The sequence below is a fragment of the Candidatus Syntrophosphaera thermopropionivorans genome, assembly GCF_004353895.1.
Lineage (GTDB): Bacteria > Cloacimonadota > Cloacimonadia > Cloacimonadales > Cloacimonadaceae > Syntrophosphaera > Syntrophosphaera thermopropionivorans.
In genome coordinates, this window is record NZ_SMOG01000001.1 from 57,672 (window position 1) to 115,342 (window position 57,671).

The following is a 57,671-nucleotide window of genomic DNA, read 5'->3' on the forward strand; positions in this document are numbered from 1 at the left end:
TGACATATAGGAAGTTGTTCTTTAGCAGCAAGTTCTTCATTTAATAGCATAGCTTGAAGCATATCTTTTGCCACATCATCTTCTTCAATGGCTAAGGCTTGGTTTAGCAAAGATTTAGTTTCTGGAGTAGATTGACAATATATCTGCCCGATTGCTTCAATTATAGCTTTATATATCTGTTTTTGGGGAATAGTTCTTACAGACTCCATTCATTTATCCTTTTCTTCGCATTAAAAGATATTTCAACAGCAGGTCTTCTATAGGAGTAGCAGTGCTAACCGGATTATATTCAATTTGATATTGATGACATCCAGCCTTAAGTTTCTGGATATGTTCTTGATAATTAAGCAGATAATCGGGTCTTATTTGCCAAGGATTGACGGTAATTTTTTCTTGCGTTTCGCTATCAATGAATTCAGTTTCTCCGTGAAATTTAAAATTATCTTCTTGTATATCAGTTATATGGAACACCAATACTTCATGATGATGAGATTTAAAGTGCTTTAGTCCATCCATTATATTTTCAGGTTCATCCAAAAGGTCAGAAATCAGTATTATTAAGCTTCTTTTACGGATAGTATCAGCAATTTTATGTAAGTTTTCCAGAAGATTGGTGGAATCCTTAGGTTCCAATTCAGCCAGTATCCTAAAAATTTGAGGGAGGTATCCTCTATATGCTTTGGGGGGAAGTAGCTTAGTGATTTCATTATTGAAGGTAATTAATCCTGCGGCATCTTTTTGACCTATCATCAACCAGGACAGAGAGGCAGCAAGTCGGCAAGCATAGTCAATTTTAGTGTTTTCACCAGAGCCATAGAACATTGAACGACTGTGGTCTAAAAGAATATAGCAGCGTAGATTGGTCTCTTCTTCAAAGCGTTTCACATAGTATCTATCGGTTTTAGCTACAATTTTCCAATCAATATTTTTAATAGGGTCACCAATATTATATTCTCTATGGTCGGAGAATTCAACACTGAAACCGTGATAGGGGGATTTATGCAGCCCAACCAAAAAACCTTCAACGGTAGTTTTAGCGAGTAGCTGAAACCGTTTTAGTTTGGCTGCAGTCTCATCAGTAAGTAGCTGTTGGTTCATTCCTTAGGTTTACTCTTATAGAGCAGCCCCAGTGGAATTAGAACGCCATATGCGATAGTAAGTATTACAGGAGAGATAACGATTTCATTTCCTGCCATTATAAAGTAGCCTACAATTAGCAAAATGACAGCGATTCCTAAGATTATATAGTTAATAGGTCCTAACTGTAATTTATTATTATTATTTGCCATTAGCATTTTCTCCAAATATTATGAACCTGCAACACAATTTTCATAGCTTTCAAAGGTGTTGCTTACTTTTTCATAGGTTAATTGACAGAGTTCGCTTCTATCACGATTAGGGTCAAACTCTATTGGTTCTAAGAAATTGATTTCTACTTCCATTTTATGTGCCAGCAGATTCCAGTAGTATTTTAAATAATTAATGCTCTTAGACCAGAAAACGACGAAACGATTTTTACCATTAATTGGTTTCCCATCCAGTTTCAGATAACGAATACAAACAGGAACGACAGTGCAGGCAGCATCTACGGCAGTCTGAAAGAGGGAGGGACGAAATTCATTGACTTTTGTTCCATCAGTGCCAGGTTTTTCCGGAAATAGCACGACTTTAAAACCTTTTTTTAACACATCAGTGAAGCGTTTGATTTCTTGAGGGAGATTTAATTTATTTTTCCGGTCAGTATAAAGACAACCGCCAAGACGGATAATATTACCAATAATAGGAGTTTCACTCATTTCGGTGGAGGTGATAAATACATAATTGTCAACTGCACCAAGCAAAAATATATCTAATAAAGATGAATGATTAGCTACCAGCAGATAGTTGTTATCTTTAAGTTGTTGAAGCACTTCCTGATTCTTTACTCTAAGTTTGACATGGAAAGCACGAAGAAATTTTCGAGAAGAATTGCTCATATTTTTAATCTGTAACCAGCGGCGTTTAATTGGATTTTTAGCAAAAAGACGGATAAAATAGGAACGACAGACGAAAGACCAGAGTAGTATCATCTGCCAGATAGAATGAAATAATTTAACTATCCACATCATTTTATCCTCTTTTTTATTATATTCTTCTTTTCTATAGATATCGTAATCTGTCAAGTTTTTTTCTGCTGGTTTCTACCCTAACCTCAAGAAAATATCTTTTATGTTTTAGCCATATATAACTTTTTTAAGCTTTTATAATATGATTTATTCCGATAATTTTGAAAAGGTATAATTATAGTTTTTTACCGTTATAACAAATTATAAAAACATCTCTGCAATTTTATTTCTTCTTTCTTGGCAGTTCATCCATTACTGATGTAAAGATTATGTCCAAATCGGACATAAGTTGGACATAAGCTGGACATGAGCTGGACATAAGCAACCCATCAAGAGGAAAAAAATAATTGGTTGGATTTATATTGCATAAGCTATTGGTTCTAAAGAAGGTAGGATTTGCTTTACAGTTGGTAGTATGGTTTAGGGAAAGATATTAATTTAAAAAGAGGAAAACTCACGGGAAAATAATAAGCCGGATTCTGTACCTCCTTCTATCAGGAGGTTGATGTCCATTCCTCTACATCCATTCTCACGAATGGACTTTAGCTGCCTACCCGGAAGCCATAATCGTGCGGGCAACACTTCTTGGCTTCCCTATTTGGCATTGCACCGGATAAGGCTTTCCTGGCAAATCCTGTCACCAGGATTTCCGGTGGTCTCTTACACCACCATTTCACCCTTACCTGAAATAGATATTTATAAAATAACTATTTCAGGCGGTTTATTTCTGTGGAGCTCGCTCTGCATTACTGCAGCTTCCTGTTAGGAAGTATCCTGCCCTTTGGTGTCCGGACTTTCCTCCCCTACTTTTCAGTAGCAGTGGACATCTCATTTTCCCGTGAGCTTAAAGATATAATATGTGAAATTATTATCCTGACAAGAAAAATATTTTTCTTGCTTGCGCAAATTTAATTGAGTTTCTTACTACTGAGTTATGAACTAATTCAGTTTAAGTAAATTTTAGAAAGAAGCTATCCAGTTATAGGATTTTGATTATAGATTTAACTCTATCTATGGGTATAGCGAATCCAAGTCCGACATTATCTCCTGTTCCAGAAACGATAAAGGTATTAATGCCAATAACTTCACCTTTAACATTTACCAGTGGACCACCGCTATTACCAGGATTGATAGCAGCATCAGTCTGAATCATATTTATGTATCTATGACCATCCTGAGGCTGGAAACTTCTATTTAGAGCAGAAATAACACCAACTGAAACCGATGGTTTGGGGTCACTCATCATAAATCCATAAGGATTTCCCAAGGCAATAGCCCATTCACCAATAAGTAATTCTTTGGCGGTTCCGAGTTTGGCATAAGGAAAATTATTGCCATCTATTTTCAATTTAGCCACATCGTAAGTGTTATCTACACCAACTACATTAGCAATAAATTCTCGCTTATCTGGGAGCACAACTTTGATTTCGGTTGCACCTTCTATTACATGAGCATTGGTAATAATATAACCATTTGCATCATAGATAACACCACTTCCTATACTTACCACCTGTCTCTGAATAGGAATATCTCCAAAGAAATCAAAGATGCTGAACCCAAAACCTGGTCTCACTAACTGCGTTTTTGTCACATTAACGCTAACAACAGCAGGTTCAACTGCTTGAACTGCAGAAGTAATCTCATTATGGCGTTGATTATGTGAAGGGTTTACCATAGTTGTAGTAGTAGCAGGAGTTTTAGCTTCTTTCTGATTTATGAGAACTAAAGTGATGCCAGCATTAAGAATAAGGACCACTAAAGCAATAATAATAATGCGAGAGGTTTTCATAGGTCTTCCTATTTAAACTGTTTAATGGCAAATGCAATGAAAGATATATTTACCGGATTTTTTTCATTGGAAGTCGTAGATTGTTCATTTAATACTGCATAAACGGGATAATTCCAGTTGTCTCTCAGGCTATTCACCAGTTCTTTAGCAGTAGCAATGGCAACAATAACTTCAGGTTTCTTTTCTTCTATCATTTTATGTTCTAAAAAACCTCCTGTAGCCACTGCTGCATCAACATTATGTTCTGTTATAAGCTTCTTAATTTTAGCTATATCACAGCCTCCGCATTCTTCACATTTTATGATATCATTAGTAATGCGAATAGTGCAATCTTCTTTCTGAAGACAATGAGGTAGCAGAACGAGAATATTTGTGTTTCGGATATCTTTTTGGTCAGTTAGAACTATTTCATTATTGAAGTATAAGAACGATTCAATCAGATTCTTTTTAGATGAGAATGTGATATGAGCTAAACCTTTAGCTAAGGGATAATAAATGTTAAAAAGCATCCATTTACTAAGCTTTTGCAGCCATTTTGGTTTTAATCTGGTATGAGTAGAGAAAAGGGTAATCATCCAGCCTAATACGACGAAAATGAGTATTGCTAATAGTATAATAAACAAAATTCTAACCCAATTAGCCAGTAAAGGTTGAGCAAACACATTGAACAATATAATAAGAAAGACAGCACTAATAATTAATAGACTGATGCTTACAAAAGCGGGAAACTTTATAACTGAGAGGTAAAGGTCCTGGTCTTTCATAATTCCTCCCTAAAAGAATTTTCCATAAAGATTTGATTAAATGGGACAAAGCTTTCCCCCGCAGAAAGTCTTGCTCCCAATTGAAAAGCCCAGGCAGACATAACTTTTTTACCTTCAGCCTGTATTCTGGTGATTAAAAGTTGTCCATCCTGGCAATTAACTAATATACCTTTATTTTTAATAAATCCTGCAATAGTTCCGGGCTTATCATTTTTTGATGAGTCATAAATCTCAGCTTGAAGGATTTTAAGGTTAGTATTATGTATAGATGTTCTTGCACCTGGTGAAGGAGAAAAGGCACGTATCTGGTTAAAGATATTTTTAATTTTATTATCCCAGTTTATCCATAAATCTTTTTTACTAAATTTATGGGTATAAGAAGCCAGATTTTCGTCTTGAGGTCGTTCTGTTAGACTATTATCTTTAATAGCAGGAATTATTTCAATCAATAGCTCAGCAGAGATATTAGCCAGTTTTTCTTTTAAGGAACCATAGTTATCTTCTGGTAGGATAACCAATTCTCTTTGGGCTAAGATAGGACCTGCGTCAAGACGAGAAGTTAACCTGAAAATAGTGGTTCCTGTTTTATGGTCTCCATTAAGAAGGGCAGTTTGAATAGGAGTAGGACCACGATATTTAGGAAGTAAAGATGGATGAAGATTAATCGCTCCAAAAGTAGGAATCTGTCTAAGTTCTTTTTTTATTAAAGAGGCATAGGAAGCAGTGACCAGAAGTTCAGGATATAACTTGCTAATTTTATCCACACTTTCAGGAGAATTGATGTTTTCCGGTTGATACAATTCCCAGCCTTGTTCCCGTGCAAAACGTGCTATAGGACAGGGTTTAATTCTTTGGTTTCGTCCTGCGGGTCTATCTGGTTGGCTGATAATTAGAAGTAATTGATGTTTTTCTTTTAGTTTTTTTAAAGCAGGAATGCCAAATTCAGAGCTACCAGCAAAGACAATTTTCATCGGATATTAGCCTCTTCTATTCTTCACAACGGATATTAATCCCATCCACCGTATTTTTCTGCAATTCTTTCAATTTATTTCTTATTTTCAACCTGGCAATAGTACTTAGATGGTCAATAAACAGGATTCCTTCCAGATGGTCATATTCATGCTGAACGATAACGGCTGCATATCCAGAAAGATTAATTCTGTGTCGTTCATTTTGTAAATCTGTATAAGAGACGGTTATATTTGAAGGTCTAACCACTTTAGCATAGATATCAGGAATACTGATGCACCCTTCTTCGGTTTCAGTTTCACCACTACTTTCTTCAATAACAGGGTTAATCATAACCATCGGAGAGTGTTTTTTAGGGTTATCCTTTATTTGAGGATCAATCACGATAATTCTTTTGCTAACGCCAACTTGAGGTGCAGAAAGTCCAACTCCATCCCATTGATACATTGTAGCGATAAGGTCCTCAGCAAATTGCAATAAGTTTTCATCAATTTTTTGCACTTCTTCGGACTTAAGTCTGAGGACCTTATCACCATAAATATGGATTGGTAATAACTTAGGTTTACGCGACATTAGATATATTAGGCATTAGCTTTTTCAGCAGAGCTAACTATACTGGCAATTGCACCCTTCTGGATTTCAATTCTAACATGGTTGTTATCATCTATTTCCAAGACAACGGTATTCTTGTCTGGTTTGATAGAAACGATACGACCATAAATTCCGGAAGTGGTAACAACTTTGTCATTTTCTTTCAAACTATCCAGCATTTTTTGCAGCTCTTTTTGCTTTTTTTGTTGCGGCATAATCATCAGAAAATACATCACTACAAATAGCAGAATTAGAATAATTAGAGTGCTCATTCCGCTTGCTCCGGAACTCTGTTTTGCTTGTGCGCTGTTAGTAGCAGCTTGAAGTAGAGTATATATCATTTTTTTCTCCTTTTTAGCCAAAGAATTTTGGCGCTATAAGTTTTATGAAATGAATCAGGATATTAGTATAGACTCCTGCAATGAGGTCATCTATAACAATACCCCAACCCCTGGGCAGTTTTTGTGAAATCTTTATGGGAAAGGGCTTGGCAATATCCAAAGCCCTAAAAATAACAAGAGCATATACAGCCATTAGAAATGATTTCGGTAATAGTAATACACTTAGAAAAAATCCGCATACCTCGTCAATCACTATTTGAGGTGCATCAGGTCCAAGCTTTTTTTCTGCTTTAGAACTTAACCATACAGCTAAAGCAATCAAGATGACAAGAAATCCAGTATACCAGAGCCATCCTTTACCGGAAAATAGCATTTGAGGAAGCAAGAGATAGATAGCTGCTGCTACAATAGAGCCATAGGTTCCGGGAGCATAAGGAATAAATCCAACTCCGAAAACTGAAGCCAGGAAGGTCTCTACAGATAGAGATTTAGATTTCATTTTTCAAGTATTTCAACATAAGTTTCTTTTATTAATTTATCTATCCATTTATTATAAGCAGATTGTAACTTATACTGGTAAAGATAAGTGTAAAGTTTATCTTTAACTTCATCATAGGTGAAAACACGAGGAGGAATTTCTTTAAGCCGGACAAAAATATACAGGGTTCCGTCTTTTTCCAGGACAGGGGTCATTTTCCCCACCGGAGTAGAAAGAATGTAGTTTTTAAAGGGTTCAGGAAATTCATTTTCTGTAAGCTCTCCTATAATGCCTTTGTTTTTGGTAACATCAGGGTCAGTAGAATACTGTAAGGCAAGGTCTGAGAAAGAACTTTGTCCACTTTCATAAAGTTCACGAATTCTTTCCATAATGGCATAGGCAGCTAAGGTATCAGATTTTGTAGGTTGAACCAATTTGAGGATATGACTGGCTCGCACCTCATCTCTTCTTTTATCAGTAAGTTTCAGAATATGATAGCCATTTTCACTTCGGATTATCCCAGATATTTCTCCTATATCCATAGAGAAAGCTGCATCTTCTATAGGTTTTAGCATCATACCCCTGCTGAAATAGCCTAAATCACCGCCTCTAACTTTACTTGGGCATTCACTAACCTCCCTGGCTAAAGTAGCAAAATCTGCTCCTGCATCTAATCTCTTTTTAATGTCCTGCATTTGCTTATACACAGAATCTTCAGTGGCTTTACTTGCAGTAATTTTATACTTTATCATTCCTGTTTCCCAGGTGGTAGGTTTCACAGCCATTGAGTCCTTAGTTGTATTATAGAATTCACGCATCTCATCTTCCGTAACCGATACCTGTGAGCTCACATATAAGTCTATCAATTGCTGAGTCATAGCATTATTTTTAATTTCTTCAATGAAGTATTCTAATAATTCAGCTTCAGTGAGATTTTCTTGCGCTAATGCAGCTTGGAACTCTTGAGGAGAAGGATATTGAGATTTTAATTCCTGAAGATAGTTTTGAGCATATCTTTTAATTTTATCGTCATCAACTTTGATGTTTAATTCTTTAGCTTTTTGAGAGATAACCTTTTGTTCAATTATTTCACGTAAAGCCATATCCATAGAAATCTGTTCTTTTGGTATCCCAGCCAGTTGCATCTGATACATCATTTTATAAACATCACTTAATAGGATAATATCTGATCCCACTTTTGCGACAATACGGTCAACCAGCTCAGCTGAAAGTGAGAAGATGAGGAATGAAGTTAGTAGTATAAGGATTAATTTTTTCATTATATTCCTTTTTATTATAGAGATTAGTAATAGTAGTAGATATTGTTATTTTTCATTTTGAGTTCACGTACTAAATCGTTGTAGACTTGTTGTTTTTTTTCTTTTAGCAGTAGTTCATAGATTTCATTACGATAGTCTACAAAAGTGGCTTCTTGCGTTCCTTCTCTTTGTTCAGTGTAGCGAATGATATAAGTTTTTCCATTAACAGTAACTATGCCTGGTTCGTTAATTTTAAGCTTATGCGCTGCTTTCCAGAACAGTGAATCAGGACTATTAGCAGAGACAAATCCCATTCTTCCTTGTTTATATTTTAATTCTTCTAAAGAGTTTTCTAAAACTGCGAGATTAAAATCGTATTCACCGGTTTTAATTTTAGTTAACAGGTTTTTTGCAGCATTTTCATCTGGGCAGAGTATCCTTTGAATGTTATATTCCATCAGTTTTTTAGTAAAATCAGCTTGATGTAAGCGATAATAATTAAACATTTCTTCTTCACTGATAGTTAAATTAGCCAGTTTTCGGGCAAGCAAAGCATTAGCTTTAACTTTCTTTACGGCATAATCTATACGCAGTTTTGTTGCATTTTCTTCACTAATTTTTTCTTTATCCGCTTCTTGAGCCAGAATGGTAAGATTAACCCAGTTTTCTATCTCTTTTCTTTTTTGAGTTTCACTTAATTTATTCCATTGTTCATCTGTGTAAAGAGAACGAAATGCTTCTAAAGTAAGAACTTCTCCATTAACTTCTGCCAGTGGAGTGAATTCTTCCTTTTCTTTTTTTAATTCACAACTTGAGCAGAGGATAAATACCATTATTGCTGCAATTAAAAATCTTTTCATACTTTAGAGAAAGGGTGGAGTGTAAGTAACTCTTAGTTTAGGCTGTTTTTCTGCAGGAGTGCTACTATCATTGAAATGCCATAATTCTATCTTTCCGTAGTTAATTAATTCTTGCATAGAACGGATAACAATTCCATAATTCATTTTATCTCCAGAAGTATAAGCTTGAATTAAAGGAGTTACATTAACTACTAAACTATCTCCTCGGATATAAGATTGAGTGATAATCCCAGAAGCAACCTGTTCATCTAAGACAGCTACAGCAGTATTTATATCCAGTGAATCATTCACTCTATCAGCTCTTAATCTGTATTGAGTAGAGGTTCCATAATAGGGATTTTCTTTAACATACAAGATAAGTTCTGCATGATTGATAGTAGTTCTCTTAAGTTGAATCTCATTAAGTGGATTTCCCTCTGTATCTTGAAATAAAGAAAAGTTCATAGGGAAGTATAAATATATTCTGGAAGGTGGTATATTGCTTAATATCCATTGATTGGTTATTATAGGTGCAGTTTCTTCATCTATCCGATAACTATCCTTGTTGCAGTATTGTTCATATTTCTTTTCTGTAGGATTCTCACCTGTGGTTCTATAAAGAAAATGGAGTTTTGGTCCAGAACCTGATTCCAATGATTTAAATTCTATATATGAATTTTCTCCAGTTTTTATAGCCAGAGTCAATCCCAGAGAATCAGCTTCAGAAGTCCATTGTTCTAAAGCTGCTACAGGAATAGGTATTTTAATTTGAGTTCCAGCTGAGCTAATAGAATCAGTGATAGTATATGATTGAGGAGTAATTAAACTTAAATTGGAATCCTGGATAAGATTAGTGCTATCTGCTGCCCAGCTTTGATTTAGTTTATAAATCATAACTTCAACAGGATTACGAGATTCTGAAAATTTTCTCGTAAGCACGAGATTAAGATAGGTAGAATCCTGGTAAGCTTCTGGTATATGAAATGTTCCCACGGAAGGTAAACCTGTAAAACGCACAAAAGCTACGGATTCTATACCATTATAATTTCCACAGACTAAACTGGTTTCTGTTCCTTTTATAGAACCACTACCAGGAAAACTGTAGCCAGCTACTATATCTAAAGGTGTAGTAAAAGACATAGGTCTTACATTAGACCAGTTATTTCCGGTTGGATTAGGGTCATTAATGCAACCTCCCAATATAATTGCCAGAAATAAGGTTGCTACGAGGAGTAATCTCATTTTCTGAAGATGAATAGTTTTCATATATTACCTAATTTATTAAAATAGATTTTCTTTTATAGTAGTTTAAGTAGGCAATGTGAATAAGTGGATAAAGGGTCAAGTCTTTTTTTATCTTATTGAAATAAAGCATAATATCTTTAGAGATTTTTTGGGGATAAGTAGTGGGTAAGTTCATACAAAGTTAAGTTTTTTCCACTCTGCCAGGTAAGACATATCTTATATACTAGCTTATCCACATTAATCCACCGGAATTATCCACTTATCCACATAATTTTAAGGTTATGACTTTATATTTTTGATTAGTTGCTCAATATGGGACCGGAAATTTATATCTTCACGAAAGCGGTTTTCAATCATTCTTTTAGCATGAATAACTGTGGTATGGTCTTTTCTTTTATAATACTCTGCAATCTCTTTTAGAGAGAGCTGTGGTATGAGCAGATTTGCCAGATACATAGCAATTTGCCGTGGATAAGAAATTTGCTGTCTTCTGGTTTTATCAACAATTTGTGGCATTGTAATATTATAAGCCAGACAGACTTCTTGGGTAATGGTATCAAGTGTGATTTTTTTATGTTGTTCAGATATCATATCGCTAAGAATAGAACGGACTGTTTCCACATCTAATTCTTCAGGATTATGATTATTGTAAGATGCATAGGCTAAAATACGGATTAGAGAACCTTCCAGAGCACGGACACTGGAAGTAATGGATTCAGCAATGAAAGAGAACACCTCATCACGGAGAACAATATTTTCCGGTTCTGCTTTTTTATGAAGGATAGCCACCCGAGTTTCAAAATCAGGATTCTTCAAATCGCAAAGTAGACCACTTTCAAACCTGGTTACCAGTCTTTTTTCTAAATCTGGTATATCTTTTGGAGGACGGTCAGAGGTTAAAACTATCTGTTTACGATTGTCAAATAGAGCATTAAAAGTGTGGAAAAATTCCTCTTGAGTACCTTCTTTTTTGGAAAGAAAATGCACATCATCAACAAGAAGTAAATCTACTTTACGGTATTTGGAACGAAATTCAGGCATCTTGTTGGCACGAATAGATTCTATCATCTCATTTGTAAATTCTTCACTGGTGGTGTAATAGATAGAACAATTACGTCCCTCTTTTACAACATAATTTCCTACGGCTTGCATTAAATGCGTTTTCCCCATTCCACTTTCTCCATAAATAAAAAGAGGATTATAGGTGTATCCTGGAGCTTCAGCTACTGCTTTAGCAGCAGAATAGGCAAAATTATTGTTTCGTCCCACCACAAATTCTTCAAAACTAAAACGTTCATTGAGCTTGGTATTGACCATAACCCGATTATCCGAATAGCCAGCGGTTTGATTAGGATTGTTTTTCACATAATGAGGAGGAGAAATAAACTTTATCTTATAATGTTGCTTATACAAGGCATAAGCAATCTCTCCTAAAGTATCAGTATAGTTTTGATTTAAATAATTTGCCGCAAATTGCGTTGGAACCTTGACTACAAGTTCATTATCCGAAATATCCACCAACTTTGTCTCAGAAAACCAGGTTCTAAAGCTCTGTGGATTGATATTCTCCTCTAACTTATCTAAAATATTCTGCCAAATATCCTGATCCATCTTACCATCCTAAAGCTAAAAAAATTTATTTATCCACAAAATCAGGAGAGGCTTGTCCTCAGCCTAAACCCGATTCTTTATTTATTGCTAATCAATAAGATAACTATAATTTAAGTTCAATTTGTAGTTTTCTTTAGATTTAGTTATCCACACATTTTCCACATTCAATTCCCACTTCATTCACTTCAAACTCATCCTTTAATTTTTACTGTGGATAGCTTTTCTAAGGTGGAAGTTCTTGTCAAGTGGCTAAATCATTTAACTATTTATAATTACAGGGTTTCATAATCTATAAGTTATGAAAAATAATATTATTAAAACTTGAATCTTGGTTTTATAAAAATCCCTGGTCAGAATTCTATCCAATTATCATAAAGTAAATTAAAGAAATTTTAAATTAATTTAATCTCAATTAGGAAGAGGTGTATTCATTAATGAGCTAATAGATTTGAAATTATAAAGATAGGGATTTTTGATTAACTCTTCCATAATATGAAGGGAAGAAAAGTTATCAGGCAGAAAGTTCAAATTTTAAAATTAAGGGAAGGAGGTAGTAAAATATCTTTATTGGTGGCTTTTTAGAATTTGAATGAACCTCTTCCAAAGTAGATAATTGAAATTAGAAGCATATTTATCCAGGATGATTTTATCTATCTCAAGAATTTTTTGCTTTAGCTCAAGCGGTATGGAATCCCATTCTTTTTCATAAGATAATCGAGATATAACTTCAATTTCATCAGCTGGGTCATTTTTTTCCAGATAATCCAACAAAAATCCATAGCATTTAACATCATATTTTGTTACTGCCATAATAAATCCTCAAGTTATCAGTATATTTAATAAACATCGTAGAAAACGGTTTTATTATCTAACTTAGACATAATATTTATTATTCAAGGATTGATTTTACCTTATGTGTCAAGGAAGATTATTTCAATAGAGAGAAAAGACCTGGTAGAAAATAAATTGACAGAAAGATAAGAATAGATATAAAGGGCAATTGCTTTAATGAATGGCACAGAATAGAATTTTATTATGAGATAAATGAAAAAGTGAAAGAGGTGAATTATGAAGAATCCTCGCTTTATTCTTATATTAGTCTTGGTGTTATTTTCGTTATCTTGCTCTAAAAAAACGACAGAACTAATTCAACTGGATGCACCGATATTTAATCCAGGAAGCGGGACTTATTTAGCTGGTCAAGCTATCTATATTACCTGTCCTGAGTATGGAGCATCCATATATTATACGGTTAATGGTTCTGATCCCACGCAAAATGATGTTTTATATGATAGACCGCTAATTATTCCGAATTTCTTTCCAGAGGGTGCTAATTCAGCCACCATTAAAGCCAGAGCATATAAAGAAGGATTTGATCCCAGTAATGTTTCTACTGCCACATATTTTGTATCTTATTATAATACTGTGGCAACTCCTATTATTTCTCCAGTAGGTGGAAATATCACTACAGAAACAATTATAACTATTGTATGCCCAACTTATGAAGCACAGATATACTACACTCTTGATGGGACAGAACCTACCCAGAATTCCATACATTATTCAGAAGGATTTACTATATCCCAAACAGGTGAAGTAACTCTTAAAGCCAGAGCTTTCAGGCAAAACTGGAATCCAAGTGAAATAGCCGTAGCAAACTATGTGGTAAGTAATCCCTGATTGATAGGATAAATTATCTATCTTTATCAAAAGAACTTAGAACTACTGTAAAAAATTAAAGGACTAATCCATACTATGAAAATCCAATTATGTTGGTGGTTAGTGATAGTATTTCTTTTTATCGGCATTCTTAATGCTACCACTGAATCTATATCTGCTGAGCTCTCATATAACATCTTTCAACAAGACTTTGACTTTTTTCAAAAGACCTTGCGAGAATCGCATCCCAATATCTATGCCAATTTACCCGAGCCAGAGTTTAATAAGCAAGTCAATCTTATAATAGAAGAATTAGCCACGGAAACAGATACCCTCCATTTTTTAGCCAAATTAAAACAGTTTTCTCATCTTTTAGGTGATGCTCATACCGGTCCTTTTTATTACCAGAAGGAAACTCTATTTTATCCTATTGCAGTATGCTGGTTGAATGATAGCTGGTATATTAATGGAACGATGAAAGAATTAGCTGATAATATAGGAAGTAAAATAGTCAGCATAAATGGGAAAGATGCAGAGGAGTTTATGTCTACTTTGATGACCCTCTGCGGAGGCGAAAATATCTATTGGTTTCGTGAGTGTGCCGGGGATGTTATGCGTTATTCTTCCAATCTAAAATTATTAGATCTGGCAGTTGAGGATAATGATTTGCATTTGGTGGTAGAAAAAGAAGGACAAAAAAAAGAACTTATCCTGAAAGAAGTAGAAAATTGTAATTGGAGTATAGTTTCATTTAGCGATCTCACACAATATAAGATGGTTAATTATTGGGGGAAAGCATTAACTGCAGATGATATATATTATCTTCAGTTTAACCACTTTTCAGATACCAAGAGCGATAATTCCAAAGATGAGTTTTCCAACTGGAAGTCTTTTTTAGTTCAAACTTTTAGTACCATTGACAGTCTTAAATTACATAATCTGGTCATTGATTTACGAAATAACTTTGGTGGTAATTCTTTAATGGGAGATATTCTTCTTTCCTATTGTAAGTTACCAGATTCTTTAGCTACCTTTACCTGTGATTTATGTATCAGCGAATTGATGTTTAAGGATTATGATATGGATTTAGAGGATATAAAAAAGATTCTTTCAGAAGAATTGAATAGAGAAATAGAAGATTTTATTTTGCCCTATGTTATCAAAGATATGGACAATGGAGTAAAAAAAGTATCAACGGAAGAATATTGTAATCAGCAAATAGGCTCTTTAAAAGAAACTAATATGCTAACTCCTCTTTTTGATGGGAAAATTATTATTCTAACGGGAAACAAAACCTTTAGTTCTGCCGTAATGTTTGCCACTATGTGTCAGGATAATGGATTAGCCACTATTTATGGAACACCCACAGGTGGGAAACCTTCTTGTTTTGGAGATATTTTATCCTTCACTTTACCCTATACAGCTATTCCATGTGGAGTTTCTCATAAATATTTTCGTCGTCCGGATTATACCAGAGATCCCTCAGACAGTCTTTATCCAGATGTCTGGTTAGAGATTAAAGCTGAAGATTATTTTTCCGGGAAGGATTCTGTCTGGGAAAAAGTCAGAGAAGATATAAAAAATAATACAGTGCCTGAACCCAGAAAGCTTTAATGAGAATTTCAGATGGTTGATTTATTATTTCTTCCCAGTCCCAATCTTTGTTGTTGATATTTCTTATTTTGAATGTTTTTCCACCAGTCTTGATTTTCCAGATACCAGATAACTGTTTTACGAATTCCAGTATTAAAAGTTTCTTTAGGAGTCCAGCCTAATTCTTTCTGGATTTTAGTTGAATCTATAGCATAACGTAAATCGTGTCCAGGGCGGTCTGTTACATAAGTTATCAATTGTTTATAGGATTTCAACTCAGATGAAGGATGCAGTTCATCCAGAAGCTCACAGATAAGGTTTACAATGTCTATATTCCTCATCTCGTTATGTCCTCCGATATTATAAGTTTGACCTGGAGTTCCCTGTTGGATGATATAATTAATAGCTTCACAATGGTCTCGCACATACAGCCAATCTCTTACATTTAAGCCCTGACCATAAACAGGTAAAGGTTTGTGGTCAAGACAATTAAGAATCATCAGAGGAATAAGTTTTTCTGGGAATTGATAAGGTCCATAATTATTGGAACAGTTAGAAATAGTAACAGGAAGTCCATAGGTGCGGTGCCAGGCTCTAACCAGATGGTCAGAACTTGCTTTGGAAGCAGAATAGGGTGAAGAAGGGTCATAGGGAGTGCTTTCTGTGAACAATCCTTCTTCTCCTAAAGAACCAAAGACTTCATCTGTAGAAATATGATGGAAGCGGAATTTCTTCTGAGTTTCTTTATCTAATTTTTGCCAGTAACGCAAAGCATTCTCCAAAAGCACGGCAGTTCCGACAATGTTTGTATTTATAAACTCCATAGGACTATCAATAGACCTATCTACATGAGATTCAGCAGCAAAATTAACGATAGTGTCTGGCTGAAATTGTTCAAAGATAGAAGCTATTTTATCTGTATCAGCGATATCAACCTGTTCAAAGAAATAGCGATTGGGATATTTCTTTTCAATGTCCTTTAAACTTTCCAGATTTCCCGCATAGGTAAGTTTATCTATATTGAGAACATAACCAATGAAATCTGGGTTTTCAAATAGATGATGAATATAATTAGCACCAATAAAACCTGCACCACCCGTGACAATTATGCGCTGCATATCAATCCCTCCGGAGAGTGTTTAATAGTTCTTTTAAATGTTTAAGTTCTTCTGGAGAAGAATATTCAAGGGTAATTTTTCCCTTTCCACCTCGTTCTTTCACTTTAACTTTCAACCCCAGAATTTTATGTAAATCCTTTTCCAGACTTTTCAATATCTCTGGATTGGTTTCTTGAGATTTCGGCTTTTCCTGTTGAGGCACAAAAGTCTTAGCTTTTTCTTCTGCCTGGCGAACAGTTAAATGATACTTGATAATATGTTGAGCAAATAAAAGTTGATATTCAGGGTCAATACTTAAGATGGCACGTGCATGACCTGAACTAAGTTTCCCTTCCGAGACCAGAGCTTGGATTTCTACTGGTAGTTTAAGCAATCTGATACAATTAGAGATAGTGGGACGGTCTTTACCTACAATTTGAGCTATTTCTTGATGAGTGAGAGAGAAATCTTCTACCAGAGTTTGATAGGCACGGGCTTCTTCTATAGGGTCTAAATCTTTTCTCTGAATGTTTTCCACTATAGCAAGTTGGAGCTGTTCTTTTTTATCTACACTACGTATAACTACTGGAACCGAGTCCAGTCCTGCCAGTTTTGCTGCCTGTAATCTGCGTTCTCCAGCTATGAGTTCATAATCTGAACCGGCAGTTTTATTCACAATTATCGGCTGGATGATACCATTAGCTTTAATAGATTCTGCCAGTTCCATCAAGCTTTCATCGTCTATCACCAGTCTTGGCTGTAAGGGATTGCGCTTTATTCGCTCAATAGGTAGGGTACTCAAATGAGCCTTGAGGTCTTCTCTTTCCTCTTTATCGGGAATTAAAGCACTTAAGCCTCGTCCAAGATGTTCTTTCATTCCTGTGTCCTTTCAATAATTTCGGTGGCAAGATTGAGATAACTCATAGCCCCAGGAGAGCGGATATCATATAAAAATATAGGTTTACCAAAACTGGGAGCTTCGGTTAGCTTGATGTTACGCGGAATAATTGTGCGGAAAACCTTCTCTTTAAAATAGTGTCGCACCTCTTTGGCTACTTGTAAGGAAAGATTTACTCTCCGGTCAAACATCGTTAAAAGAACGCCAATGATATTGACACTCGGATTTATATTTTTCTGAATCAATCGGATAGTGGAAAGTAGCTGACTGACGCCTTCCAAAGCATAATATTCACACTGGATAGGAACTAAGAGGTCTGTTGCAGCGGTTAAAGCATTTACGGTTAAAAGTCCAAGAGAAGGAGGACAATCTATGATGATATATTCGTATTGATTTAAAACAGGTTGGAGGGCTTCTCTTAGTTTTTGTTCTCTGGCAAATTCATGAACCAGTTCAATTTCTGCTCCAGTGAGGTCTATGTTTCCAGGGACACACCAGAGATTATCTGTTTCCGTAGGAAGAACTGTCTCCGTGATAGGGACTTTACCAATTAAAGCATCATAGATTTGCAAAGAAAGGTTATCTTTATCTATACCTACTCCACTGGTGGCATTACCCTGAGGATCAAAATCTACCAGTAAGGTCTTTTTTTCCAGCACTGCCAATCCAGCAGCAAGATTAACGGCAGTAGTGGTTTTTCCCACTCCTCCCTTTTGGTTAACTATTGTAATTATTTTAGCCATAGTATATTATATTTAGTTTTTATTATCTGAGCATAGATGGTGCAAGAGCATAAATAACACGTCTACCATAGGATAAATCTTCTTTTATTAGCTCTCTCGGGTTTAAGGCAGCTATATCACTATAATCCTTAGCCTTATAAAGAAGCATCATTCCTTCTGGTTTAAGCAATCTTTTTATTGGTCCAAAGTAGCGTTTTTCCATTTTTACCGCACGGCAGAGCAGGTAATCAAATTTTTCATCCGTATCATAATCTTCCAGACGACTACATATTGATTCACAATCAGATAACTCCATTTTAAGAATCATTTCACTGGTGGCTCTTACTCTTTTATGAATAGAATCTATGAGCACCATCTTGCAAGAAGGAACCGCCAGTTTAACTGGAATTCCTGGTAAACCACCACCCGAACCAAAATCCATTATTTTCTTATTTGAAAAATCAATAACTTTTAAAGGAAGAAGACTGTCAAGAAAATGGTGAGTCCACAGGTTAGAAACAGGAGTGGCACGAGAAAACAAATTGATATGTTGATTATATTCAATTAGTAACTGATAATACTTTTCAAATCTGGAAATAATCGTATCTATATCTGAAAGCTTAAGTTCTTGCAAAAATTGAATGAATTCTTCTTTTTCCTTGATCATCAATTTATTTCTGGAGGGAGATTACGAAGCAAAGCTTGAACTAAGAACGAAGTGTCGTCTTTCATCAGCATTAATGCTTCCCGAGCAGAGGGATGTTTAATCTGTTTTAAGGACCTGGCGGCAAGATAACGAAATCTCTCACTGGGATGATGGATATAGTTTTTAAGCAGATTCACACTTTTTTCACTATTTATAGCACCCAAAACGGAAATACAGGTAGTTTCATATTTTTTCTGATTTAGAAGTCTCTCAACATAATCTAAGAGCAAGGTATCTCCCGTTTCAGCAATTAGAGAGAGTGCATTCTTTGCTGCTAAACTATCTTCTATATCTATCACTTTATATAGTTCCTGGATAAATTTTGGAGATTTAGCTGCCAGAGTTTCCAGAGCACGGTATTCAAGTGAAGATTGAGTATTAATTTTATTAGAGATAATAAAGGGGATAGCTTCATCTGCTCGTTGAACCAAGATTTCACGACCTTTTTGAACTCTTTTAACGGCAGAACCAACTTCCCATTCTGAAGCAGCGGCAAATATTTCTTCTATTTTATCTGTTTCTTTAGGTAATGGTGCTTCTTCAGACAGCTTTTCTATTTCAGTTTTAGTTGTTCTATTCAATTCTATATCCCGACCTATACCATAGGTTCCACTATACCAGCTGCTATTATTAGCCTTTAGAGTGTCTGGATAGGTATCAGTTCCACCTGCATCAAGAAATAGACCTATTCCACCAGTGCTACGAGAGTAATTGGCATAGCCGTAATTTTGTGGATATTGCCGTTCATAGCGGTCATCACCACATTTATCAATAAAAATTCCCACAGAATTAGTTAATCCGAGACCATTTCCACCAGGAATGGAATAAGCATCATTTCCCGAACTATCTATAAAGATACCTAAAGCCCAATCGTGACCTGCACCCTGTCCAGGTCCATTTCTACTATAGTAAGCATCATCGCCAGATTCATCAAGTAAGAAACCACAGGCAAGATGAATACCAGAACCTTGAGGATAGTAGACTGTATTATAGACATCATTTCCAGATATATCAATCAATAGACCTGTTGCATACCAGTAACCTGAACCTTGAGCATAAACTCCACCCAGATATTTATCATTGCCCTTACTATCAAAAAGTAAACCTAACCCTCCTGCCATATCAGGACGGAGACCAAAACCCATACCTTGTCCCAAGGTTAGATAATCCAGAGGCATTAGCGGTTCGTGAAAATATTTTCCTCCCAGATAATAGACATCTGCTCCGGAAAAATCCAGAATTGCACCTGTACCATAAGTGCTGCCGAAACCTTGTGCCATGCAAGTGGCTTTATAGCTATCATTGCCTTCAAAATCAATTATAGCTGCCAAGCCAAACATTGCTGCTCCCTGAGAGAATAGACCACTTTGATAGAAATCATCGCCAGATTTATCTTGATGAAGATTTATCCCTGTAAAAGAAGCAAAAGAAAAATCGCCCGTCTGATAAATATCATCTCCACTTAAATCCAGTGAATAACCAAAACCATATTCACTGCAAAACATAGAAGCAATATCAGGATTTCTATACAGGTCATTTCCTTGAAGGTCAATAAAGATATAAAAGGGATTATCCAGACTGGTTTTAAGCTCAATTTCATAACGGTCATTTCCCGCTGGGTCAAGCAAAAAACAAATAGGAGAAAGTTTTTTATCCTTATAGACATCATCTGCCTTAGTTCCAATAATCATATAACCAGAATCTGTTCGCTTAATGATGGGGCTTTTATTATTAAACTTCAAGGTGTTGCAATGTTCAGCTAAAGCGTCAGAAAGAGCGAGAAATTTTATTCCAGATTGTAAAAGCAGGTCAAAATGCAAACGGGAGAATTCCTTTTCCAGCTTCTCTATATTTAGTTTGCTATATTCAGGAAGATTCTTTTGGGCAAAGTAGGATTTATAGGTAAGAGTATCTTCTGCTTCAATGAACTGCCACAACCAGTAACTTTGGAATTCCATAAGCCTGTTTCTATTCACATCGCGTGTAACTTGATTAAATTCCTCTTTAAAATTCTTTAGATGTGCATCCAGCCATTTAAATATATCTTCAGGCTTTTGTACTTCTTTTTTTAACTGGCTATTATAAACTGATTTAGCCGAGGGATAAAGCGTAGTAAATTGATAAGGATTGAGATTGAAAGCAATGCCTCCTAATTCACGAAGCAATTGTTCCAATTCACCACTTTCTGAGGAATCACACAATTCTTTAATATGCTGTATGTCTTCCAGAGCTAACCAGGGATTCTGTAATTGATTTAACTGCCAGTTTAATTTATATTTAGTGCTTAAATCCCAGTCCTTTTCAAACTTTAAAGAATTAGAAGTTAATCCTGCAGAATCAAGCATATCAACCAATTGTGCTATCTCTGCAGTAGAAAGAATTCCCGAGGTGTCAGCAAAGAATATACTGACGGAAAGAAGGAAGAGTATAAAAAAGATGAACCGACGCATAAAAAAGCTCCTTATCATAAAACATTTAATAAGGAGCCTGAATTTGTGTCAATAACAATCAGCTTCTAAGCTTAGCAGTTAACTGGGCAACATATCTTCCTTGATAACGAGCACCATCCAATTCTATGGGAGAAGGCATATGAGAATTATCCCCTCTTACAATGGTAGAAGCTCCATAAGGAGAGCCACCAACAATTTCATCCATTGTGGTTTGACCATCAAAAGTATAGGGCAAGCCTGCTATAATCATCCCATGATGAAGTAAGGTTATCATAAAGCTCAAGATAGTTGATTCCTGCCCTCCATGTTGAGTGTTTGTACTGGTAAAAACAGCACCAACTTTTCCTACTAAAGAATGACGAGCCCAGAGCTGTCCTGTGGCATCAAGAAAAGTCTTCATTTGAGCTGACATATTACCAAAACGAGTGGGAGTGCCAAAGATAATCGCATCTGCGTCAGCTAAATCTTGAACATCTGCTACGGGAATATGTTCAAATTTCTTTTGAGCTTCCGTTGCTTGCATCCTTTCTAAAATCTCAGGGGACAAAGTTTCTGGCACCCTTCTTAAAATCACTTCCGTTCCAGGAACACTCTGTGCTCCCTCTGCTTCTGCTTTTGCCATTTCATAGATATGTCCATAGGTGGAATAAAAAAGCACTAATATCTTCATTTTATCAACCTCCTCTTATAGCAAAATAGTAACCGGAATAGCATCATTGTCCAAGAGAAAAATTCACCCTTCCTTTTAAATAAACCAGGATAATAGTAACAATTTGCGATAGATATATAATTATTAGTGTTGTTCAAAAACATTCAGCTTTATATTATCAAATGTATAACACTTTTCTTTTTTTATTGGCTCTCTCTTGGCTCTTTCTTAGCTCTTTTGCTAAGAAACAGGAAAGAAATAGAAAGGAGGGGAAAATAATTTTCTAACGAATAGTCAATAAAATAACCTATTGATTGAGGGAAAGATAATTACCAGGAAGAAAACCGCAGTTACCTTAATGAGACCTAATGTGCTAAGCTGAACTTTTTCCAGGCTAACCTATTCAAACTTAAGATAAATAGCAAATAAAAAGAGAAAGTGCAAGAGACCAAATATCTTGACATCATTTCTAAAGGATAATTTGAAGGGTCTAATCCCTTTTTGGCTAAAAATTATAAGGTAATATAATGAAAAAAGAGCAGTTCCCAGAATTCTTAAAAGCTAATGAGAAAAGGATATATAACTATTTGCTTTCCCTTTTAGGGGATGAAAGCGATGCTAATGATGTTGCGCAAATGGTCTTTCTATCCTTTTACGAACATATTGATAATATAGATGAATCTACTGCTCTTTCCTATCTGTATCGCATTGCTCATAATAAAAGTATGACCTATCTGAAACAGAAGAATCGTTATGTTAATTTTGAGCCTCAATCCTTTGAACAAATGCAAGATCGCAGCAATAAGGTTAATGAGAAAGATTATTCCTTACTTCATTCAGCCATTAAAGAACTTCCACCCCGATTAGCCAGTGTTATTCAACTGCAATACTTTGATAAACTTAGCTATAAAGAAATAGCAGAAAAATTGGGCATAAGTGTAAAAGCTGTAGAATCATTATTGGTAAGAGCTAAGAAACGACTGCGGAAAAAATTAATGAAGGATAGAATGGAAGGAAGGGTATAGAGTTATGAAAAAGATTAAAAGAATGAAATTTGTAAAGAGGCAACCGTGAGATGCAGTAAAGCTCAGTTTCTGATAGAATTAAAGCTTGATAATGAACTTCCAAAAGAGAAAGGAAAAGCTCTAAAGCTGCATCTGGAAAATTGTCCCCAATGCCGTAAATATGAAGCGGAAGCCAGGAAATTACAGCAATTATTAAGCACCTTTCCTGTTCGTGAATTTCCTTCCTGGTTGCATAATAGCATTCTGGAAGAAACGGTTAAGCATGAGCGGAAAAGAATGTTGAATAGATATATTGTTAGATGGCAAACCATTCCTGCTCTTATAGCAATAGTTTTAAGTTTGATAGGAGGTTGGGCATTAGGGAAAACTGCTTATATTAGGGTTAACCCTCTTCCAGATAATGCTTCCGTAATCTACAGCAATCAAGTATCACAGACGGATAGTTTGAATCTGGTAGTCTTTGGAGAAAGCACCTTGATGGAAGATTTATTTTACCAAATAAGTGAGGATTATAAATGAGTAAACGCGTGTTGACTATTCTTTTACTTATATCGCTTTTTCTTAATGCCGGAATTATTGGTGGTTTGATAGTTATGAATGTATTTCGGCACAATCATATAGAGCATCATTATCAAAGACCTCCAGATGGACCTCCACCTAATAATAAGGGAAGATTTGCTCCACCGGATAGATTTGACCCTCAGATTGTAGCCTTGCGTGATAGTTTCATTAAAACTAAAAAGGAATTGATGGAAGAGCTATCTAAAGACCCAGTAGATGAGGCAAAAGTCAAAGCCATAATTGAAAAATCGGTGGAAGCTCAAAGCAAGATGGAAAGAGCTATGGGCTATAAAATGCTGGAATGGCGGAAAACTATGAGTGCTCAAGAAGCAAAAGAACATTTTTCATCAAAAATGGTAAGACTGGACACTCAGGGAGAAAAAAATAATCAAAGGAGAAAAGTAAAATGAAAAAGACCTTTATTATCACACTAATCGCTTTAATGTTAATAGGCATAATCTGGGCTAAAGATACAGCTAAAACTATGCCACCTTCAATGGTTAAAAGTAACAAAACTTCTCAAATGAATGCCACTTTAGAATTAAATCCTCGGTCTGAGCAGGTTAGGTTCAATAAATCACTTAAAGAGCTTAACTTAACCGAGGCACAGAAAAAGAAGCTGGATGAATTGCAACTTAATCATAGAAAAGCAATGAATACAATTAATGCAGAAATTAGGAACCTTCAGCTTGATCTGCATAAAGCTTTGAAAGAGGAAGATTACACCACTGCAAAAATACTTAATAGCCAGCTTTATGAGAAAAAACGCATCCGAGCTAATAACCTGATTGAATTGAGAGAACAGATTATGAAAGAGTTAACTCCAGAGCAGAAAACTAAAATGCAAAATCTATTTCCCGGAAGTGGTATGGGTTTAGGTTCTCGTGATGGAAAATTTTCTCCCAATGTAGATAGATGTCCTAATGCAGATGCAAATCATTTAGGTTGTGGCAAAAATTGTAAATAATCAAGATAGGAAAAAATTTTTAAAAATAACTGACCATAGCTTTTAACCTCTCTAAAGTGAAATCTAAATAAAAGGTGCGTCGTAAGATAAAACTTTACGACGCACCATTTTTTTATATAGTGTTTCTTTCTGCAGGTTAATTATGAAGCAGCAGAAAGCTGATTCTGCTCTTATATTTTTACCCGAACATTAATGTTTCTGAATCTAGCAGGAGCAACTCCATGAGATAATTGCATTGATTGTCCGGGTTCTCCTTTACCACAATTGAAGGTGCTTTGATAATCCCATTCTTCAGGACCACAAACACGATCACAGGAATTCCAGAATTCCTTAGTGATTCCAAAATAGGTTGGTTCTTTAACAATTCCCACTATCTTTCCGTTTTCAATTTTGTATCCTATTTCTGTGGTAAACTGGAAGTTATTACGATTATCATCTATACTCCAGGTTTTGGTGAAATCAAGTAAATAACCGTGTTCAGTGTCCTGGATTAACTCATCTAAAGTGCCTTTTCCAGGAGCAAGACAGAAATTAGTCATCCGCACCAAGGGGAAATCATCTCCATAGGAAGCTCTCATATTAGAAGAAGGTTCCAGACCAAGTAGAGGAGCTATCTGACGCGAAGTTTGCTGATTTACCAGGATTCCATTTTTGATTATATCCACTTTCTTTCCTGGAACTCCCTCATCATCAACAGGATGATAGCCCATTCCACGAGGGTCTGTGCTATCACTGAAGATATTCACTACTGGAGAAGCATACTGGAAAGAGCCAATCATTTCAGGCTTAATGAAGGTTTTACCGGCATAAGATATCTCCATACCAAAGATACGATCTGCTTCTGTGGCATGTCCTACGGATTCATGTAATTGGAGAGCAAGATGACCACTTCCAATAATGATATCTGCTTTATCTTCTTCAATAGTGGGAGCAGACAGTAAGTCAGTGGCTTCTTTGATTATGCGTTCAGTGTTTTCTTCAAATTTATGTTTATGGAATATCTCAAATCCAGCTCTTCCAGCACCCATATGTCCAGGCCAAGTGCGAGATTGCACTTGAGCTCCATCTGAAGCTAAGACTGACATCATAGGAAGGGTATTATAAAAAGTGTAATGAGCATAGGTGCCTTCACTATTAGCATAGTATTTTTCCTGACGCATAAAAGCTGCATAAATGATAGAATGTACAATCTTTTCCTGTGGTTTAATAGCTTCCGCCAATCTCTGAAGGTAATCAATCTTTTCCTCTTTTGCCATTTTAAAAGGATCTTGTTCAGGATGATGTTCATATTCCGCTTGGACAGGAGAAAGAGGAGGGAATTCTACTTTAGTTTTCTGGAAAAGGCTTCCAAAATGGGCATTAGAGATAGCAGTATGGATAGCTTTATCTATGGAAGCATTACTTAAATCTCTGGTTCCAGCAAAGCCCCAGCAACCATTTATCAACACTCTAATACCCAGAGCAATAGAATCAAGGTTGGTACTATAACCTCTGAGAAAGCCATTCTGGAAAAAGATGCCTTCATTATCTGTGCGAGTGATACGTACATCAGCAAAAGTGATTTCGGGAAGCGATAATTTTTGTATGGTTTGTTTTATTATTTGTTCCATTTTATTACCCTCAGATTGTTTTAGTAGATGAAGATATATTGAAATCTCGCACTAAAGCATGGGGAGATTTCACCGTTTCAATATCAAAGATTTCGTAATTTCCAGAAAAAGGAACAGGATGACTGCGATTTTCCAGAGCCTGGATATGTTCAAAGATACGGGCAACTTTTTCCGTGAAACGAAGGTTATTTACTACTTTAGTAATCTTCCCATTTTCAATAAGAAATGTTCCATCTCTGGTTAAACCAGTTATAGAGGTTTCTTTAGGATTGATAAAATTCATATAGTGAAGACTGGATATAAACAGTCCATGTTTGACGCTACCTATCATTTCATCCAGAGTCTTGTCTCCTGCCTCAATTTTTAAACAAGAGCCGGTATTTCCGTTTTTAGGAAGTCCTGTCTTGTGTGAATAATAGTTATCACACATAAAATTACGGAATATTCCATTGTCCACCAGAGAAAGATAACGATAGATATGGCCATTAGAACCGTAATCCTTATGAATTATTTCCGGGTCATCCGGGTCATCACAGATACTAATCCATTCGGGAAATACCTTTTGATTGAGTTTTCCTTCAAAGAAACTGCTGTGCTGGTCTAAAGAGCGTGCATGCATACCATAGGTAAGGTATTGAGCAAATTCACCCAGACAGCGTGGAGCAAGAATGACATCATAAGTTCCTGGCTCAATGTCCACAATATCGTTAAAACAATAGCCAATTTTTTGTAATAAATGTTCAATAAAGTTCTGTTCCCGGAAATATTGAAAGTCTTCTCCCCCAAATGCTTCTATCACGGTCACTTGAGACTTATTATGAACAGCTTTAACTTCCAGATAATAAGGAGAATTCTCACTGGTTTTATCTAATCCATTGCTGTTAATGAGTCTGTATTTTTGATAGTTACAGACAAAGGAGCCAAATATATCAAAATTATGTGGTGCAACAGCTTGTGCAATTCTTGATAAGATTTCTGTTTTCAATTTTAAGGGGATTGCTTCAATATTGTTTTTTACTTCTCTTGGTTTTGCCAGGGTTTTGTCATTCTCCAAGTCTACAAAATAAGGGTCTTCGGGCAATTTATCTATTATTGCCAGGGCATTGTGGACAGCATTATCAAGTTTTTCAGAAGTTGCATTATCCAGCATAAAGTTAAATGATTTTTTACCCTTGTAGATAGTTGCACTCAGCGTGGTTGTTTCCTTGCTGATGTTGTAATTGGTCTGGCTATGATAAAAGCGCAGGAAATCCGTTGTCCAGTATTGTTCAATAATCTCATATTGGAGCTCAGGATGTATGTCCAGCAGGCTTTTCAGGTATTCCAGATTTTCCATTTATCCTCCAGTTAATATATTTTTTAAATCCAGGAAGTGGTATTATATCGTCTCTTAGGGGAATTTCTACGAAAGAGAAAAGAACCACTGGCAGTTGCTGCTTTCCCTTTTTGAACCACTCTATTTCCTCTTAGATATACCTCTTCTATGCTTCCTTCCAATTTATTTATACTGCCATCAGGTGCCTTAAACAGAGTTTCTTTTTCCGGGTTATAAATCACAAAATCAGCATCTGAACCAGCTGCTATACAACCTTTAGTGGGATATAGTCCCAATCTCTTAGCTGAATTTTCACTAGTCATTTTTATCACCGTAGCCAGTGGAACCTTTCGCTTTTTCCATAGTTCTGAGAGTGTCCAGAGATAGGAATAGGGTAACAATTTTTCCGTTGTACCCCGAAAAGCTAAACTCACATTTTCAGGAACAGATGAAGCTTCAACATTATTGGAAAGCATATAGATTTTATTGGTGCGTAAAAGTTCAAAAAGTTGATGTTCCGGGTCGTCCAGCTCAATCTCTTGACCAAGGTCAATGCCAGAGAAAAACTTCATCAAATCTGCAATATTTAGGGCATAAGAGATATCTGTGCGTTTATAGATACTGTTCAAAAATTCCAAGGTAGGATAATATGAAATATAAGGGAGATGGATAGGATTTTCTTGAATGCGTCGTAAAAGTTTCTTTATAGCATTATCCTGGGATTGGAATGAGAATTCCTGGTCATCTTCAAAATCATAACCTTGAAAAGCAAAGAGAGTATCAGATTCGTAAATATCCAGAAAAAGGTCCATTATTTCTGGAAGAGATATAGTAGGAATGTGTTTATTGGGAGAAGGATGTAAAAGTGCAAAACCTACTATTCCCTGAGACCATAATTCTTGAGCTGCTTCAGCGTGATAAGGATAGGAGGCAATATTAACATTTCCCCAAAGTGCCATATCCAAAAAGGAATTCTTTTCTATCAGATCTTGCCAGTATTTAATATCTTCTAAGTGGAAAATGGGCTTTGGATTAAAGTAACTCAGTTCAGCAAAAGTTGTCCATCCACCTAATAATGCGGACTTAGTGATATGAGCAAGGTTTTTTTCAGCGTCTTTTTCAGTTATAATATGACTATGGGCATCAACTGCTCCTGGAAGTAATATTTTTCCTTTAAGATCTATAATCTCGGTTAACTCATCTGATTGGATTTCATCACTGGAAATTTTGATTATAGTTTCATTAAACAGGACATTAACCCGTTTAAAAGCTGCCGAGGATGTCGGAAGAGAGACATTTGTGAATAACTTCATACTATTCCAATATTATAACTTTCCGCTTTCTGTATATTTATAAGAATAACGAATCATTTATACCATCAAGGGAATTTGTTCTTAAATTAAAAAAACAATTTCCCATCTGAATATTATAAAATTAGAACTCTCAAAATCTGTCAAGAAATAACTTATCTAAAAGAGGTGTACAATATTCTAACCTATTGATTTATAGATAATAATACAATTAAAAAGATAATGCAGAACTAAGTTAGTTGCAAAAAAATTAAAGCTTACGCTTTTGGATTATTGGGTAAGTAAATTTCTCTATTTCTATTTCGTTACCTGAGTATCATTGTCTTCTTTATAGAAGTAAATCTCTGGTTATAACGAACTACTAAATAATATTCACCAGAGGGTGTGTAAGAGCCATCATCCCCAATTCTATCCCAACCAATACGAAGATAATTTTTTATCATACCACTATAAAGTGTTTTAATCACCTTACCACTGCCAGTTTCAATACTTATTTGAACCTCAACGGGACTACTAAAACTTACGGTTATATTGGTAAAATTATCCATAGGATTGGGATCAATCACTATTTCTGTATAATCTTTCATCTCTTTTGCTGACAACATAGTCAGCATTAAAAGACCCATTGCTATGACAAATAATATCTTTTTCATTTTTTCACTCTCCTCTAATATTCACAAATATAATATATGCATATTTCATTCCGAAACAAATTTATTAATAGATTCTGCCAGAATGATAGCACCCAAGACACCTGCTTTATTTCCTGCCAAAGCTTTTTCAATTTTGGTATGTTCAGCATTTATCGCGGGCATAAAATCTATAATTTGTTTCTGAAGTTTTTTCCAATCATATAGAGAACCTTCCATTGCACCTCCTCCTATGACAATAATTTCGGGGTCGAGAAGCACAATAAGGTTGGTAATACCCTGTGCCAGAATATATAATCCTTCCTCTAAAATTTGCTTAGCCTTAGAGTCTATTGCTGATAGGTAGAGCAAATCTTTAACATTTAAGGAAGATTCTGTTTTGGAGAAAGGTATTTCCAGTAGACTTATTCTTCTTTTCAGACCGTCCACAGAGGAATATGCTTCAACACAACCTTTTCTACCACAAGAACATAATTCTCCACCAGGTATTATACATATATGTCCCAGTTCCATGGCATAACCATGAGAACCGTGAAATATTCTATCTTTTTGAACAAATCCACATCCAATACCACTTCCAATAGTTATTCCTACAATATCACATTTAAAATCCCTGAGCCAAGCTTCAGCAAAACACATCAAATTAGCGTCATTATCCCAATAAACGGGAATCTTTATATTTTCAGGAATTAGATTCTCTATATTTAAATTTACCAGAAAAGGTAGATTAGGATTTACTCCAACTATTTGATGAATATTCTGGTCTATTGTTCCTGGAGTCCCAATACCAATAGCTTTGATTTTTTGCCAGATAGGATTATCAGAAGCAAAATTTAGAATCTCGGAGATAATATTTTTCAAGAATGGAAGGGTTTTGGTGCTGAGTTCTTTTTTATTGAAATACTGTAAACCTACTTTACTATTCCCCCATCCATATTTGACACTGGATGCGCCAATATCTATTCCTAAGAAGTATTTATCTGATGTTGACATACTAAAGAATGGGGTGGGTGATGGGGATCGAACCCACAACGCCCGGAACCACAATCCGGTGCTCTGCCAGTTGAACTACACCCACCGTAAAGATAATTTTAAGTATCTATTAAGATGGCACGCCAGAAGGGATTCGAACCCCCGACCCGCAGCTTAGAAGGCTGCTGCTCTATCCTGCTGAGCTACTGGCGCATTTTTTGGTAGCGGTGCAGGGATTTGAACCCCGGACCTGCGGATTATGATTCCGACGCTCTAACCAGCTGAGCTACACCGCCCGATTATATGTTAAAGAGAAAAAACCCGGTAATTATACCGGTGTTAAAAAATGGTAGCGAGGGAAGGATTCGAACCTTCGACCTTCGGGTTATGAGCCCGACGAGCTACCAGCTGCTCTACCTCGCGTCTAAAATATCAAAAAATTTCAATCTAAGATTTCTGTCAAGTTTTTTGACAAATTCCTCTCTATTCTCTTCTTTTATTTATATGCGTTCTCACTTATTTTTTCAAATTGTATCAAATATTTTTCAAATCGGCGTTTTTGCTGGTCAGCGATATCACGATTTTTTCAATCGTATTTCGTATTGCATTGTATGACTTGCGATTATGATAGGTGCTCATTCAATCTGATTGTTTATTGAGACATATATCTTTCTTATCATATTGAGCGGAAAGTATCTGACCACCTTTGCAAGGGGTGGAGAGTAGCACCCATAAATTAAAAGTCGGGTAACTGAGAAAGAGATCAAGATGACTACCCAAAACAAGAATCGCTAAAGCCAAGTAACGCTGGAGGAGATAGTGAAATCTGGCAGCCAACTTATTCTGCAACATGACGAGGGGATGGAGCAACCAGTAGAAGTATTAACCAAGCAATCAGGCACATTTAAGTTAGGGACAACAATGAAGGTAATCGAGATGACCAAGAGTGGCTTTGATAAAGAGCCTACCAAGCCCGATCCCTATGCTGGTGAATACCACTACAAAAGCTGGTGGAATCAGTTCCGAGAGCCTTGATTGCAGTCAGAGAAGATGACCGAAGATGAGATCAAAACCAGAGTCGATGATGCCTGGGAATATTGAGACTACAAGGAGATGATCAGATTGTTGGAAGAGTTGATCTGCAGGATCGAAAAGAAGCGATAATCAACATCTATCCAGTTCATTAACCCGTTTCTGCTGAGTTTTATCTTTGGCTGGGTTCTATTTGGCGAGGGCAAGAAGCTTGTAGAAAGGATTAGTTGTGGTATAGACCTGACTGATCCTGATCATAATAGTGACTCTGTTCACATTGAGTTTAACAACGGTTATATAGAGGAAAACATCGCACTCGTTGGTCAGGATGATGTGAAGCAGCTCCTGATACTCTTTATCCAGAAGAAAGATGAAAGATATTCAAACTTGACTTGGAGACACCCAAATCCGATTATGGTCATAGCCTACAGACCCTACATAGAATGCCCTCTGATATGATATGTGGTATGCTGACAGTGTTTCCCAAGTTTTATTATTGATATGCAGAACCCATTTGAAGTTTTCAGTGATATAAGTTTGAAATTTTCGGTGATACGATTTGAAGTTCACTGATACATTACAATAGATTTAGTTAGGGAAAGTATGTTTAACTATATTTTAATTGACAAATAAGTTTTAGAATATCTAAATAACTCTATGAAGAAAAATAGTTACGGCAAATGGATAAACTGGCTAAAAAACCATATTATTCCGGTGTATGACACTTTCCTAACGAGAAGAATAAATCAAATAAAAAGAGGACTTTTTTCGGGTAAATATACTGTATAGGAGAAACAATGAAAAAGACTTGCTTTTTACTGGCTTTCATTTTAGCAATCTGTTTCCTGTTCGCTCAGTTGTCGGACCCGCAGTCAGATATTTTAGATTTAATTTCCTTGGTGAATGCTGATACTTTAAGAGCTTATGTTCAACACCTGCAGGATTATCAAACCCGTTATGCTCTGGCAGATAATCATTTAGAGGTTGCAAATTGGTTGAAAGGTCAATTTGAAAGTTATGGTTTTACCAATACTTGGATGCAGGAATATCAGCATAATAATACTACTCAATATAATGTTATTGCCACTATTCCTGGATATTTATATCCGGATCTTTATATCATAGTAGGAGGACATTATGATTCATATTCTGCCAATTCCGATTTTTATGTCTTTGCTCCCGGTGCAGATGATAATGCCAGTGGCACGGCAGGTGTATTAGAAATTGCCAGGGTGATGATGGCGATAGGATATCAGCCAAAATTTTCCATTCGTTTTATCGCTTTTAGTGCTGAAGAAGGTAATGGTTGGGGTTCTGAAGCGTATTGCAATTACGCCATCAATGCGAATCAGGAAATAAGAGTGATGCTCAATCTGGATATGATAGCGAATAATTTGCAGACCAGCCAAGAGTTTCGGGTTATGCCTTATCAAGGTTCTGAAGAATATAGTTATGAAACAATAAGAATCGCCCAACAATATAGTTCTTATCAACCGGTTTTGGGAGAGACGGATATGGGTTCCGATAGCGGTATCTTTTCAAAAAACGGCTTTAATGCCGTATTTTTCTTTGAACGCTATCTCAATCCCTATCTCCATAGCAGTGATGATTTGATTGATTATCTGGATTTTCAGTATGCCAGTGAAATAGTTCGGGCAGCTACTGCTGCTACTGTTATATTTGCTAATCAGCCCTTTCCGGTGAATAATATTCAAGTTTATAATCCCGGAACAGGAAACTCTTTACTGGCGATATGGGATAGTTCTTCCGATCCGGAAGTAACTAAATATGCAGTGTATTATGGAACAGAAATCGATTCAATGACTTTTTGGCAATATATAAATGAAAACCAATGTATTATTAGCGGACTTGAGGAAGGGCAATCTTATTACATAGCTGTTTGTAATGTAAATGATGACGGCTTAACAAGTATCCGTAAATATGGAAGCGGCACACCTTTTTCGGTTCCTGCAGCGCCAAATTTAATTGCCGATTTTCCAGATAGACATTCTATAACTATTACTTGGCAACCCAATTCGGAATTGGATATAGCAAGCTATAGTATCTATCGTTCTCTGGGTTCAAACACAACGGAAACAATGATTGCTACTGTTCCTGTCCCTGATACTTCTTATACCGATACGGATGTAAAAAGTAATGAGGAATATTATTACTATCGCCTTACTGCCAATGATTCGGAGGGAAATCAAAGTCCCTTCTCTTCACCTTTGGCAAGTAGAATGGTTTCCTTGGATAGAGGTATTTATGTGATAGACGAGAGCAAGAATTTCAGCGGGACAACTCCTTTTCAACCGACTGATGAGGCAGTAGATAATTTTTACAATGATCTTTTAAAGAATTATGAAAAGGTCTCCCTATTGGACCTGGAAGAACAAACCGGAACCCTGAAATTGGCAGATATCGGTATCTATTCATCTATTTTGTGGCATGGCAATGATATTGGCGATAATACCTATCCTTACGAAATTCGTGATATTCTAGGGGAATATATTCGGTTGGGAGGAAATATATTTTTCACTGTCTATTATCCGAGTAAGGCATTTGAATTGATTGCGGGATATCCGGCATCCTTTTCTGAAGACAGTTTTATCAATGAGGTTTTGGGCATCGGAGGAGTAAATTACAATGTGCAGAGCCGTTTTAAATATGCAATTCCTAACAATGAAAATTATCCTGCTCTCCAAGTTGACAGTTTAAAAACCATATCCTCCTGGCATAGTCATATCTTTGGCGTGGAGGGAATGGAACCGGTAAATCCGGAAGAGAGTATTTATCTGTATGGTTCCGATTATAGCCCAGAAAGCAACCAGGGCACCTTAAACGGAAAAAGTGTAGGTATTCATCGCTACTATGGAGAAGGTCAGGTATTATGTTTAAGTTTCCCTCTCTACAATATGCAGGCGTCATCTGCCCAAGATTTGATTGATTATGTCTTTACTAACCTTTTTCAGGAATCGACCAAACCTGATATTCCAATACCACCAGTAACAGGACTTAGATTATTGCCAAATTATCCTAATCCCTTTGTAAATGAAACAACTTTCACTGTGATAAATGCCGATCCAGAAAAGTTAATGAATATTAAAATCTACAACCTTAAAGGACAGGTAGTTCAAACTATTTTTAATGGATATCCTCTTCAGGATATGCAATTTACTTGGAATGGCAAAGATACTACAGAAAGAAACACAAGCTCTGGAATTTACTTCGTGAAAGTATCCTCAGGTAAAGAGAAAGTAATTGCTAAAATAATCAAAATAAAATAATTACCCTCACCAACAACCACCAATTACATTTCTTAAACTTTTCCCTAAAGTTTCTTTAGTCCCGTTAAGGAAGTGTTAGAGGATCTCCTAAGAGATCTATGCGTTCTCACTGTGGTGTCCTAAATAAGTTGACACAAAATACATTAAAGGAGTTATAGAAATGAAGACAAAATTTGATAGAATCGTGATACTTCCAAAAAAGTCCAAAAACCACTGTGATACAGTCTAAAGCCAGTCCTATCTAAATCTGCACCCTATAAACCATTAAGACCTCTGTGACACATGATATCAATTTGAAAATTTGGGTGAGAACTTATAATTAACTCTATTCTTTATATTCCACTGCAAATTATTTAATTACTCCCTCTAAATAAATAATAAATGTCCAGGTTATGTAGAGTTTATGTCCAGCTTATGTCCAACTCATGTCCAGCTCATGTCCGAAAGTGGACATAAGTTACCTATAAGGTAGATTTTAATTAGCTAATAAAAGTGAGGATGTAGTAAGTCTTTAGTAATAATATATTTAGTGTACTATCAAAATAGATATAATAATATATATTTTCAAATATGATTGTTAAGACATAATGAGGCAATTTTCCTAATTGGATTTATAATGCAGATCGCAAATTTTATTGACAGATTATAATAAGAAATAAAATTAAATTAAAATTATCAAACTTTAGGAAAGAGAAAGAACATCTATGAGGATAAGTAAATGTTTTATTTCTTTAACATACAGAGAGATAACTTTTTAGGTGCAGTTCTGAAATGGATTTTTTGATAGGTTATTTTACAATTGTTTTTGGGATTAAATAGAAATGCTTCAGCATGAAAAACCTGCACCTCTATTACTTCCTGTTATTTTGTGGTGTGTAGGTATTGCTTTATCCCGGGCAATAGCTATTCCCTTTATCTGGCAAGCAATTATAGCTCTGGTAATTTTTATCCTGGCTATTTTTTTAAAATCTGCGCGTATATATCTGATACTTGGAATTTGTCTGCTTTTAGGTGGAATGCGATGGACAATTGCTCAGCAACCTTCTGTTTTAGAAGAAGTATTTAAAACCAGGTCTCATATCCAGCAAGATTCAAGATTTTTAGTTACCAATTTAATATCATCCAAAACTAATCTCTATAAGATAAGATTAGATGAAGTTGCTGGAATTAGGATAAGGGAAAAGCTACTTTTATGCAGCGATTATAAATTAACCCCAGGACAGGAATATTCAGCATTATTGGAAATCATTCCAGCACAAAGTGATGATGTTTTAGATATGTATCCCTCTCTTCCTCGTGCTTATATCAGGCAAAGTTTAAAATTGGAAAAAACAACTAAGTCTATATTCCCTATAGCATTATGGCGGACAAAATTGCTTGCTAACCTGGAAAATAAATTGGGAGATGAAGCTGAGTTCGCTAAAGCATTACTTTTTTCGGATACTTCTGCTAAAGGTAAATACCGGGATGATTTAACCAGAAGTGGAATGATTCATTTGATAGTAGTTAGTGGATTGCATATCTGGTTTATTTATGCAGTATGTATGATATTTTTGCGTGCTTTCTTTCCACCAAAAATTGCGGAAACTGTCTTTCTCATTTTGATAATCTTTTACGCTGCATTAAATTACTGGGCACCACCAGTTTTACGTTCTATTTTGATGATAGGCTTGATGATAATTGCACGCTGGAGAAATATTCCTCTTGGTGGTGCACAACTTCTGGCATTAAGTTTGTTAATAATTACTGCTATAAATCCTGAACAATTATTTGATATAGGATTACAGCTTTCTTTTCTTTGTGTGGGTGTGATAATACTTGGTCTACCGCACATTGAATGGATAAAAGAAAAGGATTTACCAGCAGCGAATATACGCAATAAAATGAATGGATTCTTTAATTTATTGCTAATGAATCTGGTTGTTGGTCTGTCGGTAATGCCTTTAACTCTTTATTATTTTGGCACTGCTTCGCTAAATGGTATAATTGGTAATATATTAGGAATTCCTCTTTCTGGAGTTATTTTAATATTAAGTTTTCTTATTCTAATGATTCCGGCAGGAAATATACTTTCTGCTTCCCTGATTAATTCCTATCGTTTTTTCCTTTATATCTTTAATCGGTGGACTGAGTTTGTTGCCAGTATGCCTTTCTATCTGCAAAATCGCTGGATTACAGGATTACAATTAGCTGGATGTATACTTTTAGTTATTGGTGGACTTTCTATGCTCAAAAAACTGGAAATACGCTGGCAAAAACTTGTTATCTGTTTATTTGGTATAGCATTAATCATTATTCCTCAATTACATCATTCAGCAGATAGAGGTATCTATATTTTCAATTGTGGCACTGGAGATTGTATCTTAGTCTCTCTGAATGAAGGACAAAAGATTATGATTGATACGGGACCACACTACAGAACTTCAGATCAAAGCTGGGCTTCACAAAAGTTGCTACCCTGGCTGAATCATAAAAATATAAAAGAGATAGATTGGCTCATTTTAACTCATTTGGATTCTGACCATTCTGGTGGTTTTCCTGATATAGTAAGTAGTTTAAAAGTAAAGAATATTGCTGTAACCGATGAAACTATGTCAGATGAACGATGGAAAGAATGGGAAAAATCTGTTCTTTTGAATAAGGCTACCATTCATTGCATTGAAGATACCATCAGTTACAGAATTGGAGAGGCAAAACTGAAGTTTTTACATCCTGCTAAATACTATTATCCTGCCACTTCCAATAGTTCTTCCCTGATAGTAAGATTGGATTACCAGGGTAAGCGATATCTTTTTACTGGAGATGCTGATATCAATGCAGAATATTATATGTTGGAACATTATCCAGAAGAACTTAAGGCTGACTATTTAAAAGCGGCACACCATGGGAGCAAAAGTTCCAGCAGTAGAGAATTTATCAGAGCTGTTCTTCCCGAAGAAGTTTGGATTTCTGTTAGTCGTAGAAATCAATGGAATTTCCCTCATCCAGAACCGATGCACAATTTCCAGCTTTATGCCCAGAGAATTCTTAGCACTGCTGATGGGACTATCTATCATCCATTTACACAAAAAGATTGACAGCTGAGTGAAATCAAAACATAAAGTAATTTAATAACTTAGAGAGGAGATTGAATTTTATGCTTACTCAGATGGAAGAAGTTTTGGGTGTCCCTCAGATACTGGATATGATTGAAGCGGAAGGTGAATTTCTTAAATCAGTTAAGAAGGATAATTTAACCGGATATTCTGAAGATTTATACGATAACTATTACTTACCCATACATTATAAATATTTAGAACAAACTATGGAACAGCTCGCTGCAGATAAATCAAAATTGAAGACCTTGCTGGAACTCTTGGCGGCTATTCCTAATTTAGAGTTTCCCATACATAAAAATATTAAAATTTTAACCGTCCATCAATTATATGAAATAAAAGAATATGTTTATTACTATAATCAATTATACTATTTTTTGGAAAAGCAAAAGTGGCTGGATCTCTTTGATAATTTAAAGGATCTTACCGAATTTTTTGAGATACTTGACCCTGAAGGATTTGGGTTACCTATATTTGTTATTTCCTCTGCTTATTCTGATGAAATAGGGGATATTTTAAATAAGCAATTGAAATTGTTGCAAGAACTAAAAGAATCTTATAATCAGCTTCTGGAAAGAGCCAAAAAGGAATTGCAAATTCCCTATCTTAAAGATAGTTTTACCGTTTCGCGAAGTGAAACGGAATTGGCTGACCGCATAATTCACTCTCCCTATTTTGTTCTAACTGCTGAAAATGTAGCAAATTATAGTTTTGCTTTAGCGGATGATGAACATTGTCTGGAACTTAAAAAGAAAATAAGTAATCTCCAGGAAAAATTAGAAGCAGAAGAACGCTATGTATTACAAGAGCTGACTGATATTTACAGGGAATGGGAAAGCGATATCTTTTTAAGCTGGTTATCTTTAAGAAGGGGTGCATGGAAAATTCTGTTGAGCAACTTTGCTTTTAAGTATAACTGTTGTATACCAGTTGTTTGGCGGAAGAAAGCAATTATAATTAAGAAAGCAATTAATCTTCCTCTAAAACAACATCTGGAAAGTATGGGCAGAAAATATCAACCTATAGATTATGAATTTAGCGGTTCTGTCTCTCTTCTAACTGGTCCTAATATGGGAGGGAAAACTACTGTTTTAAAAACCATAGGTCAGTTTTGCACTTTGCTTCACTATGGTATTCCTCTTCCCTGCGAATCTGCAGAATTACCCATATTTAAGCACATCTGGTATAATCAATCAGAGACAGATAATAACGCTGATTTAAGTAGTTTTGGAAGGGAAGTGGTATCTTTCACTCAGGCTATACAGCAGTCTGGGACAAATCTCTTTCTTTTAGATGAATTTGCTCGTGGTACTAATCCTACTGAAGGTGAGCTTTTGGTCTCTGCAGTATTGCAATATCTTGCCACTACAAAAAATATGAGTATCGCCGCAACGCATTTTACCGCACCAACAATGCTTCCCAAGGTTACTCAATATAGTATAGCAGGATTGGATTTGGATAAAATTAAAGCTCAAAATCCTAAGGATGCAAACGAGAGACTAAAAATTCTTAATGAAGCTATGGATTACAGCATTAAGCGTTTGAAAAAGAATGAAGCTCCACCTCTAAATGCCATAAATGTAGCAAGAATCCTTGGAATGCCGGAAGAAGTTTTAAAATATACTGAGATTAAAGAAAAATGAATCGCATAACCAGCACGGAAGCTTTAGAAATTAGTATGGAAATAGGCAGGATTTTGCTGCAGAATGGTTCTACGGCTAATAGAGTGGAACTTATGATGTGCAAAGTCTGCAGTATTTTTGGATATCCTGAAACCGAAGCCTATGTTACACCAACAGGGATTTTTCTTACCGTTTCAGATGGTAAAGAAATTTTTACTACCAGTATAAAAAGAATAGAAAACAGACAAACAGATCTGGGGAAAATAACCAAAATTAGTCATCTGGTATACGATATGGAAAGGCAATACTGTAAAGAAGGAGTTTGCTACTGGAATGCGGATAAATTTAGGGAAGAACTAAAACACATAGAAAATGAAAAAACTTGGCCTGACTGGTTTAAAATTCTTTGTGGAGGTTTAACCAGTGGATGTTTCTGCTTATTATTTGGAGGTAGTTGGCTTGAATTTGCCGTTGCTTATGCTGTTGGCGTGCTGGTAAGTTTATCATTAAAACTTCTGGGGAATTTAAAACTAAATAACTTTCTCCTCCATATTCTGGGAGCTGCTTTAATCGTAGTTTTTGCTAAAGTGCTGGATATATGGGTTCCCTATATAAAATTGGATAACATAATTATTGGTGGAATTATGCTCTTAGTCCCTGGATTAAGTTTTGTTAATGCCATTCGTGACACTATGAGCGGAGATTTGGTCTCTGGAACTGCAAGAGGTGTGGAAGCTATATTTTTAGCTATTGCTATTGCTGCAGGTAGTGGTATTATGCTAAAACTCTTTGAACTGTGGGGTATGTGAAAATGCGACCTTTTGATCATTTGACCTTAATGCAATTCTGTTGGGCGGCTCTTTCCATTCTCGGATTTTCCATAAGAGTAAATCTTAAGGGCTGGAAAATCCTGTTAATTGCAATAGGTGGAGGACTAACCTGGGCTTTTTATCTCATATTCCTCTATTTCAGCAAGTCATTACTTTTTTCAGTCTTTTGCTCTGTGTTTCTCGTTTGTACCTATTCAGAGATAATGGCAAGATTAAGTAAGATACCGGTCTCCGTGTTTGTCACCTGTGTCATTATTCCTCTTGTTCCTGGAAGCAATCTTTATTATGCAATGCAAGCCTATATAGCTGGAGATAGTGTAGTTGCTTCTCAAAATCTTTATAAAGTGCTATTAATTTCTGGGACTATTGCTTTAGCTATAGCAGTAGTTAGTAGCATAACCAATCTTATTTTTCGTATGAAAAACAGGTTTTAAGGTAAATTGTATGTATAAATCAGTTAAACAAACTAATCTGGAAACAAGAATATTGAAAATGTTAGAGGGTAAGCCATTACAAGCAGCGCAAATGCTTTTTAATGACCCTGAACTTCAGACTATGCAAGAATATGCCAATATTGTAGCTATCAGAAGATTGGGGTATAATGACCATGGACCGGTTCATATGCGTAAAGCCACTTTAAATGCTATTAAGATGTTCAAATTACTCAATGAAGCAGGCATCAAGATGAATCTGGAAAAGGAAGGAGTTGGAAAAGCAGAAGATTCTCTAACTGCTGTGCTTTTATCCTCTTTACTGCACGACCTTGGTATGTCTATTGCCCGAGATTCCCATGAAATTCTCTCCATTCAATTAGCTATTCCTTTTATAGACCGTATTTTAAATGAGATATACAATCCTGAAGAGCTGATGACCAAAACAGCTATCAAAGCAACCGCTATTGAGGGAATCTTTGGTCATATGGCAACAAAACATATCCATTCTCTGGAAGCAGGTCTGGTATTGATTGGTGATGGAAGTGATATGGAAAAAGGTAGGGCAAGGATTCCCGCTATGCTTTCCAGTGAACCCCGTGTGGGAGATATTCATCGCACTTCTGCCAGCGCTATTCAAAGAGTTCGGATTCATAAAGGGGAAGAAAAACCTATTGCTATTACGGTGGAAATGAATGCCTCGGTGGGTTTCTTTCAAGTAGAAGAGGTCTTTTTCCCCAAGATTAATAATAGTCCAGTCAAACCGTATATAGAACTTTATGCTGGTGTGATAGACCGTGAACTATTGAGATATTTATAATCTGGAATTTATATAAAAAGAAAAAGCCGCTCCCTAACTGTGGAAGCGGCTTTAACTCTATCAATTTTAGCTAACGACTACAGAACCATTCTGATAATCCAGCTTGATTTGAGGTCCAACCTGACCAGCAATTATAGCTTTTGCCATTAGGTCCTCAACCTCTTTTTGAATCAATCTTCTCAAAGGACGGGCACCATATTGAGGATCATATCCAGCAGTAGCCAGATAATCTACTAGGGCATCTGTCCAGCTAAGTTCTATACCTTTTTCTTTGATTCTTTCTGCCAATTGATTGAGCTGGATATTTACAATATCTCTTATATTCTCACGGCTAAGACGATGGAAGATAATAATATCATCCAGACGGTTCAAGAATTCAGGACGGAAATATTGTTGTAGAATACTCATCAAATGAGGTCGTAATGCTTCCAGGTCCTCTGCCTCGTAAATCTCTTGAGAAGCAATATTGGAAGTCATTATGATGATGGTATGACGGAAATCTACCGTTCTTCCTTTTCCATCAGTTAATCTTCCATCATCCAGAATCTGTAAAAGAATATTGAACACATCGGGATGAGCTTTTTCTATTTCATCAAATAGGATAACCGAATAAGGTCTTCGCCGTACTCCTTCGGTTAAATAACCTCCTTCTTCATAACCCACATAGCCAGGAGGAGCACCAATAAGACGTGAAACAGAGTGCTTTTCCATAAATTCACTCATATCCAGTCTTATCATAGCCTTTTCGGTATCAAAGAGGTAAGCTGCCAGAGCTTTTGCCAGCTCAGTCTTACCTACTCCTGTTGGTCCTAAGAACAGGAAGGAACCAATAGGACGATTGGTATCACTTAAACCACTTCTGGAACGACGAATAGCATTTGCCAGAGCAGTGATGCCTTCTTTTTGTCCAACTACTCGCTGAGAAAGGATTTCTTCCAGATGGAGCAGCTTTTCCATCTCACTTTGTATCAATTTGGACACCGGTATATTAGTCCACTTAGAGACAATTTCAGCGATGAGTTCCTCATCCACCTTTTCTTTGATTAAGGGCTCATAGTCACCAGAGGCATTCTCTCGTTGATTAATAAGCTCAGCTAATTCTTTTTCCTTTTCTTTAATGATGCCATAACGCAACTTTGCTGTGGTTTCGTAGTCACCTTCACGTTCTGCTTTATCTGCCTGTAATTTTAAGGATTCAATTTCTGCTCTCAAGGCACGAGTTCGTTCAAATAACTTTTTCTCATTTTCCCATCTCAGACGCAAGGTATTACGTTTTTCTGTGAGTTCTGCTATTTCTTCATTAATCTTTTCCAGACGCTGTTTTGAGAGCTTGTCTTCTTCTTTGGCGAGAGAATATTTTTCTATTTCCAGCTGACGAAGTTTACGCTCCACTTCATCCAATTCACTGGGCATAGAATCCATCTCCATACGCAGTTTGGCACAGGCTTCATCTATGAGGTCTATGGCTTTATCAGGGAGAAATCTATCGGAGATATAACGGTCGCTTAGAACTGCAGCAGCAACAAGTGCAGTATCGGTAATTTGTACTCCGTGATGAATCTCATATTTCTCCCTAATTCCGCGAAGAATAGAAATAGTATCTTCCACACTGGGTTCCTGAACCATCACAGGCTGGAAGCGTCTTTCCAGTGCTGGGTCTTTTTCTATATGTTTACGATATTCATCAATTGTAGTAGCACCTATACAATGTAAAGTCCCTCTTGCTAATGCAGGTTTGAGCATATTGGAAGCATCTACAGCTCCTTCTGCTGCACCAGCTCCTACTACGGTATGAATCTCGTCAATAAAGAGGATAATACGACCTTCAGACTTTTCTACTTCTGAAAGTACCGCTTTCAATCGCTCTTCAAACTCACCCCGAAACTTTGCTCCTGCTAAAAGAGCTGCCATATCCAATTCCAGAATCTCTTTATCTTTCAAGTTCTCTGGTACATCACCATTCACTATTCGTCTTGCCAATCCCTCTACAATAGCGGTCTTACCTACTCCAGGTTCTCCTATAAGGATAGGATTATTCTTTCTTCGGCGAGAAAGAATTTGAATGGTACGACGAATCTCCTCATCCCTTCCTATTACAGGATCTAACTTATCTTGACGAGCAAGTCGGGTGAGATTCCGAGCATATTTTTCTAATGCCTGATATTTTGCCTCAGGATTCTGGTCAGTGACACGCTGATTACCCCTTAATTCTTTTAAAGCTAAAAGTAGTTTATCTGGAGTTACTCCAGAATTTTGAAGTAATCTGGCTGCCTCTTTTCCTTTTTCTAATAAAGCTAAAAGAATATGCTCCAGACTGATGTAATCGTCCTGTAACTGGTCTGCTTCTCTTTCAGCTTGATGTAAGATGTCCAGAACTTCCTGAGAAAGATACATCTGACCACCACTTACCTTCGGTAATTTTTTTAAGGCATCTTCAACTTTTCTTTCCAAATCAGTAGTATTTACTTCCAGTTTCTGCAATACCGGAATCACCAAAGATTCCGTTTCTTTTAGCATTGCCGCAAGTAAATGTAAATCTTTTATCTCTTGATGCCCATTCTCTTCTGCTATCTGTTGCATTCCTTGAAGGGCATCCTGACTTTTTATAGTAAATCTTTGTGCGTTCATATTCATCTCCTTTTTAAGGACAAGATAAACGAAAAAAGAGAAAGAGCAAGAAATAATTAGCAGTCAAATAGGTAGACTGCTAATAATTCCTGCTTGCTTATAAGATATTTATTTTCTTTAAGTTATAAGAGGTTATCTTACCTTTATAAAACTATTCTATGTTATCTTAAGATGGTTCATGGAGAAGTTCATTAACAAAAGTAGGTAGTTTAAAAGCACCGTAATGTATATTTGGATTGTAGTATTTAGTTTTTAAATCAGCTTCTTTAATTTTATTTTCTATTTCTTTGGAAAGGGGATTATATTTTTTTGAAGCCAACTGGAAGAGCCAGAAACCTGCTTGATAGGTTTGAATGGCAGCTCCATAAGCTTTCACAACCGGAAATAATGATTTTAAATCTTGATTAACATAAGATATAAGTTCTGCCAATTCAGGAATCCAGGGACTTTCAGATTGGAGACATAAAATGCCATCCTCTTCCAGGATTTTATGGCAATCCTGGAAGAAAGATAGGCGGAAAAGACCTTCTGCAGGTCCAATCGGATCAGTAGAATCCACTAAAATAACATCAAACTTATCAGTGCAATTATGCACATACTTAATTCCATCGGTGAAGATAAGTTCCACTCTCGGGTCCTGAGTTGAGGAAACTAACTGAGGAAAATATTCTTGAGAAACTTGAGTGACCATCTCATCCAGTTCTACAATTACTACTTTTTCTACCGTTTTATGTTGTAAAACTCGGGTTAAGGTTCCGCAATCACCTCCACCGATAATAAGTATTTTTTGGGGATAGGAATGAGTGAACATTGTAGGATGAACGAGCATTTCGTGATAAGCAAATTCATCCTTTTCTGTCAGCATCAAATCATCATCCAATAAGAGCACTTTCCCATAAGCGGGAGTCTCTACCACTTCAATCTTTTGGTAAGGACTCTGGATACTTTTCAAGACCTCTGTTACCTCAAAAGTCAGAGCTTGATATTTACTGTGATAATCTATATGCCAGTAACTCATAATTATTCAATAAGGTTTATGCTTAATTGGTTCATTTCCGGTATCAAAAAGGCCCCTCCTCAATTCCATATTACTGGTATGCTTACTTTTAAAGCATTTTTGTAGGTGCTTAAAGAGGTCCCAAGGAGAAATAGTTTGACCGCAGGTAAAGATATCTACCGCAGCATATCCATATTCAGGCCAAGTATGAACAGCCACATGAGATTCAGCAATAACCACCACGCCACTGACACCATAGGGGCTAAATGAATGGAATGTATCACTTACTACGGTGGCTTTTCCTATCTCACAAGCTTCTAACATTGCTTTACGAATAGCTTCTTCATCACGCAGAATATTCTCATCGCATTCATAGAATTCTGCTAATATTTGTCTGCCTAATGCTTGCATTTTTCACCTCTGTAGTTTTTATTTTTTGAAGGTAAAAGGAAAATCCGAGGGCTTCGGATTTTGGGAAATATCCTTCATCGGAAACTTATCAGACGCTTAGCTGGAGTAAGTTTCCGACCACAGAGGTTTCAATGTTGCGCTAAAAACGGAAAGTTGTAGCAATACCTCCTTATCGTCCGTCCAGATGCTATCAAAACATCTGGCATAAAGAGCTTCCCGGCAATAGGCAATGCGCAAGAAACAATCTTTTTTCATGACGACTCCTTAGCGTTTTATTCTTAATACATAATAAACCTTTATCTTTTTTTGTCAATAAAAAAATGCTTCTATTTCGTTGAATTAAAATAAAGAAAGACGGCTTCCTCTTTCTATCTTTATTAGTGTAATAATTGAAAATGAGGAAAAGAAACTCTGCTTAGGATAAGCCTTTAATAGGTCAAGATGGCAGTGTAAGTTAATTATTTTGTTTGCATAATTCTTTTATAAAACTAAAATATAGGAAAGGAAACATTATAAAATAGAAGAAAAAAGCAAGCAGTTTAGCTGCTCTTTTAAAACCTAATTAGAACAAAATATTTTCTTATATATTAGATAAATAGAGGTTCTGATTATGAAGAATATGCGTCATATAGCGGTGGATCAATTAGTAAAATATTTGACCAGTGATCCCGTTAAAAAGATTTCTAAAATAGTATCTTTAGTCCAAAAACTTGATAGAAAGCACAAATACTCAGATGTGATGGACATTATAGCAGATACATTGATGGGTGAGAGTGATGTCTGGAAGAAATTTACGGAGGATTTATTTAGGGAGGTAGACACTAAAACTCTTCAAAAACTGGCAGAATGTTTCCTGGTTAATGTTGCTTTTATAGGTGGACCTAAACGAGATAAGATAAAAGAAAAGTATAATTGCAATGTTCCTCTGGCACTGTTAATAGACCCCACGAGTGCTTGTAATCTTAATTGTACCGGTTGCTGGGCAGCTCAATATGGGAAACAGCACAATCTTTCTTATGATATTTTGGATTCTCTTTGTCAGCAAGGAAGAGAACTGGGAATCTATTGGTTCCTTTTCTCAGGAGGAGAACCTCTTATTCGCAAAACGGATATCATTCGCTTATGTGAAAAGTATCAGGATTGTTATTTCTTTGCTTTTACTAATGGTACTTTAGTAGATGAACAGTTATGTGAAGATATCAGAAGAGTAGGTAATTTCACTCTTGCTTTTTCCATTGAAGGAAACGAAGCGAACACTGATATGAGAAGAGGTAAGGGATGTTATAAAAGAGTGGTAGAAGCTATGGATTTGATGAAGAAACATAAACTCTTCTTTGGCTATTCCACCTGTTACACTCATTATAATACTGAAAGTGTAGCTTCTGATGAGTTTGTAGATGAAATGATAGCTCGGGGTTGTCGTTTTGCCTGGAATTTTACCTATATTCCAATTGGTAAAGATGCCCAGTTAGACCTAATTGCCACTCCAGAACAGCGAGCTTATATGTATAAAAGAGTTCAAGAGATAAGAACGACTAAGCCGTTAATTGCTCTGGATTTCTGGAATGATGGAGAAACTGCTCATGGCTGTATTGCCGGAGGCAGAAGCTATCTTCATATCAATGCTGCTGGCGATGTTGAACCCTGTGCTTTTATTCATTATGCCAATGTTAATATCCATAATGTATCTCTTCTGGAAGCTTTACAAGCACCTCTTTTCCAGGAATATAAAAAACATCAACCTTTCAATTCCAATCCTTTAATTCCCTGTCCTCTTTTAGATAATCCCGAGATTTTGATAGAAATGGTGAATAATTCCAATGCTTATTCCACTCAATTGGATGGTCCGGAACCAGTGGAAGAGCTTTGTTCTAAGACCGTACTTGCAGCTCAAAGATGGGCTCCTGTAGCAGAAAAACTCTGGGAAGAGAGGCAACAAATAAAGAAAGAAAAAGAAGCTAAAGCAGCAAAAAGATAACATTAAACAAATTATCTTAATCTACCAGATTACCCAGTAAGAAAGTTTATCTATCTGGTAGATTTTTTATTAATTCCTGCAAAAGAGCAATAGAATATTCTTTTGCGCCAACCCCATTTTCTGCCACAGGTCCAACACAGGAAGGACAACCTTCTTTACAGGGACATTGAGACACCAAATCTAAGGCAGCTTCCAGAAGTTGGGTATGGAGGTCATAAAGTTTACGGGAAAGACCAATACCACCTGAAATATTATCGTAAATAAGTATAATCGGATTATTCTGAGTAAGAACTGACTTATCTTCACAAAATACATCCAGGTCCTGACGGTCGCACATCAAAAAGAAGGGTGCAAGATTCACTAAGAGATAGCCTGTAGCGGTAATTCCATTTTGTATCTGAACGGTTAATTCAGCTAAACGATGGCATTTTGGGCATAATGTTAATAAGTTAGAAGGGTTATTTGCCTCTTCTGGATTGTCAAATTTGCGAAAGGGAATGATATGATGAATGTGATGAGGAATGTCTTTTTCCAGTGCACCACAATGTTGACAGCGATAGCCATCTCTTTTTCTGATAGCTTTAGTTATCTCTTGCCAGTTTTTACCATAGTCATTTGGCTCTGAATTCCATAAGCCCTGTTCTTTTACTGCATCTACAATTTGCGGAGAAATTCCCATCCACCAGGCAATAGTTTCCAGTTTAGTCGGAGGTAAATCCAGTTCTACCCATTCTAAAACTTCCTGATTAAAGAATCTTAACTTTTTAAAGCCAGTAATGGTTGTGGTTACTGTCACCTGTCCAAAGTATTTATCTGAGCCTCCACAATTTTCCTTTTTTAAAAGATTTTTGCATTCTATAAAGGTTTGGCGTGTAGCCTGAGTAAAATAGTTTACTTGAACAGGTTTGACTTCTGCTTTATTATGCTCCAAATCAAGGTTAGTGACCTGCCAGGTGTCACCTTTATCCAGATAAATTGCTTGTGGATGAACCATCCACATTGCGCTGGCAGAATCAACTGTTCCAATAACTTCATTATTAGAGATTATCTCTACTTGGCTGGAAAGATTGCGAAGTGACACTTCTGCCGCGGGATAGGTTTCAGGAGCACAGATATAGCGATCATTAGCTTTTCTTATTTTTCCTTCTTGAAGTAAAACCTGAAGATAGGGGAAAATATGTTCACTGCCCAGACTTCCAAAACCTTCATTTTCCATCAAAGCAAGGTCCTGGATTGCGCATAGTAGCTGACTCTGTAGTATTTCAGAATGGTCAGGAGAGATAAGTGCATTTTCCGGATTGTTTTCAAAGAGATATTCTGGATGCTGACAGATATATTGGTCTAAAGGATTAGCTCCAGCAATCAAGATAGCAAGTGCGGTATTATTTTTTCTTCCTGCTCTTCCAGCTTGCTGACGAGTGGCAGCGATAGTTCCAGGATAGGTATTCATAAACACAGCATCCAAACCACCTATATCAATTCCCAGTTCTAAGGCATTAGTAGATATAACCAGTTTGATTTTCCCTTCCCTTAAATCTTTTTCTATTTCTCTTCTGTGTTCTGCTAAGTATCCACTTCTATAACTTCTTATCTTTTCTTTATAACTTTCATCTTTAATAAGGTAAAGATAGATTATCTCTACATTTCTTCTGGAACCACAAAAAAGGATAGCCTGCCCTTTATGCTGTAACCAATTTTTGGCTAATATAGTAGATTCCATTAAAGCGCTTCTTCTGATTCCTAAAGCATAATCTACTATAGGAGGATTTATAATGAAGAATAACCTTTTGCTATGAGGAGAAGAGTCTTTGTATACCAGATGAACAGGTTCTTCCAGTAAGGTTTCAGTTAGTTCTTTGGCATTAGCAACAGTGGCAGAAGTGCAAATAAATTGAGGAGAGCTTCCATAAAATTCGCAAATCCTTTTTAAACGACGGATTACATTAGCAAAATGCGAACCGAACACTCCCCTATAAATATGGACTTCATCCAGAACTATCCATTTCAAATTGGCAAAGAAATTACTCCAGAGTGAATGATTGGGTAAAATTGCCAGATGTAGCATATCGGGATTGGAAAAAATTAGATGGGATTTATTTCGGATATTTCTTCGCACCCCAACTTCAGTATCTCCATCGTATATTCCTGTGTAAATAGAAGGTATATGTGGGTTTTCTTTTAATAATCCCAGAATTAATTCCTGCATCTTTTGCTTCTGGTCTTGAGCTAAGGCTTTAGTTGGGAAAAGAAGCAAGGCTCTACTTTTAGGAGAAGTTAGCAAAGTTTGCAGGATAGGGAATTGATAACAGAGACTTTTACCACTGGCTACACCAGTAGTTACAACCATATTCTCACCCTTCAATGCTGTTTCAATAGCTTCTTTTTGATGAGCATAGAGCTTAGTTATCCCTCCTTTACTAAGCATTGAAAGTAAATAAGGATTGCTTTGCGAAGGAAAATCTGCCCAGATAGCATCTTTTGCTTCAAGTTCCTGCTGTGCAACTATCTGATTTCTGAATTTCTCATCGGTCAGTAGTGAGTAAATAAAAGCTTCTATATCAACAGAGAGCATTTTATCCTTCAAGGAAGAATAACCGCTTTTCTCTGGAACTTTCCTTTTGCTGATTCCAGATTTATAAGATAGATTCCCGCAGCAAGCTCTGGAAGATACTTATTTTTTTCAAATTCAGTCACTTGCTTAACACTTATCAATTTCCTGCCTCTGATATCATATATCTCTATGTTAAAAGGAACTTTATTATAACTGGAAACAGTAAAATTACCCCGAGCTGGATTGGGATAGACTAAGAAGCGGGAAGAAGATATAACCTCATCATTTATTGCAACATAACCTCCTTCACCTGTAATGATAATATCATCCAGATAAAGTGCCAGGGCATCCCAGGATACACAATTAAAGGCAAGATAGACAAATTGATTTTCCCAGGTCCTTAAATCAAGAGTATATTCTGTCCATTCTGCTGGTACTGAAATCCAGTTTCCTGTATGAAGTGGCTGGAAATGAGAAAGATTGGTATCAGTGTTAGAAATTACAACCTTCAATCTTTCCAGACCATAGTCAGAAGTATGAGAACGAGCCCAGAACTTAAGTTGGGGATTGTTACCTAAGAATAATTGAGGTGAAATGAGCCAATCATTGTTGGGAGGATTGACACTGGCTAAAGAAGCTAACATTGCTGAGCCACTATGAGGTTGTATTATAGTCAATGGGGGCGTAGTCAATAAGGGGAAGAAGGAAATCCAGCTATGAGTTTGTCCTTCACCTGGAAAATCTATTTCCTGCCAATTCCAGGTTTCCGATAAATCTATATCCAGATTCTGCCATTGAGCGATACTTCCACTAAAAGGAGAGCATTCCTCAAAACTTTCTTCCAGAATAAGATGAGGTATGTTTTCAGGGATATGGACAGTAACCGTGTTGGACGGAGCCGATATTTCACCGATAGCATTTTCTGCTCTAACATTATAGTAATAGGTCTGTCCAACACAGACTTCTGTATCCTGATAGGATAAATTATAAGACACAGCAAAGAAATTCCCATTTTTGTAAATCCTATAAAGAATAGGATTCCCATTTTGGGGAGGTTCCCAGTTTAATTCCACTCTCCCGGAAATATAGTATCCACTAAGATTTTGAGGTGCTCCAATTCCCAGCCCTGCTGTGGTAAAAGACCAGATAGGACCAGAATAGGTGTTTTCGCCTTGATGAGCAATGACTTGCCAGTAATAAGTGTGCCAAAGCTGAAAGGGTTCATAGGGATACCATTCTGTAGTGTTTAAGTTTTGTGCCAGCAGGGTCAAATTATCAATACTTGTCCCTAGATACAGGTCAAAAGAGCTGGCAGAACTTTGCCAGGATAAACCTGTGTTTATAGAGATTCCGGTAGCACCATTAGCAGGAACTGGCTGAGTGGGAAGATAACCTGTACTGGTAAATTCCAATTTAACATTAGGATAGGCATTCCGTGCAAAGAAAAAGTTTTCTATAGGCGGAACAGGAGGATTGGCTGGATCTGGATTAATATTTATATCTGTATAGACAATACCACGAACTTCTGGAGCAGCAGTGCATAGAAATTCATCGGAAGTGGAACTTCCACCAGGACTATTTTCATCCACTGCGATAAGTAAGTTTTCTTCATTATTAAAATAGAATGGAGTGGTAAAATTAATTTGTAACCAACCCTCACCTGGTAAACCTCCAGAAAAGTTTGTATTAGTTAAAACTCCATCGTAAACGAGGATTAAGCTATCTATCGGAACAAAGGTGGATAAGGTTTGACGAGAAGTGTGACCTAACCAGACTTTCCATTCCCCATTATATTGTAAAAAATGATTACTAACTATGTTGTACTGAAAAGATATAGAACTTATATTTCCCGCTCTATTGATTAGTGTGGCTGGGTATACCTGTTGAGAATAGCTATAAGAACGAAAAGCTTCAATCGGTAAACTCTGATTGGTCAAAGTTCCATTGCCTACTTGGATGATTTCTGCTTCCAAAAATGAAAAAAGAAATATAAAAATAAATATTAAAACTAGTTTCTGCATAAATCTTTTATCCTCTATGCACAAATCATTATGGTATCGTCATTATGGAATAGTATCTCACAGGAAATATGAGGTAGTATTTGTTTTAAACTGCTTTGAAATTCTTCTATTGAGTCTAAGTGACTGTTAGTTAACTCTCTTGATTTTATTAAACTAATCCCTGGCATCTTTTACCTTCATTATATTTTCATTTTTTTAATCCTTTACTAATTGAGGTATAAAATGTCAATAGCGATTTTGCTTTATGTTGCAATATCAGAAATTAGGGCATTACTATTTATCATTTTAAATCGTTATGAAGCAGAAAAAGATATTAGTTTTTAAAAGATAATCTGCAGTAAACTGCTTATAAGTGGAGTCTTGACAAATGATTGATTTTATTTATTAGTCTCTAAAAGAGAAATAAATTACTGTTGAGGAAAAATGAGTAGTACACCTCGTGGAGAAAGACTGATTATAACCTTGCTGGGAAATCGCAATTCCGGTAAGTCCAGCCTTATAAATGCTTTAACAAATCAGGAAATAGCTATTGTTTCTGAGGTCCCAGGAACAACTACAGATCCCGTAGCTAAACGCTATGAACTGCTTCCTTTGGGTCCTGTGACTTTCTATGACACCGCAGGATTGGATGATATGGGAGAATTGGGAGAAAAGAGAATTAGAGCCGCTTATAAGGTGCTTTTTAAGACAGATATGGCAATCTTTGTTAATGATGGTAGTCCTTTTCAGGAAAATGAATTGAAAGCTTTGCAAAGATTAAAAGAGATGAAACTTCCGGTTCTCGTTATCTTTAATAAATCAGACCTCAGAAAACCCCATCAAAATAATATAGAATTTTGCCAGAAAAATGATTTAGCCTGGATTTCTGTTTCAGCAAAAACAAAAGAAAATATTACTTTAGCTAAAGAAAAAATTATTGAACTGGCACCTTCTTACTTCAAAGAAGAGCGACCATTGGTCAGAGATATCGTTCATTCTGGAGATAGAGTTATTCTGGTTACACCTATAGATTCTTCTGCACCAAAAGGAAGATTGATCCTTCCTCAAGTGCAAGTTTTACGTGATTTGCTGGATAGTGGAGCAGTAACAACAGTGGTGAGAGAATTTGAATTAAACAAGGCTTTGAAAGCTTTAAAAAGTGAACCTGATTTAGTTATTACCGATTCGCAAGTTATCCAGAAAGTGGTAAATCAGCTTCCCCCTCAAGTTCCTTTGACGACTTTTTCTATCCTTTTCGCAAGATATAAGGGGGATTTGGAAGCACTAATTAAAGGTTGTCAGAAGATTGATGAGCTAAAAGACGGAGACCGAATATTAATTGCAGAAGCTTGTTCCCATCATCCTCAGCAAGATGATATTGGTAGAATGAAAATCCCTAATTGGTTGAAAAACTATACTCAAAAAGATTTAAACTTTGATATAGCTGCCGGAAGTGACTTTCCTGATAACCTGGAAGATTATGCACTCATTATACATTGTGGTGCTTGTATGCTTAATCAGAAAGAGATGAATAATAGAATCCGGGAAGCAGAAAGAAGAGGAGTTCCTATAACCAATTATGGACTCGCTATATCCAAATTGCACGGATATTTTGAACGCACCATTGCTCCTTTGAAAATTCCCTTTAGAGCATAGTTAATCTTCTTATTATTCAATATATTATCTTCATCTTTTATATAACACCATCTTTTACCAAAGATAGAGTCAAGCGTTAATCACTTCTTAATCAAGCGTTAATATATAAAGACTTGATTAACGCTTGATTAAGACTTGATACCAGGAAAGAACTAAGAGCTGGCTAAAGTTTAAGGTACGAACGGATAGAATTTTGAAGTTGAAAAAATAAGTATAAAGTATAATTTTTTAGGGCAAAACTAACGGGTTTCAATAGATTCAATTTTAATCTCGCATCTATTCTACAAATCAGGGATAATTTAACATTTATGCAGGGCAAAAAGCAAATAAACGGATGCTTTTTTTCAATACTAAATTAATATATCAGGCAAAAAGGATAGATTTAGAAATACAAGGTGGTAAATAATCGCATAACTAAAGAAGATTTAAGGGATTTGAAAGTTGGGAAGGAAGAAAGAAAAAAACACTAAAAAACAGAATTTAATACAGCAGAAGAAGTTCTTGATTTCGCGCACTTATCGCGTTTCCATCAAAGAAGGTATTTTTGCTCAGATTTATGGAAACCTGGCTAATATAGGAAGCAGTTTTATCACTAAATTTATGGTACTTTTAGGTGCCACTCCTATGCAATTTAGTATACTAAGTTCCCTCGGACAGGTCTCTGCTGTATTTCAACCTTTGGGGGTGGCATTAACCCATAGATTAAAGAAAAGAAAGAAAGTCTGTATCTGGGTTACGGGCATTGGCAGATTTCTAAGTTTTTTCATAGGAGCAGCCTGGTTTTTTCTGATAGAAGGATAGGAATCATCTATCTTCTTATTTTACTCTTTGTTAGTGCAAGCTTACAAGCCATTGGTGGCAATATATGGATAGCCTGGGTCAGCGATTTAATTCCTCAAAACATTAGAGGTCGTTTTTTTGCCCGTAGAAATCAGATTCTTTCTTTTGCTGGATTGATAGCTGGATACTTTTTTGGTTACTGCACGGATTTATTTGAAAAAAAAGGAAGACCTTTATCAGGATTGTTCCATAATCCAGAGGTTATCTTTAATAGGCAAAATCAACCTCTCTTTCTTATTTTAGTATTTATCATTGCAACTGTTTTAGGAATCATTGGTCTATTTATTTTAAATAAGCAACCAGATAGAATGTATAGGATGCAATCCGATTGGGCTTTGCGCGAGAAATTTTTTGAAGCTTTTGGGAATAAAAATTTTAGGAGTTTGCTATTTTTTGGTATCTGGTGGATGTTAGCAACTGGTGTAGGTAGTGCTTTTTGGGGACCCTTTATGCTAAAAAAACTGCAAATGAGTATGCTCCAATTGCAAATATATAATACCCTAAGCATTGTCTCTTCTTTATTGGCTTATCCTTTTTGGGGTAGATTTATTGATAGATATGGTAATAAGACAGCAATGAGTATTTGCGTAGCCTTAGGTGGGTTTAATCCAATGCTCTGGCTCTTTTTGACACCGCAAAACTTTTCTCTGTTATGGTTTGAAGCTTTAAGTTCTGGATTTATGTGGTCAGGAAATGCTATTGCTACCACCAATTTCTCTTTAGCTATCGCAGGAAAGGGTAAAGAACAGACTTATAGTGCTATTTACGGTGCTTTAGGTGGTATTGCAATGATGTGTTCCACTCTCTTGACCGGGGTTTTCTTTCCTGCACCCCAAAAATTGGGTAATAGATGGTTAGAACCAGAACAGGTAGTGTTTGGTATAGGAGGAATTTTAAGATGGTTGAGCATTATACCTCTGTTATTTGTTAGAGAAAAAGTTTATTCTGGTATGAAGAAAAAGTATAATTAAATGACATAACTCAATTATATTATTTATGAGCTTATACGATTTATATTGTAAAACTAAATGCTATTTCTATATTAGAGTAAACTCACCAGTGTTGAGATAGTGAGAAAAAAATGTGGAAAATCCTGATGAATATTGGTTGAAAGAGTAAGTGAAAAAAGAGTTCTATTTAATGGCTAAAGAATTAGATATAGCTATTTTAATTGACAAAAAATTATATAGTTAAGATGAGGTTCAAAACAAATAAAATATGATATGCAAAAGCACATAATCCTGAATAAAAAGTGGGAGAAGAATTATTTTTTATCTATCTCCCCGGATAAAGACACTGTTCTTAGATTTTAAAAGGAAGGAAAAAGTAATGGCAGTTCCAAAGAAAAAAACTTCTAAAGCTCGTAGAGATAAACGTAGAACTCATAAAGTATTAACTGAACCGACAGTAGTTACCTGTGCAAAATGTGGCGAACCAGTTCGTCCACATCATCTTTGTGAGAAATGTGGAACTTATAATGGCAGGCAGATAAAAGCCATTAAGGAGTGAAGTGCGTATAGCAGTTGATGCTTTTGGCACAGATAAAGCACCTTTTCCTGAGGTGGAAGGTTCTATCCATGCAATTAAAGAAGACCTCTGCAATGAGATAATCCTCGTAGGAGATGAACATATATTGCAAGCTGAACTGGATAAGTATTACTATGACCATAACAGAATTAGAATCTATCATGCGAGTGAAAGAATAGAGATGCATGACCATGCCGCAGAGGTAGTTAGAATGAAGAAGGATTCTTCTATGGTAAAGACGGTAGAATTACATAAAAATGGAGAAGCTGATGCTGCATTAAGTGCTGGCAATTCTGGAGCTTTTATGGCTGCCTCTTTACTTGCCTATGGCAGAATTAAGGGAGTCTCTCGTCCTGCTATTGCCGCAGCTCTTCCCACTACCATTGAACAGCCTGCAATTCTACTTGATATGGGCGCTAATGTTGATTGTGATGCTGAAAATCTTCTTCAATTTGCTCAATTAGGTAGCATTTATTTCACCTATTGTTATCAAAAACCAAATCCCCGCGTAGGTCTCTTAAATATTGGTGAAGAAAGTACTAAAGGTAATGCACTTACTCGTGAAGCTTATGAGCTATTAAGTGCAGCGAAAGACCTCAATTTTATCGGTAATATAGAAGGCAAAGAGATACTCAGCGGTAAATTTGATGTAATCGTATGTGATGGTTTCGTGGGAAATGTGGTGCTAAAGACTATAGAAGGTGTGGTTAGAGCCGTTTTTGATATGTTAAAGGAGCAACTTGAAAAGGATTGGATAGCGAAAATAGGAGCAATATTATCTTTTCCTGCTTATAGTTTTTTGAAGAGAAAACTTGATCATACCGAATTTGGTGGTGCCTTACTTCTGGGTCTAAATGGCACAAGTATCGTTTGTCATGGTAGTAGTGATGCCAAAGCGATAAAAAATGCTATTCGTTTTGCGGTGAGAACAGTCCAATCTGGATTCGTTCAACACAGCAAGGATTATTTTAGAGAGAGGTAAAGAATTATGCCCATTCATAATGCGAAATTCACTTCCTTTGGCAGTTATGTTCCAAAAAAAGTAATTACAAATTTTGACTTAGAGAAGATAGTGGATACAACCGATGAGTGGATTCGCGCTCGTACAGGAATGATGGAACGCCACTATGCAGAACCGGAAGAAGCTGCCAGTGATTTAGCTTATATTGCTGCTCAAAGAGCATTGGAAGCTTCCCCCTTGAAACATAGAGACATAGATATGATTATAGTAGGAACGGTTACTGGAGATCATGCTTTCCCTTCTACTGCTTGTATACTTCAGAAAAAGCTGGGAATGAAGAATATTCCCTGTTTTGACCTTTCTGCAGGTTGCACAGGATTTCTCTATTCCGTTGATGTGGCTAAAAATTTTATAGAAAATGGGACAAAGCATAATATTCTGGTTGTTGGAGTGGAAATTTTAAGTAAGGTTACTAATTTCAAAGACCGTAGTACCTGCGTCCTTTTTGGTGATGGTGCTGGTGCAACCATAATATCCCGTACAGAAAGAAATGATATTTCCCGTATCATTGATTCAGTTATGTATGCTGATGGAAGCCAGAGTGACCTTTTATATCAACCTGCAGGAGGTTCAAGAATGCCTGCCAGTCAAGAAACGGTTGAAAAGAATCTTCACACGATTTATATGGAAGGCAATCGTATCTTCAAAAATGCTATTCGCTCTATGTATGCTGCTGTTGATGAGCTATTGCGTCGTAATAAATTGGAAGCTAAAGATATTGATTGGATTGTTCCACATCAAGCTAATATTCGTATTATAGAAAGCTTAGC

The 57,671-nt window shown here is 36.2% G+C and carries 50 protein-coding genes, 4 tRNA genes and 1 other RNA gene (2 of these 55 cut by a window edge); 19 read left to right on the top strand and 36 right to left on the bottom strand.

The window, feature by feature from the left end:
- From E0946_RS00205 to E0946_RS00280, 16 genes are all read right to left on the bottom strand, one after another.
- Positions 1 to 209 carry the 5' end (the start) of a fumarate hydratase gene (locus E0946_RS00205; protein ID WP_133200457.1) on the bottom strand. Its footprint begins 661 nt before the window's first position, so only the first 209 of its 870 coding nucleotides appear in the window; its start codon is at positions 207 to 209; the stop codon falls past the left edge of the window.
- Positions 210 to 213: 4 nt separating this feature from the next.
- Positions 214 to 1,098: a DUF58 domain-containing protein gene (locus E0946_RS00210; protein WP_133200458.1), complete on the bottom strand. Its 885-nt coding sequence runs from the start codon at positions 1,096 to 1,098 to the stop codon at positions 214 to 216.
- Positions 1,095 to 1,289 (bottom strand): hypothetical protein, encoded by a 195-nt coding sequence (locus E0946_RS00215; protein ID WP_243713668.1) that lies wholly within the window; start codon positions 1,287 to 1,289, stop codon positions 1,095 to 1,097. Before E0946_RS00215 ends, E0946_RS00210 begins: the two co-directional genes overlap by 4 nt.
- 18 nt (positions 1,290 to 1,307) lie before the next feature.
- Positions 1,308 to 2,108: a lysophospholipid acyltransferase family protein gene (locus tag E0946_RS00220; protein WP_133200460.1), complete on the bottom strand. Its 801-nt coding sequence runs from the start codon at positions 2,106 to 2,108 to the stop codon at positions 1,308 to 1,310.
- Between the two features lie 450 nt (positions 2,109 to 2,558).
- An RNA gene (rnpB, locus tag E0946_RS00225) (RNase P RNA component class A) lies at positions 2,559 to 2,944 on the bottom strand.
- Positions 2,945 to 3,084: 140 nt separating this feature from the next.
- On the bottom strand, positions 3,085 to 3,894 hold the full coding sequence (locus tag E0946_RS00230) for a S1C family serine protease (RefSeq protein ID WP_133200461.1): 810 nt from the start codon (positions 3,892 to 3,894) through the stop codon (positions 3,085 to 3,087).
- A gap of 8 nt (positions 3,895 to 3,902) precedes the next feature.
- Entirely contained in the window at positions 3,903 to 4,658 is a 756-nt protein-coding gene (locus tag E0946_RS00235) for a DUF116 domain-containing protein (RefSeq protein ID WP_133200462.1), read from the bottom strand.
- Positions 4,655 to 5,629, bottom strand: coding sequence for a methionyl-tRNA formyltransferase (gene fmt / locus E0946_RS00240; RefSeq protein WP_133200463.1), 975 nt, complete (start codon positions 5,627 to 5,629; stop codon positions 4,655 to 4,657). Before fmt ends, E0946_RS00235 begins: the two co-directional genes overlap by 4 nt.
- Positions 5,630 to 5,645: 16 nt before the next feature.
- Positions 5,646 to 6,200, bottom strand: coding sequence for a peptide deformylase (gene def / locus E0946_RS00245; RefSeq protein ID WP_133200464.1), 555 nt, complete (start codon positions 6,198 to 6,200; stop codon positions 5,646 to 5,648).
- Positions 6,201 to 6,208: 8 nt separating this feature from the next.
- Positions 6,209 to 6,559 carry a preprotein translocase subunit YajC gene (gene yajC, locus E0946_RS00250; protein ID WP_133200465.1) on the bottom strand — a complete coding sequence of 117 codons (351 nt, stop codon included), beginning with the start codon at positions 6,557 to 6,559 and terminating at the stop codon, positions 6,209 to 6,211.
- Positions 6,560 to 6,572: 13 nt separating this feature from the next.
- Positions 6,573 to 7,058, bottom strand: a complete 486-nt coding sequence (locus tag E0946_RS00255; RefSeq protein WP_133200466.1) for a phosphatidylglycerophosphatase A family protein — start codon at positions 7,056 to 7,058, stop codon at positions 6,573 to 6,575.
- Positions 7,055 to 8,317 carry a peptidylprolyl isomerase gene (locus E0946_RS00260; protein ID WP_133200467.1) on the bottom strand — a complete coding sequence of 421 codons (1,263 nt, stop codon included), beginning with the start codon at positions 8,315 to 8,317 and terminating at the stop codon, positions 7,055 to 7,057. The genes E0946_RS00255 and E0946_RS00260 overlap by 4 nt, the downstream gene beginning before the upstream one ends.
- A gap of 23 nt (positions 8,318 to 8,340) precedes the next feature.
- Complete coding sequence (locus E0946_RS00265) at positions 8,341 to 9,156, bottom strand: peptidyl-prolyl cis-trans isomerase (RefSeq protein ID WP_133200468.1); 816 nt, start codon at positions 9,154 to 9,156, stop codon at positions 8,341 to 8,343.
- Positions 9,157 to 9,159: 3 nt separating this feature from the next.
- A complete protein-coding gene (locus tag E0946_RS00270; RefSeq protein WP_133200469.1) occupies positions 9,160 to 10,401 on the bottom strand; it encodes a hypothetical protein in 1,242 nt (413 codons plus the stop codon).
- A 258-nt stretch (positions 10,402 to 10,659) separates the two neighbouring features.
- A complete protein-coding gene (dnaA, locus tag E0946_RS00275) occupies positions 10,660 to 11,991 on the bottom strand; it encodes a chromosomal replication initiator protein DnaA (RefSeq protein ID WP_133200470.1) in 1,332 nt (443 codons plus the stop codon).
- Positions 11,992 to 12,555: 564 nt separating this feature from the next.
- Entirely contained in the window at positions 12,556 to 12,801 is a 246-nt protein-coding gene (locus tag E0946_RS00280) for a hypothetical protein (protein ID WP_133200471.1), read from the bottom strand.
- A 258-nt stretch (positions 12,802 to 13,059) separates the two neighbouring features.
- On the opposite strand from E0946_RS00280, the gene E0946_RS00285 reads away from it, so the two are divergent.
- Entirely contained in the window at positions 13,060 to 13,671 is a 612-nt protein-coding gene (locus E0946_RS00285) for a chitobiase/beta-hexosaminidase C-terminal domain-containing protein (protein WP_133200472.1), read from the top strand.
- A gap of 75 nt (positions 13,672 to 13,746) precedes the next feature.
- On the top strand, positions 13,747 to 15,264 hold the full coding sequence (locus tag E0946_RS00290) for a S41 family peptidase (protein ID WP_133200473.1): 1,518 nt from the start codon (positions 13,747 to 13,749) through the stop codon (positions 15,262 to 15,264).
- A gap of 8 nt (positions 15,265 to 15,272) precedes the next feature.
- Here the strand turns inward: E0946_RS00290 and rfbB are convergent, their stop codons facing one another.
- Genes rfbB through wrbA form a run of 6 tightly spaced genes read right to left on the bottom strand, consistent with a single transcriptional unit; the run spans position 15,273 to position 21,786 of the window.
- Entirely contained in the window at positions 15,273 to 16,361 is a 1,089-nt protein-coding gene (gene rfbB / locus E0946_RS00295; RefSeq protein WP_133200474.1) for a dTDP-glucose 4,6-dehydratase, read from the bottom strand.
- Position 16,362: 1 nt separating this feature from the next.
- Positions 16,363 to 17,217, bottom strand: a complete 855-nt coding sequence (locus E0946_RS00300) for a ParB/RepB/Spo0J family partition protein (protein ID WP_133200475.1) — start codon at positions 17,215 to 17,217, stop codon at positions 16,363 to 16,365.
- On the bottom strand, positions 17,214 to 17,981 hold the full coding sequence (locus E0946_RS00305) for a ParA family protein (RefSeq protein WP_133200476.1): 768 nt from the start codon (positions 17,979 to 17,981) through the stop codon (positions 17,214 to 17,216). Before E0946_RS00305 ends, E0946_RS00300 begins: the two co-directional genes overlap by 4 nt.
- Positions 17,982 to 18,003: 22 nt before the next feature.
- Complete coding sequence (gene rsmG / locus E0946_RS00310) at positions 18,004 to 18,627, bottom strand: 16S rRNA (guanine(527)-N(7))-methyltransferase RsmG (protein WP_133200477.1); 624 nt, start codon at positions 18,625 to 18,627, stop codon at positions 18,004 to 18,006.
- A complete protein-coding gene (locus tag E0946_RS00315; RefSeq protein ID WP_133200478.1) occupies positions 18,627 to 21,116 on the bottom strand; it encodes a HEAT repeat domain-containing protein in 2,490 nt (829 codons plus the stop codon). Before E0946_RS00315 ends, rsmG begins: the two co-directional genes overlap by 1 nt.
- Positions 21,117 to 21,174: 58 nt before the next feature.
- Complete coding sequence (gene wrbA / locus E0946_RS00320) at positions 21,175 to 21,786, bottom strand: NAD(P)H:quinone oxidoreductase (protein WP_133200479.1); 612 nt, start codon at positions 21,784 to 21,786, stop codon at positions 21,175 to 21,177.
- 506 nt (positions 21,787 to 22,292) lie between these two features.
- On the opposite strand from wrbA, the gene E0946_RS00325 reads away from it, so the two are divergent.
- From E0946_RS00325 to E0946_RS00340, 4 genes are read left to right on the top strand one after another with little or no spacing between them, the layout of a single operon-like run.
- Positions 22,293 to 22,790 (top strand): RNA polymerase sigma factor, encoded by a 498-nt coding sequence (locus E0946_RS00325; RefSeq protein WP_133200480.1) that lies wholly within the window; start codon positions 22,293 to 22,295, stop codon positions 22,788 to 22,790.
- A 45-nt stretch (positions 22,791 to 22,835) separates the two neighbouring features.
- The gene (locus E0946_RS00330; RefSeq protein ID WP_165942038.1) at positions 22,836 to 23,309 is read left to right on the top strand and encodes a zf-HC2 domain-containing protein; all 474 of its coding nucleotides are present in this window, start codon (positions 22,836 to 22,838) and stop codon (positions 23,307 to 23,309) included.
- Positions 23,306 to 23,761, top strand: a complete 456-nt coding sequence (locus E0946_RS00335; RefSeq protein ID WP_133200482.1) for a periplasmic heavy metal sensor — start codon at positions 23,306 to 23,308, stop codon at positions 23,759 to 23,761. Before E0946_RS00330 ends, E0946_RS00335 begins: the two co-directional genes overlap by 4 nt.
- Positions 23,758 to 24,318, top strand: a complete 561-nt coding sequence (locus E0946_RS00340; protein WP_133200483.1) for a Spy/CpxP family protein refolding chaperone — start codon at positions 23,758 to 23,760, stop codon at positions 24,316 to 24,318. Before E0946_RS00335 ends, E0946_RS00340 begins: the two co-directional genes overlap by 4 nt.
- A 170-nt stretch (positions 24,319 to 24,488) precedes the next feature.
- Here the strand turns inward: E0946_RS00340 and E0946_RS00345 are convergent, their stop codons facing one another.
- From E0946_RS00345 to E0946_RS00385, 9 genes are all read right to left on the bottom strand, one after another.
- On the bottom strand, positions 24,489 to 25,928 hold the full coding sequence (locus tag E0946_RS00345; RefSeq protein WP_133200484.1) for a TldD/PmbA family protein: 1,440 nt from the start codon (positions 25,926 to 25,928) through the stop codon (positions 24,489 to 24,491).
- A gap of 10 nt (positions 25,929 to 25,938) precedes the next feature.
- Positions 25,939 to 27,264, bottom strand: coding sequence for a TldD/PmbA family protein (locus E0946_RS00350; RefSeq protein ID WP_133200485.1), 1,326 nt, complete (start codon positions 27,262 to 27,264; stop codon positions 25,939 to 25,941).
- 23 nt (positions 27,265 to 27,287) lie between these two features.
- A complete protein-coding gene (locus tag E0946_RS00355; protein WP_133200486.1) occupies positions 27,288 to 28,556 on the bottom strand; it encodes an amidohydrolase family protein in 1,269 nt (422 codons plus the stop codon).
- Between the two features lie 302 nt (positions 28,557 to 28,858).
- A complete protein-coding gene (locus tag E0946_RS00360; protein WP_133200487.1) occupies positions 28,859 to 29,206 on the bottom strand; it encodes a flagellar hook assembly protein FlgD in 348 nt (115 codons plus the stop codon).
- A gap of 45 nt (positions 29,207 to 29,251) precedes the next feature.
- Positions 29,252 to 30,196, bottom strand: coding sequence for an ROK family protein (locus tag E0946_RS00365; protein ID WP_133200488.1), 945 nt, complete (start codon positions 30,194 to 30,196; stop codon positions 29,252 to 29,254).
- A gap of 9 nt (positions 30,197 to 30,205) precedes the next feature.
- Positions 30,206 to 30,281, bottom strand: a tRNA-His gene (locus tag E0946_RS00370).
- A 30-nt stretch (positions 30,282 to 30,311) separates the two neighbouring features.
- Positions 30,312 to 30,388: transfer RNA gene (locus tag E0946_RS00375), tRNA-Arg, on the bottom strand.
- Positions 30,389 to 30,394: 6 nt separating this feature from the next.
- Positions 30,395 to 30,471, bottom strand: a tRNA-Met gene (locus E0946_RS00380).
- A 51-nt stretch (positions 30,472 to 30,522) separates the two neighbouring features.
- Positions 30,523 to 30,598 (bottom strand) — tRNA-Met (locus E0946_RS00385).
- 1,406 nt (positions 30,599 to 32,004) lie between these two features.
- On the opposite strand from E0946_RS00385, the gene E0946_RS00395 reads away from it, so the two are divergent.
- The 6 genes from E0946_RS00395 (at position 32,005) to E0946_RS00420 (ending at position 41,292) form a co-directional block, all read left to right on the top strand.
- Positions 32,005 to 34,494 (top strand): M20/M25/M40 family metallo-hydrolase, encoded by a 2,490-nt coding sequence (locus E0946_RS00395; RefSeq protein ID WP_133200489.1) that lies wholly within the window; start codon positions 32,005 to 32,007, stop codon positions 34,492 to 34,494.
- An 821-nt stretch (positions 34,495 to 35,315) separates the two neighbouring features.
- Entirely contained in the window at positions 35,316 to 37,571 is a 2,256-nt protein-coding gene (locus E0946_RS00400) for a DNA internalization-related competence protein ComEC/Rec2 (protein ID WP_133200490.1), read from the top strand.
- Positions 37,572 to 37,630: 59 nt separating this feature from the next.
- Entirely contained in the window at positions 37,631 to 39,232 is a 1,602-nt protein-coding gene (gene kamC / locus E0946_RS00405) for a lysine 5,6-aminomutase reactivase ATPase KamC (protein ID WP_133200491.1), read from the top strand.
- A complete protein-coding gene (locus E0946_RS00410) occupies positions 39,229 to 40,020 on the top strand; it encodes a threonine/serine exporter family protein (protein WP_133200492.1) in 792 nt (263 codons plus the stop codon). Before kamC ends, E0946_RS00410 begins: the two co-directional genes overlap by 4 nt.
- A 2-nt stretch (positions 40,021 to 40,022) precedes the next feature.
- Positions 40,023 to 40,475 carry a threonine/serine exporter family protein gene (locus tag E0946_RS00415; RefSeq protein WP_133200493.1) on the top strand — a complete coding sequence of 151 codons (453 nt, stop codon included), beginning with the start codon at positions 40,023 to 40,025 and terminating at the stop codon, positions 40,473 to 40,475.
- A 10-nt stretch (positions 40,476 to 40,485) separates the two neighbouring features.
- Entirely contained in the window at positions 40,486 to 41,292 is an 807-nt protein-coding gene (locus E0946_RS00420) for a phosphohydrolase (RefSeq protein WP_133200494.1), read from the top strand.
- Positions 41,293 to 41,358: 66 nt separating this feature from the next.
- On the opposite strand, the gene clpB is transcribed toward E0946_RS00420, so the two are convergent.
- The 3 genes from clpB to speD all read right to left on the bottom strand — a co-directional run bounded on the left by clpB (position 41,359) and on the right by speD (position 45,328).
- A complete protein-coding gene (clpB, locus tag E0946_RS00425) occupies positions 41,359 to 43,920 on the bottom strand; it encodes an ATP-dependent chaperone ClpB (protein WP_133200495.1) in 2,562 nt (853 codons plus the stop codon).
- A 166-nt stretch (positions 43,921 to 44,086) separates the two neighbouring features.
- Positions 44,087 to 44,938 (bottom strand): polyamine aminopropyltransferase, encoded by an 852-nt coding sequence (gene speE, locus E0946_RS00430; protein ID WP_133200496.1) that lies wholly within the window; start codon positions 44,936 to 44,938, stop codon positions 44,087 to 44,089.
- 6 nt (positions 44,939 to 44,944) lie between these two features.
- Positions 44,945 to 45,328: an adenosylmethionine decarboxylase gene (gene speD / locus E0946_RS00435; protein WP_133200497.1), complete on the bottom strand. Its 384-nt coding sequence runs from the start codon at positions 45,326 to 45,328 to the stop codon at positions 44,945 to 44,947.
- A 610-nt stretch (positions 45,329 to 45,938) separates the two neighbouring features.
- On the opposite strand from speD, the gene E0946_RS00440 reads away from it, so the two are divergent.
- Positions 45,939 to 47,306 (top strand): radical SAM/SPASM domain-containing protein, encoded by a 1,368-nt coding sequence (locus E0946_RS00440; RefSeq protein WP_133200498.1) that lies wholly within the window; start codon positions 45,939 to 45,941, stop codon positions 47,304 to 47,306.
- A 46-nt stretch (positions 47,307 to 47,352) separates the two neighbouring features.
- On the opposite strand, the gene E0946_RS00445 is transcribed toward E0946_RS00440, so the two are convergent.
- Positions 47,353 to 49,878, bottom strand: a complete 2,526-nt coding sequence (locus E0946_RS00445; RefSeq protein WP_133200499.1) for a DEAD/DEAH box helicase — start codon at positions 49,876 to 49,878, stop codon at positions 47,353 to 47,355.
- Positions 49,879 to 49,886: 8 nt separating this feature from the next.
- Positions 49,887 to 51,878 (bottom strand): T9SS-dependent choice-of-anchor J family protein, encoded by a 1,992-nt coding sequence (locus E0946_RS00450; protein WP_133200500.1) that lies wholly within the window; start codon positions 51,876 to 51,878, stop codon positions 49,887 to 49,889.
- A gap of 423 nt (positions 51,879 to 52,301) precedes the next feature.
- Between E0946_RS00450 and hydF the strand changes: the two genes are divergently transcribed.
- From hydF to E0946_RS00475, 6 genes are all read left to right on the top strand, one after another.
- Complete coding sequence (gene hydF, locus E0946_RS00455) at positions 52,302 to 53,513, top strand: [FeFe] hydrogenase H-cluster maturation GTPase HydF (protein WP_133200501.1); 1,212 nt, start codon at positions 52,302 to 52,304, stop codon at positions 53,511 to 53,513.
- Positions 53,514 to 53,954: 441 nt separating this feature from the next.
- On the top strand, positions 53,955 to 54,314 hold the full coding sequence (locus tag E0946_RS07350; RefSeq protein WP_243713670.1) for a hypothetical protein: 360 nt from the start codon (positions 53,955 to 53,957) through the stop codon (positions 54,312 to 54,314).
- Positions 54,315 to 54,466: 152 nt separating this feature from the next.
- Positions 54,467 to 55,324 carry an MFS transporter gene (locus E0946_RS00460; protein WP_243713671.1) on the top strand — a complete coding sequence of 286 codons (858 nt, stop codon included), beginning with the start codon at positions 54,467 to 54,469 and terminating at the stop codon, positions 55,322 to 55,324.
- Positions 55,325 to 55,682: 358 nt separating this feature from the next.
- Positions 55,683 to 55,862 (top strand): 50S ribosomal protein L32, encoded by a 180-nt coding sequence (gene rpmF, locus E0946_RS00465; RefSeq protein WP_133200502.1) that lies wholly within the window; start codon positions 55,683 to 55,685, stop codon positions 55,860 to 55,862.
- A gap of 1 nt (position 55,863) precedes the next feature.
- Positions 55,864 to 56,862: a phosphate acyltransferase PlsX gene (gene plsX, locus E0946_RS00470; RefSeq protein WP_133200503.1), complete on the top strand. Its 999-nt coding sequence runs from the start codon at positions 55,864 to 55,866 to the stop codon at positions 56,860 to 56,862.
- A gap of 6 nt (positions 56,863 to 56,868) precedes the next feature.
- On the top strand, positions 56,869 to 57,671 hold the 5' portion of the coding sequence (locus E0946_RS00475; RefSeq protein WP_133200504.1) for a beta-ketoacyl-ACP synthase III. Its footprint extends 190 nt past the window's final position; the window shows 803 of its 993 coding nt (coding positions 1–803); its start codon is at positions 56,869 to 56,871; its stop codon lies off the right edge, out of view.

Bases quoted from the DNA above. Each gene is read 5' to 3' on its own strand.
- E0946_RS00395 (WP_133200489.1), top strand. From the start codon at position 32,005: ATGAAAAAGACTTGCTTTTTACTGGCTTTCATTTTAGCAATCTGTTTC.
- E0946_RS00220 (WP_133200460.1), bottom strand. From the start codon at position 2,108: ATGATGTGGATAGTTAAATTATTTCATTCTATCTGGCAGATGATACTA.
- rfbB (WP_133200474.1), bottom strand. From the start codon at position 16,361: ATGCAGCGCATAATTGTCACGGGTGGTGCAGGTTTTATTGGTGCTAAT.
- E0946_RS00285 (WP_133200472.1), top strand. From the start codon at position 13,060: ATGAAGAATCCTCGCTTTATTCTTATATTAGTCTTGGTGTTATTTTCG.
- E0946_RS00345 (WP_133200484.1), bottom strand. From the start codon at position 25,928: ATGGAACAAATAATAAAACAAACCATACAAAAATTATCGCTTCCCGAA.
- speD (WP_133200497.1), bottom strand. From the start codon at position 45,328: ATGCAAGCATTAGGCAGACAAATATTAGCAGAATTCTATGAATGCGAT.
- E0946_RS00440 (WP_133200498.1), top strand. From the start codon at position 45,939: ATGAAGAATATGCGTCATATAGCGGTGGATCAATTAGTAAAATATTTG.
- E0946_RS00445 (WP_133200499.1), bottom strand. From the start codon at position 49,878: ATGCTCTCTGTTGATATAGAAGCTTTTATTTACTCACTACTGACCGAT.
- E0946_RS00360 (WP_133200487.1), bottom strand. From the start codon at position 29,206: ATGAAAAAGATATTATTTGTCATAGCAATGGGTCTTTTAATGCTGACT.
- E0946_RS00215 (WP_243713668.1), bottom strand. From the start codon at position 1,289: ATGGCAAATAATAATAATAAATTACAGTTAGGACCTATTAACTATATA.
- E0946_RS00210 (WP_133200458.1), bottom strand. From the start codon at position 1,098: ATGAACCAACAGCTACTTACTGATGAGACTGCAGCCAAACTAAAACGG.
- E0946_RS00235 (WP_133200462.1), bottom strand. From the start codon at position 4,658: ATGAAAGACCAGGACCTTTACCTCTCAGTTATAAAGTTTCCCGCTTTT.
- E0946_RS00365 (WP_133200488.1), bottom strand. From the start codon at position 30,196: ATGTCAACATCAGATAAATACTTCTTAGGAATAGATATTGGCGCATCC.
- def (WP_133200464.1), bottom strand. From the start codon at position 6,200: ATGTCGCGTAAACCTAAGTTATTACCAATCCATATTTATGGTGATAAG.
- E0946_RS00420 (WP_133200494.1), top strand. From the start codon at position 40,486: ATGTATAAATCAGTTAAACAAACTAATCTGGAAACAAGAATATTGAAA.
- E0946_RS00290 (WP_133200473.1), top strand. From the start codon at position 13,747: ATGAAAATCCAATTATGTTGGTGGTTAGTGATAGTATTTCTTTTTATC.
- E0946_RS00355 (WP_133200486.1), bottom strand. From the start codon at position 28,556: ATGAAGTTATTCACAAATGTCTCTCTTCCGACATCCTCGGCAGCTTTT.
- clpB (WP_133200495.1), bottom strand. From the start codon at position 43,920: ATGAACGCACAAAGATTTACTATAAAAAGTCAGGATGCCCTTCAAGGA.
- E0946_RS00410 (WP_133200492.1), top strand. From the start codon at position 39,229: ATGAATCGCATAACCAGCACGGAAGCTTTAGAAATTAGTATGGAAATA.
- E0946_RS00270 (WP_133200469.1), bottom strand. From the start codon at position 10,401: ATGAAAACTATTCATCTTCAGAAAATGAGATTACTCCTCGTAGCAACC.
- E0946_RS00265 (WP_133200468.1), bottom strand. From the start codon at position 9,156: ATGAAAAGATTTTTAATTGCAGCAATAATGGTATTTATCCTCTGCTCA.
- E0946_RS00255 (WP_133200466.1), bottom strand. From the start codon at position 7,058: ATGAAATCTAAATCTCTATCTGTAGAGACCTTCCTGGCTTCAGTTTTC.
- E0946_RS00260 (WP_133200467.1), bottom strand. From the start codon at position 8,317: ATGAAAAAATTAATCCTTATACTACTAACTTCATTCCTCATCTTCTCA.
- wrbA (WP_133200479.1), bottom strand. From the start codon at position 21,786: ATGAAGATATTAGTGCTTTTTTATTCCACCTATGGACATATCTATGAA.
- E0946_RS00315 (WP_133200478.1), bottom strand. From the start codon at position 21,116: ATGCGTCGGTTCATCTTTTTTATACTCTTCCTTCTTTCCGTCAGTATA.
- E0946_RS00300 (WP_133200475.1), bottom strand. From the start codon at position 17,217: ATGAAAGAACATCTTGGACGAGGCTTAAGTGCTTTAATTCCCGATAAA.
- fmt (WP_133200463.1), bottom strand. From the start codon at position 5,629: ATGAAAATTGTCTTTGCTGGTAGCTCTGAATTTGGCATTCCTGCTTTA.
- kamC (WP_133200491.1), top strand. From the start codon at position 37,631: ATGCTTACTCAGATGGAAGAAGTTTTGGGTGTCCCTCAGATACTGGAT.
- hydF (WP_133200501.1), top strand. From the start codon at position 52,302: ATGAGTAGTACACCTCGTGGAGAAAGACTGATTATAACCTTGCTGGGA.
- E0946_RS00280 (WP_133200471.1), bottom strand. From the start codon at position 12,801: ATGGCAGTAACAAAATATGATGTTAAATGCTATGGATTTTTGTTGGAT.
- E0946_RS00350 (WP_133200485.1), bottom strand. From the start codon at position 27,264: ATGGAAAATCTGGAATACCTGAAAAGCCTGCTGGACATACATCCTGAG.
- speE (WP_133200496.1), bottom strand. From the start codon at position 44,938: ATGAGTTACTGGCATATAGATTATCACAGTAAATATCAAGCTCTGACT.
- rsmG (WP_133200477.1), bottom strand. From the start codon at position 18,627: ATGATCAAGGAAAAAGAAGAATTCATTCAATTTTTGCAAGAACTTAAG.
- rpmF (WP_133200502.1), top strand. From the start codon at position 55,683: ATGGCAGTTCCAAAGAAAAAAACTTCTAAAGCTCGTAGAGATAAACGT.
- E0946_RS00340 (WP_133200483.1), top strand. From the start codon at position 23,758: ATGAAAAAGACCTTTATTATCACACTAATCGCTTTAATGTTAATAGGC.
- E0946_RS00335 (WP_133200482.1), top strand. From the start codon at position 23,306: ATGAGTAAACGCGTGTTGACTATTCTTTTACTTATATCGCTTTTTCTT.
- E0946_RS00230 (WP_133200461.1), bottom strand. From the start codon at position 3,894: ATGAAAACCTCTCGCATTATTATTATTGCTTTAGTGGTCCTTATTCTT.
- E0946_RS00400 (WP_133200490.1), top strand. From the start codon at position 35,316: ATGCTTCAGCATGAAAAACCTGCACCTCTATTACTTCCTGTTATTTTG.
- yajC (WP_133200465.1), bottom strand. From the start codon at position 6,559: ATGATATATACTCTACTTCAAGCTGCTACTAACAGCGCACAAGCAAAA.
- dnaA (WP_133200470.1), bottom strand. From the start codon at position 11,991: ATGGATCAGGATATTTGGCAGAATATTTTAGATAAGTTAGAGGAGAAT.
- E0946_RS00305 (WP_133200476.1), bottom strand. From the start codon at position 17,981: ATGGCTAAAATAATTACAATAGTTAACCAAAAGGGAGGAGTGGGAAAA.
- E0946_RS00325 (WP_133200480.1), top strand. From the start codon at position 22,293: ATGAAAAAAGAGCAGTTCCCAGAATTCTTAAAAGCTAATGAGAAAAGG.
- E0946_RS00415 (WP_133200493.1), top strand. From the start codon at position 40,023: ATGCGACCTTTTGATCATTTGACCTTAATGCAATTCTGTTGGGCGGCT.
- E0946_RS00450 (WP_133200500.1), bottom strand. From the start codon at position 51,878: ATGCAGAAACTAGTTTTAATATTTATTTTTATATTTCTTTTTTCATTT.